The organism is Massilia sp. ZL223, assembly GCF_018119395.1.
Classification (GTDB): domain Bacteria; phylum Pseudomonadota; class Gammaproteobacteria; order Burkholderiales; family Burkholderiaceae_D; genus Telluria.
In genome coordinates this window covers 57,273-98,998 of record NZ_JAGPWD010000017.1, presented here as the reverse complement: position 1 = coordinate 98,998, position 41,726 = coordinate 57,273, and the positions used below count along the sequence as shown (strand labels likewise).

Sequence of the window (41,726 nt, the reverse complement as noted above, 5' to 3'; positions counted from 1 at the left end):
CGTTGTTCTGTACTGCTTGCTCGTTCGACGAAGCGTTGTGTTCGTCAGCAGCAGAGGAGTGAGATTATGGGGGAGAGGCTGATCTACGTCAACCCTCTTTTTACGTCGGCACACACTTTTTTGTTGAAGCAAGCAGACTCAAGGGCGGGGTAAGGCACGTACTTCGGCTTTGCGCAGTCCAGCCTGGCTGATCGCCAACTCGATCGCTGCGATGCGTGCGCCCATGGAAGGGTGGGAAGCCAGGTAATGCGCGATGGCGGGGGTATCGTCCTCCTTGCCCAGCGAGGCGAACAATTCGGTCGCGCCGCCGGCATGCCCGTAGCGGCATTGCAGGACCTTGAGCGCCAGCGCATCCGCCGCCGCTTCTCGGCCGCGCGAATAGCCCGATTCGCCCAGCTGCTGCGCCGGCGCCAGCAATCCCGCAGTCCACGAGCCATCCCCGGTAATCAAGGTTGCGACGGTAATGATGACGATACTGCGCCCCATTCCGCGCAGGTGATCGCGATTGGCCAGGTGCGCCAGCTCATGGGCCAGCACAAAGGCCAAACCGTTCTCGGACTCGACATGATCCAGCAAGCCGGAGAACACCAGCACGGTCCCACCCGGCATCACGACCGCGTTGGCATCCTTCGACGCCGTCAACCGGACCGTCACGGGCGTGTCGACGCCGGCGCAACTGCGCAAGCTGTCGACCAGCGACTGTATATAGGCTTCCTTCGATTGCAGCGCCTTCACCGGCGCCGGCGCAGGAATCGCAAGCAGGCCGGTCAGCCGCTTCTCGGTCTCCGGGCTCATCCGGTCGACCACGGCATCGATCATCAGGCCGAGCAGCCAGATCCCCGCCACCACCAGCGCCGACAGCGCGCCCAGGATCAGCAGGAAATCCTTGAGGGGATGCTCGTGCGAGATGTTGTCGTTATGCTCGGGAAGCGAGGCCTGGTATTTCATGCGTAATAGATCGCCGTCCCGTAGGCCAGGACCTCGACGCCGGTCACTTCGCCGCGCACGTTCTTCGACAGCGGCATGGTTTCCAGGCGCAGGTTGACGATCTCGCCCGCTCCCGGGCAGCTTTCCTTCAGCCGCAGGACGGCTTCGCGCTTGGCGCGGTCGAGCAGGGTCTCATAGGACTTGACCGGTCCGCCGACCAGGGAACGCAGCGCCGACGCCGCCTTCTTGAAATAGTCCACCGACACCACGACGCTCCCGGTCACCAGTTCGCTGCGCGCCACGGCGCCGCTCCCCAGCGGCTTTTTCAGCGAGGTGGCCGGCAGGTGCACGATCGCCTTTTCGCGTTCGTGGATGGCGCGGTAGTGCCGGGCCTCGGCGGAACGGCCGAAGATATAGCCGAGTGCGATAGGCACCGACCAGAACGCCAGCAGGATCAGGTATTCCATTACTCGACGGTCACCGCGGTGCCATAGACATAGATTTCCGCCGCGCCCGCCGCCACCGACGAGGTCGAAAAGCGCACATTCACGATCGCATTGGCGCCCAGCTGGGACGCCTGCGCCTTCATGCGTTCGGTCGCCTGCTCGCGCGACTCCTCGAGCAGCTCGGTATAACCGCGCAGCTCGCCGCCCACGATGTTCTTCAGGCCGGCCATGATGTCGCGTCCCACATGCTTGGAGCGCACCGAGCTGCCGGAGACGACGCCATGGCAGACCGCGATCGACTTGCCGGGAATGGTTTCAATATTTGTAAGAAGCATGAGCGGCCACCAATAAAAAGAGTGGTTGATTGTAGACACGTAAATTTACTACTGGCAATTCATTATGCATATCTCCGTACCCCCGTGCGCGAGCACAGTAAAATGACGCCTTTGCCGAACCGCCCCGCCGCCATGACCATCCTGCTCAGCACCCTCAACGCTCGCTATACGCACGCCTCGCTCGGCCTGCGTTACCTGCTTGCCAACATGGGCGAGCTGCATGCGCAGACCCGCATCCAGGAATTCGTCATCGGCGCCAAGACCACCGACCTGGTCGAACGCATCCTGGCCCACCAGCCGCGCATCGTCGGCTTCGGCGTCTATATCTGGAACGTCGAGGAAACCACCAGGCTGGTGGCCATGCTCAAGCGGGTCGCGCCGCACATCGCGATCGTGCTGGGAGGCCCGGAAGTCTCCTACGAGACCGGGGAACAGGAAATCGCCAGGCTGGCCGACTACGTGGTCACCGGCTGGGGTGACGTGACTTTCCCCAAGCTGTGCGGCGAGATCCTGAACGGTCCCAAGCCCCTGATGAAGGTGCATGCCGGCGTCCAGCCGCCGATGGGCGACATCGTCCTGCCCTACTCTCTATATAGTGAGGACGACATCGCCCACCGCACGCTCTACGTGGAAGCCTCGCGCGGCTGCCCGTTCAAGTGCGAATTCTGCCTGTCCTCGCTGGACAAGACCGCCTGGCCCTTCCCGCTCGAGTCCTTCCTGGCGGAGCTGGAATCGCTGTACGCACGCGGCGCGCGCCTGTTCAAGTTCGTCGACCGCACCTTCAACCTGAACGTCAAGACCAGCCTGCAGATCATGCAGTTCTTCCTCGATAAGATCGAGGCGAACCCCATTGACCCGGTCTACGCCCACTTCGAGCTGGTGCCCGACCACCTGCCGGAAGCGCTGAAGGAGACCATCGCCAGGTTCCCGCCGGGCGCGCTGCAGTTCGAGATCGGCATCCAGAGCTTCAACCCCGAGGTGCAGGCCCTGGTGAGCCGGCGTCAGAACAACGAGAAGGCAGCCGACAATATCCGCTGGCTGTGCGAACACTCCACCGCCCACCTGCACGTGGACCTGATCGCCGGCCTGCCGGGCGAGGACGTGGCCAGCTTCGCGCGCGGCTTCGACCAGCTGGTGAGCCTGGGCGCGCAGGAGATCCAGTTCGGCATCCTCAAGCGCCTGCGCGGCACGCCGATCATCCGCCACACCGAGCCTTTCGGCATGGTCTACGATCCCTATCCACCCTACACCGTGCTGGCCACGAACAAGGTGGATTTCGCCACCATGCAGCGCCTGGTGCGCTTCGCCCGCTACTGGGACCTGGTGGCCAACTCGGGCCGCTTCGCCAACACCACCCGCGCGATGCTGGCCGACGCCCCGTTCGAGAACTTCATGACCTTCTCGGATTGGATCTATACGAAAACGGACGCCACCCACCGCATCGCCCTCGACCGCCTTGCCAAGCTGGTGCAGGAATGGCTGCAGGCGCGCGGCATGGGACGCGAGGAAGCCGCCGCCCTGCTGGCCAGCGACTACGCCGGCAAGGTGGACAAGCCGGCCGTCCAGGCAGTGGCTCCGGCCGCCGCCCCGCAGCGCCAGGTGCGCCACCTGGCCGCCTGATACGCTAGAGGATCGTCGCTGGCGGCGCAAACGATTCTCTTTTACACTGCGACAATGCAGATTGAAAATGCGCCAACATTAACTATCCAGCATTCCGCCTCTGGGGCGGGTCAATCTGTCGTGGCGAACGGGGTCTGGCAGGTGCACGCGCTGTCGCGGCGCGGCACCCTCAAGGGCATCACGCGCCAGCTGGCCACCCTGAAGGACAAGGGCGCCTGCGACTGGGACCTGTCCGGCATCGAAAGCCTCGATCACATCGGCGCCCAGATGTTCTGGAATGCCTGGCACAAGAAGCGCCCGCCGCGCCTGAAGCTCGATCCGCGCCAGGAAGACCTGTTCGCGCGCATCGAAAAGGCCGGCAGCATCAAGCTGCCGCGCCAGCGCCGCAGTCCCCTGCACTGGATCATCACCCTCGGCGCCGGGATCCTGAATTTCTTCGAGCACCTGCGCGCCTTCGTCGGCCTGATCGGGGTCGTGGTGCAGGACCTGGGACGCTTCCTGCGCCGTCCGCAGACCGGCCCGTGGCGCGAGATCTCGGCCAACATCTATCACTCCGGCTTCCAGGCGCTCGGCATCACCGCCATGGTCGGCTTCCTGATCGGGATCGTGCTCTCCTACCTGTCGTCGCAGCAGCTGCGCATGTTCGGCGGCGACATCTACCTGGTCAACATCCTCGGCATGGCCGTGATCCGCGAACTGGGGCCGATGCTGGCCGCGATCCTGGTGGCCGGCCGCTCCGGCTCCTCGATCACGGCGCAGCTGGGCGTGATGCGGGTGACGGAAGAACTCGACGCCATGCTGGTGATGGGCATCTCGCACGGCTACCGCCTGATCATGCCCAAGGTGATCGCGCTGGCGATCTCGATGCCGCTGCTGGTGGTGTGGACCGACGCCATGGCCCTGATCGGCGGCATGGTCTCGGCCAAGATCGAACTGAACCTGTCCTTCCGCTACTTCATCCAGAAGCTGCCGGACGCGGTGCCCTACGTGAACTACACCATCGGCCTGCTCAAGGGCGTGACCTTCGGCGTGCTGATCGCGCTGATCGCCTGCCACTTCGGCCTGCGCATCAAGGCCAACACCGAAAGCCTGGGCCGCGGCACCACCACCTCGGTGGTCACGGCGATCACGGTGGTGATCCTGGCCGATGCGGTGTACGCGATCATCTTCAGCGGAGTGGGGTTCTGATGGCGGACCATAAACGCGGCCCCCAGCGCCTCAACATGCGCCCCGAGGAGGAAGTCGGCGCGCCGGTGGTCCAGATCCGTAACCTGTGGACGCGCTTCGGCCGCACCGTGGTGCACCAGGACCTGAACCTGGACATCTACGGCGGCGAGATCCTGACCATCGTCGGCGGTTCCGGCACCGGCAAGACCGTGCTGCTGCGCCAGATGCTGGGCCTGGAGCGCCCTTCGCAAGGCTCGGTGCACGTGTTCGGCGAGGACATCAGTGCGGCCGAGCCGGAAGACCTGCAGCGCATGCGCAACCACTGGGGCATGCTGTTCCAGCAAGGCGCGCTGTATTCGGCCTTGACCGTGTTCGACAACATCGCCCTGCCCATGCGCGAGCTGCGCGCCCTGCCCGAGGACGTGATCCGCGACGCGGTGCTGCTCAAGATGGACATGGTGGGGCTCGGCCCCGAGCACGCCAACAAGATGCCGTCCGACCTGTCGGGCGGGATGGTCAAGCGCGCGGCGCTGGCGCGCGCCCTTGCGCTCGAACCTCAGTTATTGTTCCTGGATGAGCCGACGGCGGGCCTCGACCCCGACCTGTCGGACGCCTTCGTGGCGCTGATCCAGACCCTGCACCGCGAGCTCAAGCTCACGGTGGTGATGGTCACCCACGACCTCGACACGCTGTTCGCCCTGTCCTCGCGCATCGCGGTGCTGGCCGAAAAACACGTGCTGGCGGTCGGTCCGTCGTGCGACGTGCTGCGCGTCGACCATCCGTTCATCAAACACTTTTTCCTGGGCCCGCGCGGCCAGCGGGCGCTGGAAGTGCTCGAAGAGCGCCAGGCCCAGAACGATTCGGAGACTTGATATGGAAAACAGGTCATATGCCCTGATGACCGGCGTGTTCACGATTGCGCTCCTGATAGCGGCGGTGCTGGTCGGCCTTTGGCTCAACCGCGACAACACCGACTACGACCCCTACGAAATCGTCACCACCCAGTCGATCCCCGGCCTGAACCCGCAGGCGACGGTACGCTACCGCGGCCTGGAAGTGGGCCGCGTCGACGAGATCGTGTTCGACCCGCGCGTCACCGGCCAGATCCTCATCAAGCTGTCGGTGGACGAGAACTCGCCGGTCACCACCACCACCTTCGCCACCCTCGGCTACCAGGGCGTGACTGGGATCGCCTTCATCCAGCTCGACGACGACCGCACCGGTTCGCCGCGCCTGCAGACCAGCCAGGACCGTACCGCGCGCATCCCGCTGCGCCCTGGCCTGCTCGACATGCTGGAAAAGCGCGGCCTGGCGATCCTGGAAAAGACCGAGCAGATCACCGACAGCCTGGCCAAGATCGTCGGCCCGGAAAACCAGCAGACCATCATCGGGGCGTTCGACAGCATCGGCAAGGCCGCCGACGCCTATGCCGCCATTCCGCAGAAGCTGGAGCCGACCATCGAGCGTCTGCCGCAATTGTCGGCCAAGCTGGAACGCAGCCTGGACTCCTTCGACACCGTGGCCGGCAGCGCCAACAGCATGATCAAGAACTACGACCAGCTGGCCATCCGCCTGCAGTCGCCGGACGGCCCGGTCGAGCGCCTGAACGGCGCCATCGGTTCGCTGCAGGCCGCCACCAGCGAGCTGGAACTCGAAACCCTGCCGCACGTGGTGCAGATGACCGACGAGGCGCGCCTGTCGCTGCGCGCCGTGCGCCGCACCGCCAATTCGTTGTCCGAGCGCCCGCAGAGCATCCTGTTCGGCGCGCCGGGCGAGCAGCCCGGCCCGGGCGAGCCGGGCTTCGTGCCCCCGACCAAATGAGGATCACCGTGACCATGATCGCACCACGCCTTCTCAGCACTCTTGCCTTTGCCCTGATCCTCGGCGGCTGCGCCAGCAGCAAGAGCAGCACGCCCTCGACCGTATTCGACTTCGGCCCGGCCCTGCCGGCCGCGCAGGGCGCTGCCGCAGCACCGGCCAGCATGCCCGCCATCGTCGTGATGGACGCCACCGGCGCCGCCATCCTCGACAACGAGCGCATGTACTACCGCCTCAACTACGCCGACGCCCTCCAGGCGCGCACCTATGCCAACAGCCGATGGAGCGGCAACCCGCTGGCCCTGGTGACCCAGCGCGTCAAGACCCGCCTGGCCCAGTCGGGCATGAAGGTGCTGTCGGCCACCGACGCCTCCACCGGCGTACCGATCCTGCGCATCGAAGTCGATGAGCTGATGCACAGCTTCTCCGGCGCGGCGCAGAGCGAAGGCCAGCTGGCGCTGCGCGCCTCCGTCTTCAACGAACACCGCCTGGTCGACCAGCGCAGCTTCTCGCGCACGACGCCGGCCGCCAGCGCCGACGCGGCGGGCGGCGCGCGCGCGCTGGCCCAGAGCCTGGACGCCACCAGCGCCGATATCCTGGCCTGGCTGGCGACCTTGCCCGTGACCTCGCCCCCGACCGTGAGCAAATGACCGAGCCGGAAGTGACCGGCCGCCCGCGCGGCTCGCCGATCTCGCGCGCCACGCTGCTGGCCTACCTGCTGCTGATCATCTACGCCAGCTGGTACCCGTTCTCCGGCTGGCGCGACAGCGGGGTACCGCCGCTCGCCTTCCTCAACCTGGCCAAGCAGCGCTACTGGACCGGCTTCGACGTCACCGTCAATATCGTCGGCTACATTCCCTTCGGGGTGCTGCTGGTGCTGTCGCTCTACCCGCGCATCCGCGGCGTCTGGGCGGTGCTGGCGGCGGCCGTCGGCGGCATCCTGGTTTCCGGGACCATGGAAGCGGTGCAGAACTACCTGCCCAGCCGGGTGCCGTCCAATCTCGACTTCATCACCAATTCCGGCGGCTGCCTGGTGGGCGCCATCCTGGGCGCGCTGTGGGCGCCGCTGCTGCTGGACCGCAGCCGCCTGTTTCATTTGCGGCGGCGCTGGTTCGCTTCGCACGCCAGCCAGGGCCTGGTGCTGGTGGCCTTGTGGCCGCTGGCCCAGATCTACCCGCAGAGCTACCTGTTCGGCCATGGCCAGGTATTGCCCATCATCTCGGGCTGGCTGTCGAAATGGCTGGACGAGGACATCGACCTGGTGGCCATGCTGCGTCCGGGCGCCATGATGAGCGTGGAGCAGTACTGGCTGTCCGAAACCATCATCACCGCCTGCGGCATGACCGGCGCGGCCCTAACCCTGATGTGCCTGGTGCGCCGCGGCGCGCCGCGCTTCCTGCTGATGCTGGCCCTGCTGGCGTCGGCGCTGGTGGTCAAGGCCCTCGCCAGTTCGCTGCTGTTCCGGCCCGATAACGCCTTCGTCTGGGTGACGCCGGGAGCCGAAGGGGGCTTCCTGATCGGCCTGATCATGCTGTCCGGCCTGGTGTTCGCGCCCCAGGTTGCCCAGCGGCGCCTGGCCGTGGTCACCCTGGTGCTCAGCCTCATCGTCGTCAATACGATCCCGGTGAACCCGTATTTCTCCTCGACCCTGCAGGGCTGGGTGCAGGGTAAATTCCTGAATTTCAATGGCGCGGCCCAGTTCCTGTCCCTGATGTGGCCGTTTTTCGCGCTCTGGTTCCTGCTGCTTCCCTCTCACAAGCTCAATCGGCAGTAAAGAACGCGTATCATTGCGCTTTGGCGCCGCCACCTTTCGACGAGAACGACATGAACGACACCAAGGACGCACCGTTTTATCAATACCACGTGTTTTTCTGCATGAACGAGCGGGAAGGCAAGGACGCGCGCCAGAGCTGCGGCAAGTGCGGCGCCGAGAAGGCGCAGAAGCACGCGAAGAAGCGCATCAAGGAACTGAACCTGAGCGGCCAGGGCAAGGTGCGCATCAACCAGTCCGGCTGCCTCGACCGCTGCGAGGAAGGCCCGGTAGTCGTGGTCTACCCGGAAGGCACCTGGTACACCTATGTGGACACGGCCGATATCGACGACATCATCGACCAGCACCTCATCGGCGGCAAGCCCGTCGATCGTTTGAAGATTTAATTAGCAAGAAGGACCATGAATATCCATTCGCACAAGTTCACCCTGGATGGCCACGCCGGCAAGATGCAATGCCTGCTGGACCTGCCCGATAGCGAACCGCGCGGCATCGCGCTGGTCGCCCACCCTCACCCGCTGTACGGCGGCACCATGGAAAACAAGGTGGCCCAGACCCTGGCGCGCACCTTCGTCAACATGGGCTACGCCGCGGCGCGCTTCAACTTCCGCGGCGTGGGCGAATCCGAAGGCGTGCATGACGACGGCCGCGGCGAAGTGGACGACATGGCGATCATGTACGAACACATGCGCGCGCGCTATCCGGACCTGCCGGTGACCCTGACCGGCTTCTCCTTCGGCACCTTCGTGCAGGCCCAGTTCCAGCAGCGCCTCATCGCCGAAGGCCGCCCGGCCGAGCGCCTGGTGCTGGTCGGCACCGCCGCCGGCAAATGGCCGATGCCGCCGGTCCCGCAAGACAGCATCCTGATCCACGGCGAACTTGACGATACGATCACCTTGCAGGAAGTCTACGACTGGGCGCGTCCTCTTGACATTCCGGTCATTGTGATCCCGGGCGCCGACCACTTCTTCCACCGCAAGCTCGGACACATCAAAAATCTCGTTGCACAAATGTGGCATCGGTGAACATTTCGGCGTAACACTGTCCTATAATGTTGGACTTCTCTTGAGGCAATGCTTTAGGGCATTGTCTTGCGCTCCACCACTACTGATTGACTGACACACTCCCATGAAAAAACTGTTCGCGGCCTTTGCCGCCAGCCTGGTGATGGTCTCGGCCAGCGCGCAAACCGTGCCGGCCCCGGCGATCGCCGCCAAATCGTGGCTGCTGCTCGACGCAACGAGCGGCCAGGTCATCGCCTCGCAGGATCCGCATGCGCGCATCGAGCCGGCTTCGCTCACCAAGGTCATGACGGCCTACGTGACCTTCGCCGCGATCCGCGACAAGCGCCTGGCGCTGAACCAGATGGTGACCGTCTCGACCCGCGCCTGGAAAGTCGACGGCTCGAGCTCGAAGATGTTCATCGATCCGGCCACCCCGGTGTCGGTGAACGACCTGCTGCACGGCCTGATGGTCCAGTCGGGCAATGACGCGGCGGTGGCGCTGGCGGAAGCCGTGGCCGGCGACGAAGGCACCTTCGTGACCCTGATGAACCGCGAAGCGCAGCGCATGGGCATGAAGGGCACCCGTTTCGCCAACCCGCACGGCCTGCCGGACGCGAACAACTACTCGACCGCGCACGACCTGGCGACCCTGGCGACCACCGTGATCCGCGACTTCCCCGAGTTCTACAAGATCGACTCGGTCAAGCAGTTCACCTATAACAAGATCACCCAGCAGAACCGCAACCGCCTGCTGTGGCTGGACCCGACCGTGGACGGCATGAAGACCGGCCACACCGATTCCTCGGGCTACAGCATGATCGCCTCGGCGCGCCGCCCGAACGGCACCACCGGCCAGCGCCGCCTGATCTCGGTCGTGCTGGGCACCAGCTCGGACTCCGTACGTACCGCGGAAAGCCAGAAGCTGCTGAACTGGGGCTTCCAGAACTTCGACACCGTCAAGCTGTATTCGAAGGGCCAGGCCATCGCGACGCCGGAAGTGTGGAAGGGTTCGCAATCGAACGTGAAGATCGGCTTCACCCGCGACGTGCTGGTGACCGTGCCGAAGGGCGTGGCGGGCAAGCTCAAGCCGGTGCTCGAGCGTAAGGATCCGCTGGTCGCGCCGCTGGCCCTGAATGGCCAGGTGGGCACGCTCAAGATGATGGCGGACGGGAAGCCGCTGCTGGTGCTGCCGGTGGTGGCGCTGGAAGAAGTGGGCGAAGCGAGCATCTTTGGCCGTGCTTGGGATTCGATGCGGCTCTGGATGCAGTAATCTGCTGTCATTCTTGACGCAAAGCCCGTCCGTGCGAAAGCCCGGGCGGGCTTTTGTTTTGGTGGCTGCGGTGCGGACTTGGGTCCCGGCCTTCGCCGGGACGACGTTGTTTAAGTTTACCTCTAGCCCAAAGACCGTCGTACCTGCCACTGGCAGCTACGACTTCCGGCGAAGGCCGGAACAATGCCACTGGCATTGTTCCGCCCAAGTTCGTCGCGTACCAACACCCCTTGCTCCCACCGCTATAATGATGCCACCACGCCAACAAGAAAGCCCCCCATGACCCACCCGCTCCCCGCCGACCTGCACTGCCCCCGCATCGCCACCCGCGAAGGCGGCCCGGAACTGTCGCGCATCGTGGCCGGCATGTGGCGCATGACCGAATGGGGCATGTCGGTGGAACAGAGAGTCAGCTTCATCGAGCAGTGCGTCGCCATGGGCGTCACCACCTTCGACCACGCCGACATCTACGGCAACTACGGCGTCGAAGGCCTGTTCGGCGAAGCCCTGCGCGCCCAGCCCTCGCTGCGCGACCGCATCGAGCTGGTGAGCAAATGCGGCATCAAGCTGATCTCGCCCGCGCGTCCCGAACACACGATCCAGCACTACGACACCACGGCGCCGCACATCATCGCGTCCGCCGAGGAATCCCTGCGCCAGCTGCACACCGACCGCCTCGACCTGCTGCTGATCCACCGCCCGGACCCGCTGATGGACTTCGACGAGATCGCCGAAGCCTTCACCCGCCTCAGGCAAAGCGGCAAGGTGCTGCATTTCGGCGTGTCGAACTTTACGCGCCACCAGTTCGAGTGCCTGAACCGCCGCTTCGCGCTGGCCACCAACCAGGTCGAATTCTCGCCGCTATACACGGCACCGATGTTCGACGAGACCTTCGACGGCCTGCAGGACCTGGGCATCGCGCCGATGGCCTGGTCGCCGCTGGGCGGCGGGCGCCTGTTCAATGCGGGGGACGCCGGCGCCGAGAACCTGCGCCTGGTGATCAAGGAAATCGCCGACCGCCTGCAGCGCCCCTTCGCCAGCGTGGTGTTCGCGTGGATCATGCAGCTCCCGAGCCGCCCGCTCCCGCTGACCGGCACCGGGCGCCTGGAAGCGATCAAGGTGGCGGTGGCCGGCGCCGGCTTCACCCTGGCGCGCGAAGACTGGTTCCGCATCCTGCGCGCGGCGCGCGGACACGAGGTGGCCTGAAATGGCCGACGGCCAGCTGAAGATCGTGGAAGGCCGGGCCCTGAGCGCCCAGCAGAAGAAGGATTTGCTGAACCGCCTGGCCCGCATCGAGGGCCAGCTGCGCGGCGTGCAGAAGCTGATCGCGCTGGCCGATGCCCCCGAGGACTGCGACGCGGTCGCCCAGCAGATGGCGGCGGCGCGCAAGGCCCTGGACCGCTCCTTCGTGCAGCTGCTGACCGCCTCGATCCTCACCCAGACCGGCGAAGCCGCCGACCTCGAGGAAGCGCGCCAGCGGGCCGCTCACCTCGCGGCCATGCTGGACAAGTTTGCGTGAGGCTGGCCTGAGCTTAGTCTTCGTATACGCGCGGTGGCGCGACGCCGGTCCAGCCGGTCTTCCAGGCGATGTTCAGCAGCAGCGTCGCGCACACGTAGAGCAGGAAGAACAGCACGAAGAAGCGCGTCTGCAGCAGCGCGAGCAGCAGCGCGCACACGGCCAGCAGGCCGATCATGACCTTGCCGCGCGGGTGCTTGGAGCTGGGGAAGCGGATAGTCGACACCATCAGCGCGCCCACCGCCACCATCAGGCCCGCGATCATGAAGGCCTGGGACATCGAGGTGGCCGGCGCCGGCCAGGCCACCACCACCGAGGCCACGCAGGCCGCGCCCGCGGTGATCGGCATGCCGACGAAATAACGCGGGTCGGTGCGGCCATGGCTGATATTGAAACGCGCCAGGCGCAGCGCGCCGCAGGCCACGAACACGAAGCAGGCCAGGCCGCCCATGCGCACCAGGGTCGGATGGTCCACGCTCATCTGGGCAAAGCCGTAGCAATACAGCAGCAGTCCCGGAGCGCAGCCGAAGTTCATCACGTCGGCGATCGAGTCGAGCTGCACGCCGAAGCTGGACTGGGTATTGGTGGCGCGCGCCACGAAGCCGTCGAGGGCGTCGAACACGCCGGCCAGCACCAGCAGGATCGCGGCCAGGCGGTAATCGTCCGGGTTGCCCACATGGGCGTTGTCGACCGAGATCACGATGCTGCCGAAGCCGCAGGCGATCGACAACAGGGTGACGAAGCTGGGCAGGGCGAACTTGGCGCGCGCGAGGCGCTGCTGGCGGGTCGGGTTCAAATTAGTAACTCGGCAAGAGAATCGATGCCTTATTCTACAGGGCGCAAAATAAGAGTGTGGCCGCTTCACCCCAAGCCCATCACGAAAACTGATTTTGCCCTAGAATGTCGCCTTCGTTCTTACGTATTGACAGGAGTTGTAACATGAGCTATATGCCTCGTTGGCAGTCGTTTGTTGTGGCACTCGGAACCGCGATGGCCCTGGCCGCGTGCGGCGGTGGAGGCAGCGACAGCGTTGCATCCGCCCCTTCCGCGCCGGTTGGCTCCACGCCGCCAGCGGATAACCCGACCACGCCAACGGGCGTCAATGCGCCTACCCAGACCGGCAATATCGCCGTGGACGGCCGCGCATGGATCAACTACCGCCGCGCCCAGGCCGGCGTGCCCGTCGTGACCGAGAACGCCCTGATCAACAATGCGGCGCTCGGCCACTCGGAATACCAGCGCATCAACAACATCATGAGCCATGAGCAGGTGCCGGGCCGCCAGGGCTTCACCGGCGCCAACCTGGGCGACCGCCTGAACGCGGCCGGCTATACCCTGTCCAACGGCTATGCCTACGGCGAGATCATCTCGGGCACCACCAACAACTCGGGCTTCTACATGGCCGAAGAACTGGTCACCGCGATCTACCACCGCTTCGTGATGTTCGAGCCGATGTTCAAGGAAATCGGCACGGGCGCGGCCACTTCCGCGAGCGGCTACCACTACTTCACCGCGAACCTCGCCGCGCGCAACGGCTGGGGCACTGGCATCGCGCGCAACACCCTGGCGACCTGGCCCTTCAACGGCCAGACCCAGGTGACGCCTAACTTCTTCAGCAACACCGAAGAACCGGATCCGGTCCCGAACCAGAACGAAGTGGGCTACCCGATCAGCGTGCACGCCAACCTCGATGCGACGGTGGCGGTGACCAGCTTCACCGTGCGTCCGCGCGGCGGCGCCAACCTGAGCACCCAGCGCGTCGACCCGAGCGGCAACAAGACCGCGGCGGCCATCATCCCCCTGCAGCCGCTGCGCGCCGCCACGACCTATGACGTGAGCTTCTCCGGCACGGTCAACGGCACGCCGGTGACGCGCGACTGGTCCTTCACCACGCGCTGATGCCGCCAAGCGCCCCTCCTCCGGCCTGCCACCAGGCGATCGACCTGGCGGCTGGCCTCGACCGGATGATGGGCGACCGTGCCATGCACCTGCGGGTGCTCGGACGCTTCCGTGCCGACTACCGCGACACGGTGGCCCGCCTGCGCCAGGCGATCGGGGATGGCGAACCGGTGCTGGCGCAGCGCGTCGTCCACACGCTCAAGGGCGCCGCGGCCATGATCGAGGCGCGTGCATTGCGCCAGCTGGCACTCGATACCGAACTCGCCCTCCGCGCACAAGGCAATGCGGATCCCCGTCTGATCGACACGCTGGAAACGGAACTGGCGCGTGTGCTGGTCCAGCTGGACCTGCTGCTGTCGGCGCCCGAGGACACGGGCAGCGGTGCGGCGGCCAGCAGGGGCGAACTGGCCTGCCTGCGCGCCATGCTCGACGTCGGGGACGGCACCGCCCCCGCCCTGCTGGAAGCGCGCCACGCCGCCTTCCTCGCCGCGCTCGGCCCCGAGCGCATGCGCCAGCTCGACGCCGCCGTCGGCAGCTTCGATTTCGAGCGCGCGCTCGCGGTACTGGAAAAAAACAGGGGGAGCTGAGGCGGTCCGCTCAGCGTGTGTATTCCGCTTCCTCGTCGAAGGAATCGGCGCAGGTCTTGCCGCAGAAACGGCGTACGCTGTCGAGCGGCTTCTCGCAATACCAGCACGATCCCTTGGCCGGAAGGCTCTGGCGGGAAGGCAAAGGGCTCACCACGGCCGCAATGGGCGGCTCGGCGGGCAGCCCGTTGTCCGGAAAACTCTCGTGTGTCGTTTCCAAGATCCACCCCCTAACACGGCTGCCTGAAGTTTAAAAAAGATTACTTCAGTGGAATACCGTGTGCATGAGAAAGCTCAATCAGCCCGACACAGTGTGCGCCCAATGCCCTGCCCGCGCAATCCTGTACTTATCGACAGGCTTGATTTGAAGCATCACCGCAACAATTCCCCTAACGCACCGGCTCCAGGGTGACGAGCAGGCCGCGCCGCGTGGTGCGGATGCGGGTCGGGGTGAACTGTATGCCGGCGTAGCGCAGGTCGTCCGTGTTGAAGGAATAGACCGGGATATCGCGCGCCAGGATGCCCATCATGCCGTTGGCGACCTTGGCCATCTGGCGCTCGGCCAGGCCGCTGCCTGCGCCGAAATCGAGGCGGTCGACGCGCGGCTCGGCCATCATCACGGCCAGGCGGCCGGGATCGACGTACAGGCGGCCCGAGAAGGCAAGGCTGCCGTTCCAGGACTGGCTCATGAAAGGTGGGCTGACCGAGGCGTCGAGGGCCAGCCCCACGCGGTCGGTTTCCGGCTCGACCGACAACAATGGCCGCGAGAAGCGCACGTTGAGCATGTCGAGCATGCGGCTGTCGAGCGGAAAACGGCGCTCCAGGCCGGCCTGCAGCTTGTGCAGGGGCAGCTCGACCTCGCGCGGGCCGGCCAGGTTGGCGCAGGAAGCCAGCATGCCGGACAGGGCCAGCACGCCGGCGAGGCGGAAAATGGTTCGGCGGGGTTGGGTGATAAGCGGCTGCATCGTGACGACTCTCCTTGGATGGCTAGCCTAGCACGAGCCTCCGCTCATTGCCGCTTATTTACCACGCTTATTTACCAATACAGAAGCGGCTGAAGATCACGCCCAGCAGATCGTCCGGCGTGAATTGCCCGGTAATGCTGGACAGCTGGTCCTGGGCCAGGCGCAGCTCCTCGGCGAACAGGTCGAGCGACTGGTCGTCCTGCATCGCATGCTGGCGCGCGAATTCCAGGTGCTCGCGGGCGGCGCGCAGGGCGATCAGGTGGCGTTCGCGCGCCAGGTAGAGCGATTCGCCGGTCTGCTGCCAGCCGGCGATGCGCAGCAGCTCGGCGCGCAGCAGCTCGATGCCGATCTTTTCGTGCGCCGACAGGTACAGGTGGGTGGCGTCCGAGCCGTCCTCTTTCGACGGTTTGTGGCCCGACAGGTCGATCTTGTTCCAGATGCGCACCACCGGCACGCCCTGCGGGAAGGCGGCCACGATGTCCTCGTCGGCCTTGCTCGGTCCCAGGCTGGCGTCGAGCAGGTGCAGGATCACGTCGGCCTTGCCGACTTCGCCCCAGGTGCGTTCGATGCCGATGGCTTCCACCACGTCCACGCCTTCATCCACTGCGCGGATGCCGGCGGTGTCGATGATGTTGAGCGGGATGCCTTCGATCTGGATGGTCTCGCTCACCTTGTCGCGCGTGGTGCCGGCGATCGGGGTGACGATGGCCACGTCGGCGCCGGCCAGGGCGTTCAGCAGCGAGGACTTGCCGACGTTCGGCTGGCCCACCAGCACCACGTTCAGGCCTTCGCGCAGCAGCGCGCCCTGCGCCGCCTGGCGGAACACGTTTTCCAGCGATTCGATGATGCCGGCCAGCTGGCCGCGCGCGTTCGATTTCTCGAGGAAGTCGATTTCCTCTTCCGGGAAGTCGAGGGTGGCTTCGACCAGCATGCGCAGGTTGATGGTCTGGTCGACCAGCTTGTGCACCACCTGCGAGAAGGCGCCCGACAGCGACTGCGAGGCCGACTTGGCGGCGGCTTCGGTGGAGGCGTCGATCAGGTCGGCCACGGCTTCGGCCTGGGCCAAGTCGAGCTTGTCGTTCAGGAAGGCGCGGCGGGTGAATTCGCCCGGTTCCGCCAGGCGCAGGCCATGTTCGGCGCCGGCTTCCAGCACGCGCTGCAGGAGCATCTGCAGGACGATGGGGCCGCCGTGGCCCTGCAGCTCGAGCACGTCTTCGCCGGTGTAGGAATGCGGGCCCTTGAAATAGAGGGCGATGCCCTGGTCGATCACGCTGCCGTCCGTGGCCTTGAAGGGGATGTAGGTGGCGTGGCGCGGGGCCAGTTTGGTGCCGGGGAACAGGGCGTCGATCAGCGGGGCCAGCGACTTGCCGGAGGCGCGCACGACGCCGATGCCGCCGCGGCCGGGGGCGGTGGCGATGGCGGCGATGGGGGAGGTGTCGAGTTTCATGGGGGGATTGTAAGGGATTCGGGGGGGTGGGGGTGTGCTGGCAAACTTGGGTTCCCGCCTGCGCGGGAACGACGGTGATGGGCAGCGGACTACCGGCATCTGCATCATTCCGCTAGCCTTAAAACCGTCATCCCCGCGAAGGCGGGGATCCAAGTTTGCTCGCAGACCGGCAACGCAATAAAAAAACCCGCGCCAGGCGCGGGTTTTTCACGAAGCCGCCGAAGAATTATTTCGCCGTCTCGAACTTCTTGGTAATCACCCACTGCTGCGCGATCGACAGGATGTTGTTGACCACCCAGTACAGCACCAGCCCCGACGGGAAGAAGAAGAAGATGACCGAGAATGCCAGCGGCATGAACAGCATCATCTTCGCCTGCACCGGATCGGTCGGCTGCGGGTTGAGCTTGGTGGTGATGTACATCGACACCGCGTACAGGATCGGCAGGATGAAGTACGGGTCCGGCTGGGTCAGGTCGGTGATCCAGCCCACCCACGGCGCGCCGCGCATCTCGACCGAAGCCTGCAGCACCCAGTACAGGGCGAAGAACACCGGCATCTGCACCAGGATCGGCAGGCAGCCGCCCAGCGGGTTGATCTTCTCGGCCTTGTACAGCTCCATGGTGGCCTGCTGCATCTTCATCGGGTCGTTCTTGTAGCGCTCGCGGATCGCCTGCATCTTCGGCGTCACCACGCGCATCTTCGCCATGCTGCGGTAGCCGGCGGCCGACAGCGGGAAGAACAGCAGCTTGATCAGGATGGTCAGGGCGACGATGGTCCAGCCCCAGTTGCCCAGCAGCGAGTGCAGCTGGTCCATCACCCAGAAGATCGGCTTGGCGATCACGGTCAGCATGCCGTAGTCCTTCACCAGCTCCAGGCCCGGTGCGATCTTTTCCAGGGTCTTTTCATCCTGCGGACCCGAGTACAGGCGGGTGTCGGTCGACACGGTCGCGCCCGGGGCCACGGTGCCCAGCGGCTGCACGGTGCCGATCGCATACAGGTTGGCCGCGATCTTCTTGGTGTAGATGTCGCGCTGCACCTTGTCGGCCGGGATGAAGGCCGAGACGAAGAAGTGCTGCGAGATCGCCACCCAGCCGTTGTCGGCCTTGGTCGAATGCTCGGCCTTGTTCTTCTCGATCTCTTCGAAGGTCAGCTTCTGGTACTTGTCGGCTTCGGTGTACAGGGTCGGGCCGGTATAGCTCGACATGAACCACGAATCGTTGGCCGGCTTGTTGCCGTCATGCTGGAGCTGCAGGTAGAGCGAAGGCTGGACCGGCGCTGCGCCGACGTTGGTCACGTCGTGGCGGATGCCGATCACGTAGTCGCCCTTGCGGAAGGTGAAGGTCTTGGTCAGGCGCACGCCACCCTGCTCCGCATCCATCACGAGCTGGATCTGGTTGCCGCCATTCAAGGTGCGCACGCCCGGACGGACGGTGTACACGGTGTTGTGGTTCGGCAGGACACCGGCGGCGCTGGTGCCGATCAGGCCGGTCTGGCCCAGGTAGACGTTGTTGCCGCCCACGTCGAACAGGACCTGGTTCTTGGTCTTGTCGAAGTGGTCAGGGTACTGCAGCAGTTCGAGGCGCTTGATGACGCCGCCGGCGCTGTCGATGTTGACCTTCACCACGTCGGTGGTGATGGTGACGATCTGGCTGACCGGGGCGGCAGGAGCGGCCGGTACGGCGGCCGGCGCACCCGGGGTCGCCGGGACGGCGGTGCTGCCCGGCTGGGCGGCGGTCGGCACGTCGGACGGCTTGGCCGGCTGTTGCTGGGCGACCTTGGCCGGCGGCGCCGGCGAGAACAGCGACTGTTTACCGTTGGCCACCATCCAGTTGTTCCAGAGAACAATCAGGGAGATGGCGAACACGATCCACAGGACGGTACGTTTATTGATATCCATTGGGTCTAGTCAGGAATGATGACAGCCTGGAGAGGCTGGTGAGGAATCCTTGGTGCGCGCGGGCGGCACCAGGTCGACGCCACCCGCATTCCACGGATGGCAGCGGCACACGCGGCGCGCGGCCAGCAGCGAACCGCGCGCGGCGCCATGGATGCGCAGCGCTTCGATCGCGTAAGTCGAGCAGGACGGGAAGAAACGGCATTTCTGCCCGAGCATCGGGGACAGCAGCAGCTGGTAGCCGCGGAGCAACCAGACAAGCAGCGTCTTCATGATGATGGGGCCGAAGGATTGCCGGAAGCGCGGCGCGGACGCTGCGAGGCGAACAGGCGCGCCAGCTCGGCGCGCAGCTCGGCCTTGAGGGCGCGCGTGGTGGCCGGGCCGTCCTTGCTGTTGACCGGGCGCGACAGGCGCACGATGCAATCGACGGCCTGGAGCTCGCTGGTGCGGAACAGTTCGCGGGTGACGCGCTTGATCGTGTTGCGCGTGACCGCGCGCGGGGCGAAACGCTTGGCCGCGACGACGCCCAGCCGCGCATGCGGCAGCGTGCTGGGACGGGTATAGAGCACGAAATGCGCGGATTTTTGTGCCGGCCGCAAACGAAAAACGGATGAAAATTCATCCGTTTTAACGATGCGCCGAGCGCGCGCGAAGTCGTGCGAACCTTCGCCTGTCATGGCCAACCGCGTCGCTCTGCGGCTTGCCGGCTTAGACGACTGCCAGGCGCTTGCGGCCCTTGGCGCGGCGGGCGTTCAGAACCTGACGGCCACCACGGGTAGCCATACGTGCGCGGAAGCCGTGCGTGCGCTTGCGACGAACGACGGAAGGTTGGTAAGTACGTTTCATGGTGGTCTCGCTTAAAGCAAAAGAAATTGCAAAATCGGGTCTGACGTCTCGTCGTCAGGATTCGGCGCCAATGACAGTTCGCAGATGTTAAGCCAGCGTCACGCCACAGCAGATACTCTTCGCCCGGACTGCATCCGCTGTTAGTGACAGCTTGATAAGGTGACCGGACGGGGAACCCTGAATTAGACCCTAGTTCCGGCCCAGCTGTCAAGGCGGCTGTTGTTTCGCGGACCAGTCCCCAACTCTGCCAAAGGTGCTCCACCAAGTGCTCATCCAGTTGAAAATAGTAGCGACAACCTGTGGATAACTACCGAAGAGACAGGTAAAATAGCGTGTTACGTATCAATTAGCGAAGTATGGAAAACTTTTGGCAGACCTGTTCCGCGCAGCTGGAGCTCGAATTGACGCCCCAGCAATACAGTGCGTGGATCAAACCGCTGGTCGCCCTCGACTACGAAGACGGCAAGCTGCGCATCGCCGCGCCCAACCGCTTCAAGCTCGACTGGGTGAAGACGCAGTTCGCCACGCGCATCACCGAGCTCGCCGCCCAGTACTGGGAAGCGCCGGTGGAGGTGCAGTTCGTGCTCGACCCGAAGAACAACCCGGCCAAGAAGCCGGTGGTTTCCACTTCGTCCGGCGCCGGCGCCCAGGGCCTGGATGCCCCGCGCCCTGCCCCGGTTCCGGATAACCAGACCCAGAACCTGAACATCGCCAACTCGCCCAAGCGCGAGCAAAGCCGGATCAACACCGAGCTGACGTTTGACAGCTTCGTGACCGGTAAGGCGAACCAGCTGGCGCGCGCCGCCGCGATCCAGGTCGCCAATAACCCGGGCATCTCGTACAACCCGCTGTTCTTCTATGGCGGCGTGGGCCTGGGTAAGACCCACCTGATCCATGCGATCGGCAACCAGGTCATGGCCGACCAGCCGGGGGCGCGCATCCGCTACATCCACGCCGAGCAGTACGTGCGCGACGTCGTCACCGCCTACCAGCGCAAGGGCTTCGACGACTTCAAGCACTATTACCACTCGCTCGACATGCTGCTGATCGACGATATTCAATTCTTCGGCGGCAAGAGCCGTACGCAGGAAGAGTTCTTCTATGCGTTCGAAGCGCTGATCGCGGCCAAGAAGCAGATCATCATCACTTCGGATACCTATCCGAAGGAAATCACGGGCATGGACGACCGCCTGATCTCGCGCTTCGACTCGGGCCTGACGGTGGCGATCGAGCCGCCGGAGCTCGAGATGCGCGTGGCGATCCTGCTCAAGAAGGCGCAATCGGAAGGCGTTACGCTGAACGACGACGTGGCCTTCTTCGTGGCCAAGCACCTGCGCTCCAACGTGCGCGAGCTGGAAGGCGCGCTGCGCAAGATCCTGGCTTACTCGCGCTTCCACGGCAAGGACATCACGATCGACGTGGTGAAGGAAGCCCTGAAGGACCTGCTCTCGGTGCAGAACCGCCAGATCTCGGTGGAAAACATCCAGAAGACGGTCGCGGACTTCTTCAACATCAAGGTCGCGGACATGTATTCGAAGCGCCGCCCGGCGAACATCGCCCGCCCGCGCCAGATCGCCATGTACCTGGCCAAGGAACTGACGCAGAAGAGCCTGCCGGAGATCGGCGAGCTGTTCGGCGGCCGCGACCACACCACCGTGCTGCATGCGGTGCGCAAGATCGCCCAGGACCGCCAGAAGAACGCCGAGTGCAACCACGAGCTGCACGTGCTGGAACAGACCCTCAAAGGGTAAACCGCCTCCCTTGGCCCGGGTTTGTGTTTAGTCCGGGCAATTGGCAAAATAGTGCAATAGCAATAAATCACGAAAACAACTCAGATCGAGGATAACTATGCAATTGGTCAAATCCACCCGAGACACGCTTCTCCGGCCACTGCAGATCGTGAGTGGTATTGTCGAGCGTCGGCACACTATGCCGATTCTGGCCAATATCCTCATTCGCAAGAACGGTGAAAGCGTGTCCTTCCTGTCGACCGACACCGAAGTCCAGATCACCACGCTGGCCAACATCGGTTCGGGCGACGAGGTGACGGGCACGACTGTAGCCGCGCGCAAGCTGCTGGACATCCTGCGCGCGCTGCCGGAGTCGGGCGACGTGACCATGACCCTGCAGAACAAGCGCCTGGCCGTCCAGAGCGGCAAGTCACGCTTCGCCCTGCAGACCCTGGCGGCCGAGGAATTCCCGACCGTTTCGGTGGCCGACAGCTACAACGCCTCGGTGACCCTGCCGCAGAAGACCCTGAAGCATCTGTTCAACATGGTGCACTTCTCGATGGCCCAGCAGGACATCCGTTACTACCTGAACGGCCTGCTGCTGGTACTGGACGGCAACAACATCATCGCCGTGGCGACCGACGGCCACCGCCTGGCCTTCTGCCAGGTGGCGTCGGAGCAGTCCTTCGAGCGCCAGGAAGTGATCATCCCGCGCAAGACCATCATCGAACTGCAGCGCCTGCTGGAAGAAAGCGATGAGGAAGTCCGCCTGGATATCGCGGCTTCGCAGGTCAAGCTGACCTTCGCCGACATCGAGCTGGTCTCGAAGCTGGTCGAGGGCAAGTTCCCTGACTACACCCGCGTGATCCCGAAGGGCTACAAGAACGACTTCACGATCAGCCGCGACGAGCTGCTGCGTTCGCTGCAGCGCGCCGCGATCATGACCAGCGACAAGTTCAAGGGTGTGCGCTGCATCATCACCCCGGGCAGCATGAAGATCAGCTCGACCAATGCCGACCAGGAAGAGGCGGTGGAAGAACTCGAGATCGATTATGGCGGCGACGCGATCGACATCGGCTTCAACGTCACCTACCTGCTCGACGTGCTGAACAACCTGAAGTGCGACCAGGTGAACATCGCCCTGGGCGACTCGAACTCGTCGGCGCTGATTTCGATTCCCGACAATGGCGACTTCAAGTATGTCGTCATGCCGATGCGCATTTAAGTAATACCGTCGGCCGAGACACATTGTTACCTCGTCGTTCCGGCGCAGGCCGGAACCCAAGTTTGCTGATGCGCACGCAACTTGGATCCCGGCCTGCGCCGGGATGACGGTTCAAGCTGTAGCTCTCAAAAAGACTGCAGCTTGAATCACCCGTTTTATAGAAAGCAGTCCATGTCCGAGAATACCCAAGCTCAAATGTCCGCCCCGAAGGGCGATGAATACGGCGCCTCCTCGATTCAGATCCTGGAAGGCCTGGAAGCGGTCCGCAAGCGTCCGGGCATGTACATTGGCGACACCTCGGACGGTACCGGCCTGCACCACCTGGTGTTCGAAGTGCTGGACAACTCGATCGACGAGGCGCTGGCCGGCTTCTGCTCCGAGATCCACGTCACCATCCACTCCGACAACTCGATCTCCATCACCGACAACGGCCGCGGCATCCCGACCGGCATCAAGATGGACGACAAGCACGAGCCGAAGCGCTCGGCGACCGAGATCGCGCTGACCGAGCTGCACGCCGGCGGCAAGTTCAACCAGAACGCCTATAAAGTGTCGGGCGGCCTGCACGGCGTGGGTGTGTCCTGCGTGAACGCACTGTCGAAACTGCTGCGCGTGACCGTGCGCCAGAACGGCAAGGTGCACCAGCTGGAATTCGAGCGCGGCGTCCCGCTGAACCGCCTGATCGAAGTCGTCGACGGCGTCGAAGTCTCCCCGATGAAGGTCATCGGCGAGACCGACAAGCGCGGCACCGAAGTGCATTTCTGGGCCGACGAGGAAATCTTCACGACCGTCGAGTTCCACTACGAGATCCTGTCGAAGCGCATCCGCGAACTGTCCTTCCTGAACAACGGCGTCAACATCAAGCTGAGCGACCAGCGCACCGGCAAGGAAGAAGTGTTCGCCTTCGAAGGCGGCACCCGCGGCTTCGTGGAATACATCAACAAGGCCAAGACCGTCCTGCACCCGACCGTGTTCCAGGCGACCGGCGACCGCCTGTCCGACCAAGGCACCAACATCTCGGTGGACGTGTCGATGCAATGGAACGACGCCTACAACGAACAGGTGCTGTGCTTCACCAACAACATCCCGCAGCGCGACGGCGGAACCCACCTGACCGGTCTGCGCGCGGCGATGACGCGCGTGATCAACAAGTACATCGACGAGAACGACTTCGCCAAGAAGGCCAAGGTCGAGATCTCGGGCGACGACATGCGCGAAGGCCTGACCTGCGTGCTGTCGGTGAAGGTGCCTGAGCCGAAGTTCTCGTCGCAGACCAAGGACAAGCTGGTGTCGTCGGAAGTGCGCGGCCCGGTCGAAGAGATCGTGGCGAAGACGCTGACCGACTTCCTGATGGAGAAGCCGAACGACGCCAAGATCATCTGCGGCAAGATTGTGGAAGCAGCCCGTGCGCGCGAAGCGGCGCGCAAGGCGCGCGACCTGACCCGCCGCAAGGGCGTGATGGATGGCCTGGGCCTGTCCTCGAAGCTGGCCGACTGCCAGGAACGCGACCCGGCGCTGGCCGAACTGTACATCGTCGAGGGTGACTCCGCAGGCGGCTCGGCCAAGCAGGGCCGCGACCGTAAGTTCCAGGCCATCCTGCCGCTGCGCGGCAAGGTGCTGAACGTGGAGAAGGCGCGCTTCGAGAAGATGCTGTCGTCGGAACAGATCACCACCCTGATCGCGACCCTCGGCACCTCGATCGGCCCGGACGAATTCAACGTCGACAAGCTGCGCTACCACCGCATCATCATCATGACCGACGCGGACGTCGACGGCGCCCACATCCGTACCCTGCTGCTGACCCTGTTCTACCGCCAGATGCCGCAGCTGGTCGAGCGTGGCCACGTGTATATCGCGCAGCCGCCGCTGTACAAGGTCAAGGCCGGCCGCGACGAGCGCTACCTGAAGGACGACGTCGAAGAGGCGAGCTACATGATGACGGTGGCGCTGAACAGCGCGTCGCTGATCCCGCGTGAAGGCGCAGAGCCGATCAACGGCGAAGCTCTGGGCGAGCTGGTGCGCCAGTACAACCTGGCCAACGCCATCATGATGCGCCTGACCCGCGTGATCGACCGCGCGGCGCTGACCGCGATCATGAGCGGCGTGACCCTGGACATGACTTCGCTGGAGAACGCCGAGGCTTCCGCGCGTGCGATGGAAGCGGCGATCAAGGACCCGGCCGTCAAGGTCGTGGTGCGTTCGGACGAGCTGTCGGAGAAGTATTCGCTGCGTATCGAGCGTATGCGCCACGGTAACGTGCAGGTGACCGCCATCGATGCGGACTTCGTGCAGAGCAATGACTACGCCGTGCTGGCCAATGCGGCAGCCACCTTCCAGGGCCTGATGGGCGAAGGCGCGATCATGCGCCGCGGTGAAGGCGAGAAGATGAAGGAGTTCGCGGTGCGCGAGTTCCACGAGGCGATGATCTGGCTGCGTGAAGAAGCGGAACGTGGCGTGACCAAGCAGCGTTATAAGGGTCTGGGCGAGATGAATCCGGAGCAGCTGTGGGAAACCACGATGGATCCGACCGTTCGTCGCCTGCTGAAGGTGCAGATCGAGGACGCGATTGCGGCGGACCAGATCTTCACTACCCTGATGGGTGATGAAGTGGAACCGCGTCGTAACTTCATCGAGACCAATGCACTTCAGGCAGGTAACATCGACGTTTAAGCGTCGTCCCTACCAAGCAAAAGGCCCAGCACTGCTGGGCCTTTTTATTTGGCGCTGTCACCGTTGAGTGTTGAATCTTCCTTAACTGCTGAGGTCTAACGAGGATCCATATCTCGGCGGAGGAAGCGATGAAGGACTCGACATTCAAGAAGCTGTTGGAACAGGTCGCAGTCCTAAGCAAGCGTCAACGCGAGCAGCTGCTTCAGGTGCTGCGTTCGACGGTTGGGCTGGACCGTTATTTTGCGCGTGAATCCGGCATCTCTCACCAGGCCGTCAACCTGCGCGCCGGCGAGCGTGTGCGCGGGGCAGTCCATGTCCAGAACGTCAACGCCTACCATCGCCGCTGCCGGAAATGGCTCGCCCGCTTCCATGGCGTAGCCACTCGCTACCTTCCCAACTATCTCGGATGGCGCTGGGCGCTGGATGGAAATCGCTTGGATTCGCCTGACACTCTCCTGCGAGCCGCGATTGGCATCTTCAACACTCAACGGTGACAGCGCCTTTTATTTTCAGTTCTGCTCGGGAATGGGCCGGACTACCAGGAATTGATACGACATCGCACCAAGGAAGGCGATGCCTGCACCAGTCAGCAACGCGGGGACAAACGACCAGCTCTGCGCGATATAACCGGTCAGGATCGGCGCCAGCGCGCCGCCAAGGAAACCGCCGAAGTTCTGAATGGCGCCGAGCGAGGCGATGCGGCTGCGAGGCGCCACCGCCGTGGCCAGCGACCACGAACACGCCGACGAAGCATTCGCGAGGAAGATGACGATCGAGATGCAGGCCACGGCCACCGTGTTGCTCTCGACTAGGGCGGCCGGAATCGTGAACGCCACCATGCCCAGCATCGACGCCACCACCGCCTTGCGGCGCCCGGTCACCGGCGATTCCGCATGCCGGGTGACACGATCAGAAGCCCAGCCGGCCACCAAGGCGCCGGCGAAGCCGCACAGGAAGGGGATGGAGGCGGCGAAGCCAGCCTGGGCCAGATCCATATGGCGCTCGGTCCGCAAGTAGCCCGGCAGCCAGGTCAGGTACACCCAGTTGAGGTACACGGAGCCAAAGAAGCCGAGCAGCATGCCCCAGGTGGCGCGGTGCCGGAACAAGGCGCGCCAGGACGCAAAGCTGGTCTTCGGCGCAGCCTCGGTGGATTGGCCCTCGTCGAGGTAGGCACGCTCGGCATCTGACAACCGCTCGCGGACCGGATCGCGATAAAAGGCCACCCAGACCACAGCAGCCACCAGGCCAAGCGCGCCGGTGACGAAGAAGGCCCAATGCCAGCTGGTCGCCATGATCAAGGGCGTCAGGCAGATCGGCGCGAGCGCGACGCCCAGTGGCGATGCCGAGTTGTAGACACCCGTCGGCGTACCGCGCGCGCGCAGCGGGAACCAGTTGCTGACCACCCGCGCCGCGGCCGGGAACTGTGGCGCTTCGCCGATACCAAGCACGATACGCGCGAGCACGAACCAGCCGAAGGTCGACACTAGGCCGCCGGCAGCCTGCGCCAGCGACCACAGCACCAGCCCCATGCCGAGCAGCCAGCGCGGACCGATCTTGTCGACCAGCGCTCCGACCGGGAGCTGGCAAAGCGCATAGCTCCACGAGAACGCCGACAGGAGCAGGCCCATCTGGCCGAGCGAGAGGTCGAGATCCGCGCGAATGTATTCGTTGGCGACGGCCAGCGTGGCACGGTCCAGGTAATTGATGACACCCGTGACCACCAGCAGCACAAGGGCCAGGGTTTGACGACGACGGATGCGGGGCGGGGTTACTTGATTAGCGGAAATATCGTTCATTGCAGGATGCTACCAAACGAGGCGCTCCAGGGGCGAAAGATATTGAGCTCTCGAAAGACCACGTGCCTTTCATACGACAGATCCACGCTCCCACCCTGCCCAGGGGCGCTTCGATTGCCGGAATGCATCCCGGAATCCGTGGACGATATTGCTATAGTGGCTCACCACAACCAGCCGGAGCCCATCCCCATGCGACTTCGAAAAGCCGCCGTCACGCTCGGCGGAAGCCTGCTTCCCACACTCGCGGTCGCCGCTCCCGATATGCAGGCAGCGGCGTTCATGGATATCTACGCTTCGCACTGCATCAAGTACCTGCACGATTTTGATGGCCTGCGCAAGCAACTGGGCGCCGCGCCCCAGCTGTCGGCCGACAAGGCGGCGATGTTCCTGAAGGGCTCGAGCGGCAAGGCCTGGATGGTGCCCAGTCCACATGGGCAGTTCATCCTCGTCATCAATACGGAAAAGAAGCTGTGCGCGCTGTACGCGAAGACCGTGCCCGCGGCCGCGGCACAGGAATTGTTCGAGAAGGTCGTCGGCAATGCGCCCGCCCCTTTCCGCAGCGAGAAGAAACGGGCCAGTTCAGCCACCGCCAACGGCAGCGTCAACAGCACCGTGGCCTATGAATGGATCAAGGACGATTCGCAGGCCAAGCCCCTGTTCTCGCTCACCGTCACCACCAGCACTACAAGCGTCGCTCAGGGCGTGGCGATTGCCGCCATCGGACACTAGCAATGCCGGCTCAGGCATAGGCGCGCAGCTCGCGCGCAAAGGAACGCAGCTGCGGGCACATCGCCCTGGTCGCGCGGGCGCACCATCCGGACAGGGCTTCGCGCAATTGATCCTCGGTGGCGAGCGAGCGCTGCCACAATGCCGCCAGCTGCACACGCAAGGCCTGGACGTGGCGCAGTCTTTCGCTGGCGCCCAGCAGCATGCTGAGCTTGGATTGTTCGTCCGCGTCCAGGTAGCCCGGGTCGCGCGCAAGCAGGCGCAGCGCCATGCGGCGGCTGATCCCGGCAGGGAGTGGCATGTTGCGCAATTCGCGGTTCCAGACCGGCGCCAGGCGCTGCGACAGCGCAGCCATCACACGTGCGCGATTGGCGAGCACCGCGCGCAAGGTGTGGTCGTCCACTTCCGTATGCTTGTAACGAATGCGCGGCGCCACCGGCACCGGCCTGGCCTTCGCCAGGCCGAGACACTGCAGGAGCCGGATGTACATCCAGCCCGCGTCGAACTCGTACCATTTCACCGACATCTTGGCCGAGCTGGCAAAGGTGTGGTGGTTGTTGTGCAGTTCCTCGCCGCCGATCAGGAGGCCGATCGGCACGATGTTGGTCGCGGCTTCCGCGCAATCGAAATTGCGGTAGCCGATCGCGTGCCCGGCCCCGTTGATGACGCCAGCCGCGAGCATCGGAATCCACAGCATCTGGATTCCCCAGACCGACAGGCCGATCACGCCGAACAGCGCCACATCGAGGATCAGCAGCACGCCCACGCCCTGCCAGGTCCAGCGGCTATACAGATTGCGCTCGATCCAGTCGTCGGGACAGCCGGCCGCATAGCGGTCGATCGCAGGCTTGTCGCGACTGGCGGTGCGATAGAGTTCGGTGCCGCGCAGGAGCACGGTGCGCAGGCCCACCAGGCGCGGACTGTGCGGGTCGCCCTCGCGCTCGCAGAACGCATGGTGCTTGCGGTGGATGGCGACCCATTCGCGTGTGACCATACCCGTGGTGAGCCACAGCCAGAAGCGGAAGAAGTGGCTCGCGATGGGATGAAGGGTGAGGGCGCGGTGCGCCTGGTGGCGGTGAAGGTAGACGGTGACGGCGATGATGGTGATGTGGGTCGCCACCAGCGTGTAGGCGACAATGCCGATCCACGATGCGTGCGTGATGCCGGTGTCCAGGAAACGCAAGAACTCTGTCATCGCCTTCTCCTCGTGCGGATCGGCGTCGCGCGTGCACCGTAGGCACTGCGTGCCGTCCCGTGGTACTGCGCCATCCGGACTTGCGCCGGACGGCGATCGCATGAAAGGCCAGCGTGATGGCTACCGCGGATGCGGCCGCGCTGGCGGCGGCCATGCACAGTATGCGCGTTTTTCAGCGCGGGCGCGCACGCCAGATCAAGCGATTCGGGAGGCCGCGAGGGCCCCGCGGCGAGATTTAACGACGGCGCGGGGGACCGCTGCGCGGGCCGGACGGGCCACGGTTCTCGATATGGCGGAACACGATCCTGCCCTTGTTCAGGTCGTAAGGCGACAACTCCAGTGTCACGCGGTCGCCGGCCAGGATGCGGATGTGGTTCTTCTTCATGCGGCCTGCGGTATAGGCGATCATCTTGTGTCCATTGTCGAGGTCGACGCGGAAGCGCATCTCGGGCAGGACTTCGGATACCAGGCCATTCATTTCAATCAGTTCTTCTTTTGCCATGCGGCTCTCCAATAGCGTTGAGGGAGCGTGCGCGGGCACGTTCCAGGGACATTGCGGAATGCGTCGCGAGCCAATGCAGGTCGCGAAGTGAAAGGGCCTGGCCGGGAGCACAGGAGGAGGAGAAAACAGTCCGCATGCCGCGGACGTCGTTTCAAGTGATGCGTGCAGGTCGTTGCTCGAACGCGCACGTCAGGTGCGTGCTGGAGCTATGAGTAGTACCGCCAGTATAGCAGCAATGACTCCTCGCCGCACAAAACCCAACAATTGCTTACATCAATTGGCTGGGCTCTTCATGGGTGGCGGTCGCCTGTTCCGCTTCGATGGACTGGTTCAGCTCGGCGCTGTCTTCGGGCACCGTTTCGGGCGGGTCGAGCATGTCGGCAAGCATGGCCTGCAGCTCTGCCGTATCCCATGGCTGGTTCGCCTTTTGCTGGCGGTGGATGTAAGACGTGATCTGCCGGTCTTGCTCGGCTGAAAGCGGCAAACCATGGAAGGTGGACTGCGGCGACGAATCGTTCATGATGCCTCCCTGTCTGGCCAGGGTGGTCAGATTCCTTCACTATACGCCCCGCGCGGCGCGGCGGCGCACGACTGCCGTCCAGTCACACCACACACAATATGAAGGCGTCCACAAGCCCGCTTTCCGTGCTAGGATTCCGCCTGGGCTGAGCAGGACGCCCACTCTCGCGAAAGCCAGCGCACCTGCCAACGTTGTCCACTACGTTCGTTTTAGGTTCATACCTTCCAATCATGGATGCCGCAGCGAGAACGGTATGCAATGTGAAAAGGAATCTGGTATGCACTCGCCATCCCATCCATCGGCCTCTCCCGAGACCAACACCGACTTCCTGCGTCGCTACGCGCGCCTCATGCTGCGCGCAGCGCGATCGGAGCAGCCCAGCAAAGCCCTGCCCGTCGTGCGCCGCGTGCATGCGGCGCGCGCAGTTCCGGTCGAGCGCGTGACCGAGCTCTATCATGTGCGCGAGACCCTGCAGCTCAAGCACATGTTCCGCACCCTCGCGATCGAGCTGGGTTACGACAGCTGGGACGCGTGCAAGCGCGATATCGAGCGCCAGCCGGCGGAGATGCTGGACCGCTTCCGACTGGACCTGGGCGCCTTCGGCGATTACGAGCACATCTGGTTTTCAGACTTGCCGTCTGCGCAGACCTGGCAGCGCGAACATGGCGGCCGCGTTGTCACGTATGGCAGCCAAGCTGTCGTAATGGCGACTTAATAATTCAGCATCCCCATCAGACGCCGGGGCCGCATGATCGCCCCATGCGGCCCCGGCTGGAATGCAATGCCCTTTACTCCTGAATGAGCGTCTTTCCCTCAGACGACCGGCGTTCTGATTCGATCTGCGGTTCATATTGTGCCAATCGTCGTTGAACGGCGGCGCTGCTCCTGTACTTCTTCTTCAGTGAAGCCAGCTTCCGGTCACTGCCTCTGCAGAATTTCTTGAGCTGCAGATTTACCTCTCTCATTCGTTCGTGCTCTTCCGGATCAGGAAGCTCTCCACGAAACCGATCGCACGTGTCCCTCTGTTCGATAAAATCCTGCACGTCCTCGGGCATTTGCTCGGTTGCCGGCAGGGGTGGCGCGATAATCAGGGAGATGAATAGCGCCGATATCTTTTTCTTCATGCGCCATGTTCCAGTATCGGACCGATATCTCTCCATTAAGGGCCATTCACGAATCGATGTATTGAGCTGCTTATCATGACATGCAGATATTCACTATTGATGAGCCTTTCTCTACAATCGCCCGCACCGATCCGATTCGAGGAGACACATGAAGTCCGCCATGCTCGCAGCCCTGTTCAGCATTCCCCTTCTCGCCCTGCCCTCCGCACATGCCGCCAGCCCGGCGCAAGCCAGCCAGGCGCGCACCCTGGGCGGCCTGGAATTCGTCTTCGACTACGAATTGGCCCGGCTGGTCAGCCAGTCGGTCGCGGCAGGCCAGTTCAGCGATGCGGCGATCGCCGCGATCCGCGCCCATCCGGCCAGCGCGGCGATGGTCAAGAAGATGAAGCTCAAGAGCATGGACGAGCTGATCGTCCACCTGCGCGAACTGTCCGCGAACCCGAAGACGAAAGCAGCGGCCGAGCGGATCCGCGATCGCCTGGCCGATGAGGGCTATGCACCGCTGGCGAACGAAGTCACGCGCATGCTCAAGCAATATGTGCCCGCCCAGTTCGCCGGCCGCTTGCGGGTCTATTTCATCTTCGGCGGCAATGCGGGCGGCTTCACCCTGGACGAGACCCCGAACGATGTCTACGTGAACCTGGCGCGCATGGCCGAAGCGAGCACCCAGGATCTGGCGGAACTGGTTTCGCACGAGCTGTTCCACGGCGTGCAGGCGTATGTGATGCCCCCGGCGCCGCGCCCCTCGGCGGACACGGCGGCGTCAAGCCTCGGCCCGGTCTGGGCCCGCCGGCTGCTCAACGACCTGCTGCAGGAAGGGACCGCGGAACTGTTCACCCATCCGCTGGCCGACCGTCCCGCGAACGGCTACTCGACGCGCAGCAAGACGCGCATCGAGCGCAACACCAAACGCATGGACGGCATCGTGACCATGGTCGAGACGATCGGCCTGCGGCTGCTGGCCAATCCGCCGCGCGACGAGCATGGCTACGAAGCGATTTACGGGCTGCTGTTCTACGGCACCTTCGACGAGCCGGCCTACGACCTGGGCTGGATCATGGCCAGCACCATCGAGCGTCACGACGGCAAGGCGGCGGTGTTCGCGCTCCTGAAGGGAGAGCCCAAGCAGTTCCTGCTGCGCTACCAGGAGCTGGCGCAGCAGGACGCCAAACTGCCGAAGTTCAGCGACGAGTTCGTGCGCGCGGTGCGCGCGCTGTGAACGCTCAGGGCAGGACGATCTTGACGATGGCGTTGCCGGACGTGACGTAGAGATTGCCCTTGCCGTCGGTGACGATGCCGCGGACCTCGGCCAGGCTGCCCGGCAGTCCGCCGGGGGTCAGGACATTGGCCCGCGTCGTGCCCGCCAGGGTCGTGACGACGCCGGCCGGCGTGATCTTGCGCACCAGGTTGTTGGTAGTGTCGGCAGCGTACACGTTCCCTTTCGGGTCCACGGTCAGCCCCACCACCTGCTCGAAGCGGGCGGCCGTGCCGGTGCCGTTCGCCGCACCCTTGGTGCCCGGCGCGCCCGCCAGCCCCGTGAGGGTCATCGTATTGAAAGAAGTCAGCGCCCACTTGCTGATCCTCCCGTCCAGGTCGTACAGGTAGGTGTTGCCGTTGGCGTCGGTCGCCACGCCGCGCGGCAGCAGCTGCCGCGTGCCGGACAGGCCGTTCACCACCGACTGGCCCTCCATCATCACGAATTCCTTGTTGGGAGCCAGCCTGCGGCTGCCATAGGCATTGGTGATGAACAGGTTGCCGTCGGCGTCGAGCGCGAGCGCGCCGGCTGCCACGTCCGGGATGCTGCCGGGGGCGACGCCCGTTCCGATCGGCAGCGTCGAGTAGGTGCTCACTTGTCCGCCCGTCGTGATGCTGCGGATATTCCGGTTGTCGGCGACGAACACCGTACCGTCCTTGTTCACCGCCACGGCCACGGGATTCTCGAAGCGCGCATTGGCGGCGCTGCCGTTGGCGGTCCCGGTCATCCCCGCCGCACCCGCCATCGTGGTGACCACGCCGGCCGGCGTGATCTTGCGGACCGTGGCGTTGCCCGTGTCGGCGACGTAGAGGTTGCCGTCGGCGTCGATGGCGAGCCCGCGCGGATTGTTGAAGCGCGCGGCCGTTCCGGTGCCGTCCATGGTGCCGTTCACCGATGCGTCTCCCGCAAAGACGGTCATGGCGGTCGACTGCGGCGGAGGATCGTCGTCGTCGTCGCCCCTGTCCTTCGGGATGCCGTCGCCACACGCGCTACACAGCAGCATCAGCGCGGCCGCGCCAATCAGGTTCAGACGCAGGCGGGCGGCCAGGGTGGCGGGTTTGCAACGCATGGAGATCTCCAGAGGAAGTTGCCGAAGATGCTAGCACGCGGCGCCCCTGCCCGCCTATGCCCCGGCCATGAGACACGCATAATCTGCGCCCCGCCAGCGTGGCCGCCTTCCCAGGGAACTTCTTTAAATCCCATACTTTCTTCGCCACACTCGACTATTATCCGCTTGACATACGGTCCAGCATCCCATAAAGTCGAAATTATGTCCTTCCCACTGCATCTGTCGACTTCCCTACCTGCTGCCGGCGCACTATCGCTGGCCGCCCTGCTACTACGCGCGTAATCACCGCCGCCCCGTCCGGCCACCGCCGGCCTCCCCAGCAGCCAGGAAAGTTGTACCGATGTCACCCAATCTCCGTATCGCACCGTCGCTTCGTCATCCAGGGCTCCTCCTGGCGGTCGGCATGCGCGCGCAGTTCCGCCTGCTGCTAAAGCTACCGATCGGTTGCCGGGCCTAGCGTTCGTGGCCCGTCCGGCAGCCTCCGCCACACATTCCCCCTTGTGACCACCATTCAGGAGCACCGATCATGTTGAAGAACCCCGCCGCCAAATACCGTCCTTTCCCCGCCGTCGACCTGGCCGACCGCCAGTGGCCCAGCCGCCGCATCACCCAGCCGCCGATCTGGATGAGCACCGACCTGCGCGACGGTAACCAGGCCCTGATTGAGCCGATGAGCCCGGAAAAGAAGCTGCGTTTCTTCGAGATGCTGGTCAAGGTGGGCGTGAAGGAAATCGAAGTCGGTTTCCCGTCCGCGTCGCAGACCGACTTCGATTTCGTGCGCATGCTGGTCGAGGAAAACCGGATTCCGGACGACGTCACCATCATCGTCCTGACCCAGGCGCGCGAAGAGCTGATCCGCCGCACCGTGGAATCGGCGGTCGGCGCCAAGCGCGCCATCGTCCACGTGTATAACTCGGTGGCGCCGGTGTTCCGCCGCGTGGTCTTCAACATGGAGCGCGACGAGATCGTGCAGATCGCGGTCAAGGGCACGCAGCTGATCAAGGAGCTGGTGGCCCGGCATCCGCAAACCCAGTGGGGCCTCGAGTATTCGCCGGAGTCCTTCTCGACCACCGAGCTCGATTTCTCCAAGCAGATCGTCGACGCCGTCAGCGCCGTGTGGCAGCCGACACCAGGCAACAAGATGATCGTCAACCTGCCCTCCACCGTGGAAGCGGCCACGCCCAACGTGTACGCCGACCAGATCGAGTGGATGTGCCGCCACCTGGAGCGCCGTGAGTCGCTGGTCATCAGCGTCCACCCGCACAACGACCGCGGCACCGCCGTGGCGGCGGCCGAGCTGGCGGTGATGGCCGGCGCCGACCGCGTCGAGGGCTGCCTGTTCGGTAACGGCGAGCGCACCGGCAACGTCGACCTGGTCACGCTGGCGATGAACCTCTACACCCAGGGCGTCGATCCGGGCCTGGATTTCTCGGACATCGACGCGGTGCGCCAGCTGGTCGAGGAATGCAACCAGCTGCCGGTGCACCCGCGTCATCCGTATGCGGGCGACCTGGTGTTCACCGCGTTCTCGGGCTCGCACCAGGATGCGATCAAGAAGGGCTTCGCGCAGCAAAAGGCGGATGCGATCTGGGAAGTGCCCTACCTGCCGATCGACCCGGCCGACCTGGGGCGCAGCTACGATGCGGTCATCCGCGTCAACAGCCAGTCGGGCAAGGGCGGCATGGCCTACCTGCTCGAGCAGGAATACGGCCTGCAGCTGCCGCGCCGCCTGCAGATCGAGTTCTCGCGCGCCGTGCAGCGCGTGGCCGACGAGAGCGGCCGCGAGATCGCGGCGAGCGACCTGCACGCGCTGTTCGCGCGCGAATACCTGGAGCAGGACGAGCCGTATCACTACATCGGGCACCGCATGACGGAAGCCAGTGGCGAGGATGTGCAGCTGGAGGTCAACGTGGCGCGCCATCATGCGCCGCAGGCGTTCAAGGGAACCGGCAACGGGCCCATCGATGCGTTCGTGAACGCGCTGGGGCTGGAGATCCGCCTGATGGACTACCACGAGCACGCGATCGGCTCGGGGGCGGATGCCAAGGCGGCCTGCTATGTGGAGCTGCGCGTGGGGAATGGGCCGACCTTGTTTGGGGTCGGCATCGACAGCAATATCGTGACGGCGTCGTTCAAGTCGGTGCTGTCGGCGGTGAACCGGCATGTGGCGGCTTCGGGGGTGGAAGCGGGGAAGATCGCGGCTTGAATCGCGTTCGGGTACTGCTAAGGAACTTGGGTTCCGGCCTTCGCCGCAACGACGGTCTTGAGGTTAGAGGCTAACGCAAACAACGTCGTCCCGGCGAAGGCCGGGACCCAAGTTCGCTCCGCAGCCAATAACTTCAATGAACGCTGACCCGATCCAGTATCTGCACCGACGCCCTCTCGCTCATCACCAGCACCAGCTTCAGCCTCGCCCGCGTCATCCCTACGAACAGCTTGCGCAAGGACAGCTCGTCGAGCTCCTCGAAATCGATCTCGGTAAAGATCAGCGCCGGCGCCGACTGCCCCTTGAAGCGGTACACCGACTCCGCCAGCAGCCCCCCTTCGCGGAACAGCGGATTCCCGAACAAGTCATACCCGCCCGTGAACGAGCGCAGCGTGTGCGCGTCGCTCAGCTTGTCCAGCTTGAGGATGGTCGACTTCTCCCTCCCCCGGAACGAACAGATCGCGATGTCCTGCCGCCCGAACCCGGCCGCCAGGCACAGGGTCACCGCGCGCCGCGTCTGCGACAGCATGGCTTCCGTATCGCCTTCCGGATAAGTCAGTTCCTCGATATCCGCCCCCTTGAACGGACTGCCCGCCTCCACCGGCTGGCGCGCCGCGCCGATCGAGGTGAGCATGTCCACGATCTGGCGCGGGCTGCGGTAGTTGGTGTTGGAGTGCAGGGTCACCCAGCCCGGCAGCGGCACCATCTCGCGGCCATATAGATTTTGGTCCGGATCCTCCAGCCAGATCGCGCGCCCGCCTTCCTTCAGCATGCGCAGCACGATGTCGCGCCACACGGTCGAGAAATCCTGGCCCTCGTCCACGATCACTACGTCGTACTGCCAGGTTTCCGGCAGGTCGGCCGCCGCCAGCGACTTCTCGATCTCGGTCCAGACCTCCGGCGACGAATAGTCGGGCGTCAGGTCCTGGGCGCGCAGCCAGGCGTCGCACAAGGTGTGGAAGGTGGCGACCCGTCCGCCCGCCGGCACCAGGCGTTCGATGTGGTCGGCCAGCGGCCGGTTGAAGCAGACGTAGAGCGGGCGCAGGCCGGCGTCGATCGCGGCCGTGAATTCGGCCAGCGCCAGCTGGGTCTTGCCGCTGCCGGCCGTGCCCACCACGCGCAGGCGGAAGGGCTCGAACTCGAGGCGCCGCGCCCAGGTGGCCAGGCCTCCCGACAGGCGCGTCACCATGCTCACCGCGTGGCCGATCATCGAGCTCGGGTCGGGCCGCAGGTTCAGGGTGTCGCCCAGGAAGCGCGTCACCTTGTCGAATTCGTCGGTCTTGGGCGTCAGCGGCAGGGCCTCGCGGATCACCCGCGCCAGTTTCGGCTTGTTGGTGGCGTCGATGATGTGGTGCGGGTCGATCCCGGCCAGCTGCTGGTCGCGCACGATGTAGTCGGGGCAGTAGAGCAGGTAGTCGATCGACAGCTCGCCCTGGTAGCGCTTGGTCAGGCCCTCGATGGTCGACAGGATCTGGTTGCGGATCTTGCGCGGCTTGCCCAGGTAGTTCTTGACCAGGCCGTCCTTGGTCTCGGTCAGGAAGCCCGCCACCTGCTCGATCACCAGGATGCGGCCGTTCGGCGCCACCACGATGAAGTCGATGTCGCCGTAGACCGAATAGCCCTGCTCGACATTGGTCCAGTGCACCCCGTGATACACGTGATAGGGCGCGTCGGACAGGCGCTGGTCGAGGTAGGCGAGGGTTTCGATCTCGCGCGCTGCGGCGCCGGTCACGGACATCTCGCGCCAGCCGGCAGGATGGATGTAGGCCATAAGTGGTCAACGCCTCCTCAAGAGAATTGACACTATTGTAAGGCTGGGCGTCCCGAAGAAACACACAGTTGAACAAGGACTTATTGTTAAGGAATATGGAATGAAGATGCGCATACAGAGGCAATGATCTTTTTCGGCTAACAGTCCATCATGTATCCATCCATTCAACGAAACCAGGAGGAAACATGAACGTCAGGACACAACAAGTCGCCATCGTCACCGGGGCCTCGCGCGGCATCGGCGCCGCCATCGCCTGGCGGCTGGCCGAGGACGGCTACAAGGTGGCCGTCAACTACGCCGGCAATGTAGAGGAGGCCGAACGGACGGTAGAGGGCCTGCAGGCCGCCGGCCATGTGGCGCTGGCGGTGCGCGCCGACGTGTCCAGGCCGGACGAGGTACGCGCCCTGTTCGAGACCACGGAACGCGAGCTGGGCAAGATCGATGTGCTGGTCAACAATGCGGGCATCCTCAAGACCATGCCGCTGGCCGAGACCACCGACGAGCTGTTCGCCCAGACCTTCGCCGTCAACGTACAAGGGACCTTCAATACCTTGCGCGAAGCGGCCCGGCGCATGAACGACGGCGGGCGCATCGTGAACTTCTCGACCACCGTGGTGGCCACCAGGCTGCCGGGTTATGCGGCCTACACCGCCAGCAAGGCGGCGGTCGAAGCCCTCACCGGGATCTTCGCCAAGGAGCTGCGCGGCCGCCAGCTGCGTGTGAATGCCGTGGCGCCGGGGCCGGTCGCCACCGAATTATTCTTCAACGGAAAAACCCCGGAACAGATCGAGTACTACGCCAGGATGCCGCCGCTAGAGCGCCTGGGCGAGCCGGAAGACATCGCCAGGGTCGTATCCTTCCTGGCCGGGCCGGATTCGGGCTGGGTCAACGGGCAAGTGCTGCGCGCCAATGGCGGCCTGGCCTGAGCGCCGGCGCTGGAGGACTTTATAATTCGGCTATTTCCGACTCCCGCGCACACGCATGTCCATTCGCCTGGCGATCTTCGACTTCGACGGCACCCTGGCCGACTCGTTCCCCTTCTTTATGAGCGTGTTCAACGAGATCGCCGACCAGCACGGCTTCCGGCGCGTCGATGCGCAGCAGGCCGAGCGGCTGCGCCATTACGGGCCGCGCGACATCATGCGCCACGTGGGCATGCCGGCCTGGAAGCTGCCGCTGGCCTCGCGTTCCTTCATCGAGCGCATGCGCGAGAATACGGCGCGCATTCCGCTGTTCGACGGCGTCGGCGAGATGCTGCGCGAGCTGGTGCGCAGCGGCCTGGAACTGGCCGTGGTGTCCTCGAATTCGGAACAGAACGTGCGCCAGGTGCTGGGCCCGGACCTGGCGGCGCTGGTGCGCCAGTACGAATGCGGGATGTCGGTGTTCGGCAAGGCCGCGCGCATCCGCAAGGTGCTGCGGGTGGCGGGCGTGGCGCCGGCCCAGGCGCTCTATGTCGGCGACCAGACCACGGATGCCGACGCCGCGCGCAAGGCCGGCGTGGCGTTCGGGGCGGTGAGCTGGGGCTATGCGCCGATCGAGGCCCTGCGCCGCAGCGAACCCCAGCACGAGTTCACCGCACCGGGCGACCTGCTGTCGCTGCGGTGCGCCTGAGCGCCCCGGCTCAGGCGCCGAAGCCCGCGTTGCGCTCGACGGCGCTGCGCACCGCGGTCACGAGGCCAGCATAGGTCGTGTCGCGGCACAGCGCCGCGTCTTCCCCCGCGCAGGGATCGTGGCCGTGGCCGGCCTCGCCGGCAGGCGCCGGCAGGAGGGAACGCGGCCCGCGGCGCATGCGCTCGGGGGCGGACGTGCGCCGCCCGCTGGTCAGCTTCTGGTCGTCTTGCATGGCATTGCTCGCTTAAAAATCGCGGCGCCTTGTCGCGTCCGCGCGGTCGGAAAACCTTATCCCTTCACGCACACCACCTGCTTCAGGGTATGGACCACTTCCACCAGGTCGCGCTGGGCGTCCATGACGGCGTCGATGTCCTTGTAGGCCATCGGGATCTCGTCGATCACGCCCTCGTCCTTGCGGCATTCCACGCCGGCGGTGGCGCGCTCCTGGTCGGCCAGGGTGAAGCGCCGCTTGGCTTCGGTGCGGCTCATCAGGCGGCCGGCGCCGTGGCTGCAGCTGTTGAAGCTCTCGGGATTGCCCTTGCCGCGCACGATGAAGCTGCGCGCGCCCATCGAGCCGGGGATGATGCCCAGCTCGCCCTCGCGTGCCGACACCGCGCCCTTGCGCGTGACCAGTACATCCTTGCCGAAGTGGCGCTCTCGCTGCACGTAGTTGTGGTGGCAGTTGACCGCCTCCACGTGGGTCTCGAAAGGCTTCCTGATCACGCTGCGCACCGCGTGGACCAGGTTGTGCATCATGACTTCGCGGTTGATGCGGGCGAATTTCTGCGCCCATCCCACCGCCTCGACGTAGTCGTCGTAGTGCTGCGTGCCCTCTTCCAGGTAAGCGAGGTCCTGGTCGGGGAGGTTGACCATGTGGCGCCGCATGTCCTGGCGCGCCAGTTCGATGAAGTGGGTCCCGATGGCGTTGCCGACGCCGCGCGAGCCCGAGTGCAGCATCAGCCACACGAAATTGTCCTCGTCCAGGCAGACCTCGACGAAGTGGTTGCCGCTGCCGAGGGTACCCAGGTGCTTGTAGTTGTTGCTGCCACGCAGCTTGGGATACTTGCGGCAGATCTCGTCGAACTCGTCCTTGAGCTTCATCCAGCCGGCCTCGGCAGCAGGCGGCGGATTGTTCCAGGAACCCACGTCGCGGCCCTTGGCGTTGCGCGTCTTGGGCGACATGCCGTGCGGGATCGCTTGTTCGATGGCACTGCGCAATTTGCTCAGGTTATCGGGCAGGTCGTCCGCGCGCAGGGTGGTCTTGGCCGCCATCATGCCGCAGCCGATGTCCACGCCCACCGCCGCCGGGATCACCGCGCCCAGGGTCGGGATCACGCTGCCGATGGTCGATCCCTTGCCAACATGGACGTCCGGCATGACGGCGACGTGATGGAACACGAAGGGCAGCTGCGCCAGCCTGGACAGCTGTTCCTTCGCTTCCGCCTCGACCGGCACGCCGCGGGTCCACATCTTGACCGGACGTCCCTTGGCGCCGCCGAGCAGTTCGTACGCATTCTGGTCCATGCGGCCTATCATCGCGTAATTCGAAAATTGGTGGAGTCCTGCTGAAACGCGTCCCGATCGGCAGCCTGGGCTGTTGCAGATCAAACACATCCTGCGCGCAAGTTCGACACTGAAAGAGATTTCGAACAAAGGGGGCGTCCATGCCGAGCTTGCTATCCCGCCTTGCGGCCCTGCCGCTGCCGCTGTCCACCGCGCTGTTATGCGCAGCATGCTGGTCCGGCCCCGCCGGCGCCCAGGACTCGGGCTTCGTCACCTACGAGAACGACAAGTTCTTCAATACCGACCGCTACTACACCAGCGGCATCCAGTTCGCGTCCCGCCACGCCCAGGACACACGCTTGCCCGGCGAACGCAGCTTCACGGACGGCCTGTGCCGCTGGCTCGGCTGCGCCGATGCGCGCCTGCTGTTCACGCAAAACAGTGCCGGGCAGCTGATGTACACACCCGGCAATATCGAGACCCCCAACTACCAGCGCCACGACCGTCCCTATGCCGGCTTTCTCTACCTGGAGCGCGACCACCTGTTCCTGTCGCCCGACGGCAAGGCGCTGACCACGCTGACGGGCCAGGCCGGCTTCACCGGGCGCGCATCGCTGGCCGAGCAGACGCAGAAGTTCGTGCACCGCGTGCTCGACCGTCCGGAGCCGCGCGGCTGGGACCACCAGGTAGGCAACTCGCTGGCCTTCGTGCTGTCGGTGGAGCGGCGCCACGCGCTCTCCTTCCTGTCCGGCGACATCGGCCCCGGCGTGCAGCTGCGGACCAATGCCTACTGGCGCCTGGCCGCCGGCACGCTGATGAGCTATGCCGCCGCCGGCCTCACGGTGGCGATCGGCAAGGACTTGCCGGCCGTATCGCCGATGCCGCCCGGGATCACGCACAGCCTCAGCAGCGGCAAGCAGGACAGCTCCTGCCTGTGGGACTGGCTCCAGTGCACCGCCTTCGCCGGCGTGGAAGGGCGCTACATGGCCTACAACCTGTTCCTCCAGGGCCGGCCCTGGCGCGACGATCCGGACGTGCCGCCGCGCCGCAAGGTGGGCGACCTGATGGCCGGCCTGCGCCTCGATTTTCCGCACACGCGCGGGACCGGCCACGGTCCCTGGTTCATCCAGTTCCGCGCGACCCGGCGCTCGCCCGAGTTCTGCTCGCCGTGCCGGGTGCCGCGCCATACCTTCGGTTCGCTGACGGTGGGTACGGACTTCTGAGGCCGCTCGCGCCTTGCGTGCGGCCGGTGGCGCTTCTATACTCGGCGGGAAATGCACTGTTGCATTACCGAACGGACTCCCATGCGCCTAC

At 64.7% G+C, this 41,726-nt stretch carries 44 protein-coding genes and 1 pseudogene (1 of these 45 only partly in view); 25 read left to right on the top strand and 20 right to left on the bottom strand.

Annotated elements, in window-relative coordinates; translation table 11 throughout:
* Nucleotides 1-138: 138 nt before the first annotated feature.
* Genes KBW95_RS12680 through KBW95_RS12670 form a run of 3 tightly spaced genes read right to left on the bottom strand, consistent with a single transcriptional unit; the run spans nucleotide 139 to nucleotide 1,708 of the window.
* Nucleotides 139-948: a M48 family metallopeptidase gene (locus tag KBW95_RS12680; protein WP_211528390.1), complete on the bottom strand. Its 810-nt coding sequence runs from the start codon at nucleotides 946-948 to the stop codon at nucleotides 139-141.
* The gene (locus KBW95_RS12675; protein ID WP_211525227.1) at nucleotides 945-1,394 is read right to left on the bottom strand and encodes a YbjQ family protein; all 450 of its coding nucleotides are present in this window, start codon (nucleotides 1,392-1,394) and stop codon (nucleotides 945-947) included. The genes KBW95_RS12680 and KBW95_RS12675 overlap by 4 nt, the downstream gene beginning before the upstream one ends.
* Nucleotides 1,394-1,708: a YbjQ family protein gene (locus KBW95_RS12670; RefSeq protein WP_211525226.1), complete on the bottom strand. Its 315-nt coding sequence runs from the start codon at nucleotides 1,706-1,708 to the stop codon at nucleotides 1,394-1,396. Before KBW95_RS12670 ends, KBW95_RS12675 begins: the two co-directional genes overlap by 1 nt.
* 132 nt (nucleotides 1,709-1,840) lie before the next feature.
* Between KBW95_RS12670 and KBW95_RS12665 the strand changes: the two genes are divergently transcribed.
* The 11 genes from KBW95_RS12665 (at nucleotide 1,841) to KBW95_RS12615 (ending at nucleotide 11,877) form a co-directional block, all read left to right on the top strand.
* On the top strand, nucleotides 1,841-3,328 hold the full coding sequence (locus KBW95_RS12665) for a B12-binding domain-containing radical SAM protein (RefSeq protein ID WP_211528393.1): 1,488 nt from the start codon (nucleotides 1,841-1,843) through the stop codon (nucleotides 3,326-3,328).
* Nucleotides 3,329-3,382: 54 nt separating this feature from the next.
* Nucleotides 3,383-4,516: an ABC transporter permease gene (locus KBW95_RS12660; RefSeq protein ID WP_211525225.1), complete on the top strand. Its 1,134-nt coding sequence runs from the start codon at nucleotides 3,383-3,385 to the stop codon at nucleotides 4,514-4,516.
* Entirely contained in the window at nucleotides 4,516-5,367 is an 852-nt protein-coding gene (locus tag KBW95_RS12655) for an ATP-binding cassette domain-containing protein (protein ID WP_211528389.1), read from the top strand. The genes KBW95_RS12660 and KBW95_RS12655 overlap by 1 nt, the downstream gene beginning before the upstream one ends.
* A 1-nt stretch (nucleotide 5,368) precedes the next feature.
* Nucleotides 5,369-6,316: an MlaD family protein gene (locus KBW95_RS12650; protein ID WP_211525223.1), complete on the top strand. Its 948-nt coding sequence runs from the start codon at nucleotides 5,369-5,371 to the stop codon at nucleotides 6,314-6,316.
* A gap of 14 nt (nucleotides 6,317-6,330) precedes the next feature.
* Complete coding sequence (locus tag KBW95_RS12645) at nucleotides 6,331-6,963, top strand: ABC-type transport auxiliary lipoprotein family protein (protein WP_229429719.1); 633 nt, start codon at nucleotides 6,331-6,333, stop codon at nucleotides 6,961-6,963.
* Complete coding sequence (locus tag KBW95_RS12640; RefSeq protein ID WP_211525221.1) at nucleotides 6,960-8,087, top strand: VanZ family protein; 1,128 nt, start codon at nucleotides 6,960-6,962, stop codon at nucleotides 8,085-8,087. Before KBW95_RS12645 ends, KBW95_RS12640 begins: the two co-directional genes overlap by 4 nt.
* 50 nt (nucleotides 8,088-8,137) lie before the next feature.
* Nucleotides 8,138-8,470, top strand: a complete 333-nt coding sequence (locus KBW95_RS12635; RefSeq protein ID WP_211525220.1) for a ferredoxin — start codon at nucleotides 8,138-8,140, stop codon at nucleotides 8,468-8,470.
* 15 nt (nucleotides 8,471-8,485) lie between these two features.
* Nucleotides 8,486-9,109: an alpha/beta hydrolase gene (locus KBW95_RS12630; protein WP_211525219.1), complete on the top strand. Its 624-nt coding sequence runs from the start codon at nucleotides 8,486-8,488 to the stop codon at nucleotides 9,107-9,109.
* A gap of 103 nt (nucleotides 9,110-9,212) precedes the next feature.
* The gene (locus KBW95_RS12625; protein ID WP_211525218.1) at nucleotides 9,213-10,358 is read left to right on the top strand and encodes a D-alanyl-D-alanine carboxypeptidase family protein; all 1,146 of its coding nucleotides are present in this window, start codon (nucleotides 9,213-9,215) and stop codon (nucleotides 10,356-10,358) included.
* 279 nt (nucleotides 10,359-10,637) lie between these two features.
* Nucleotides 10,638-11,564 (top strand): aldo/keto reductase family oxidoreductase, encoded by a 927-nt coding sequence (locus tag KBW95_RS12620; RefSeq protein ID WP_211528388.1) that lies wholly within the window; start codon nucleotides 10,638-10,640, stop codon nucleotides 11,562-11,564.
* Nucleotide 11,565: 1 nt separating this feature from the next.
* The gene (locus tag KBW95_RS12615) at nucleotides 11,566-11,877 is read left to right on the top strand and encodes a metal-sensitive transcriptional regulator (RefSeq protein ID WP_211525216.1); all 312 of its coding nucleotides are present in this window, start codon (nucleotides 11,566-11,568) and stop codon (nucleotides 11,875-11,877) included.
* A gap of 13 nt (nucleotides 11,878-11,890) precedes the next feature.
* Here the strand turns inward: KBW95_RS12615 and pssA are convergent, their stop codons facing one another.
* Nucleotides 11,891-12,670 (bottom strand): CDP-diacylglycerol--serine O-phosphatidyltransferase, encoded by a 780-nt coding sequence (gene pssA / locus KBW95_RS12610; RefSeq protein WP_211525215.1) that lies wholly within the window; start codon nucleotides 12,668-12,670, stop codon nucleotides 11,891-11,893.
* A 194-nt stretch (nucleotides 12,671-12,864) separates the two neighbouring features.
* Here pssA and KBW95_RS12605 point away from each other — a divergent pair, with 194 nt between their 5' ends.
* Both KBW95_RS12605 and KBW95_RS12600 read left to right on the top strand, forming a co-directional pair.
* Complete coding sequence (locus KBW95_RS12605) at nucleotides 12,865-13,773, top strand: CAP domain-containing protein (RefSeq protein WP_229429718.1); 909 nt, start codon at nucleotides 12,865-12,867, stop codon at nucleotides 13,771-13,773.
* The gene (locus KBW95_RS12600; protein ID WP_229429717.1) at nucleotides 13,773-14,360 is read left to right on the top strand and encodes an Hpt domain-containing protein; all 588 of its coding nucleotides are present in this window, start codon (nucleotides 13,773-13,775) and stop codon (nucleotides 14,358-14,360) included. Before KBW95_RS12605 ends, KBW95_RS12600 begins: the two co-directional genes overlap by 1 nt.
* 10 nt (nucleotides 14,361-14,370) lie before the next feature.
* Here KBW95_RS12600 and KBW95_RS12595 read toward each other — a convergent pair whose 3' ends face one another.
* The 7 genes from KBW95_RS12595 to rpmH form a co-directional block, all read right to left on the bottom strand.
* Nucleotides 14,371-14,577 (bottom strand): hypothetical protein, encoded by a 207-nt coding sequence (locus KBW95_RS12595; protein WP_211525213.1) that lies wholly within the window; start codon nucleotides 14,575-14,577, stop codon nucleotides 14,371-14,373.
* A gap of 169 nt (nucleotides 14,578-14,746) precedes the next feature.
* A complete protein-coding gene (locus KBW95_RS12590; protein WP_211525212.1) occupies nucleotides 14,747-15,322 on the bottom strand; it encodes a DUF1439 domain-containing protein in 576 nt (191 codons plus the stop codon).
* Between the two features lie 67 nt (nucleotides 15,323-15,389).
* Entirely contained in the window at nucleotides 15,390-16,769 is a 1,380-nt protein-coding gene (mnmE, locus tag KBW95_RS12585; protein WP_211525211.1) for a tRNA uridine-5-carboxymethylaminomethyl(34) synthesis GTPase MnmE, read from the bottom strand.
* Between the two features lie 226 nt (nucleotides 16,770-16,995).
* Nucleotides 16,996-18,666, bottom strand: coding sequence for a membrane protein insertase YidC (yidC, locus tag KBW95_RS12580; RefSeq protein ID WP_211528386.1), 1,671 nt, complete (start codon nucleotides 18,664-18,666; stop codon nucleotides 16,996-16,998).
* Between the two features lie 9 nt (nucleotides 18,667-18,675).
* The gene (gene yidD / locus KBW95_RS12575) at nucleotides 18,676-18,936 is read right to left on the bottom strand and encodes a membrane protein insertion efficiency factor YidD (protein WP_211525209.1); all 261 of its coding nucleotides are present in this window, start codon (nucleotides 18,934-18,936) and stop codon (nucleotides 18,676-18,678) included.
* Nucleotides 18,933-19,340, bottom strand: coding sequence for a ribonuclease P protein component (gene rnpA, locus KBW95_RS12570; RefSeq protein ID WP_211525208.1), 408 nt, complete (start codon nucleotides 19,338-19,340; stop codon nucleotides 18,933-18,935). Before rnpA ends, yidD begins: the two co-directional genes overlap by 4 nt.
* Nucleotides 19,341-19,371: 31 nt before the next feature.
* Nucleotides 19,372-19,509 (bottom strand): 50S ribosomal protein L34, encoded by a 138-nt coding sequence (gene rpmH / locus KBW95_RS12565; protein WP_078035393.1) that lies wholly within the window; start codon nucleotides 19,507-19,509, stop codon nucleotides 19,372-19,374.
* Between the two features lie 356 nt (nucleotides 19,510-19,865).
* On the opposite strand from rpmH, the gene dnaA reads away from it, so the two are divergent.
* From dnaA to KBW95_RS12545, 4 genes and pseudogenes are all read left to right on the top strand, one after another.
* Entirely contained in the window at nucleotides 19,866-21,260 is a 1,395-nt protein-coding gene (gene dnaA, locus KBW95_RS12560; protein WP_211525207.1) for a chromosomal replication initiator protein DnaA, read from the top strand.
* 97 nt (nucleotides 21,261-21,357) lie between these two features.
* The gene (dnaN, locus tag KBW95_RS12555; protein WP_211525206.1) at nucleotides 21,358-22,464 is read left to right on the top strand and encodes a DNA polymerase III subunit beta; all 1,107 of its coding nucleotides are present in this window, start codon (nucleotides 21,358-21,360) and stop codon (nucleotides 22,462-22,464) included.
* A gap of 195 nt (nucleotides 22,465-22,659) precedes the next feature.
* Nucleotides 22,660-25,134, top strand: coding sequence for a DNA topoisomerase (ATP-hydrolyzing) subunit B (gene gyrB, locus KBW95_RS12550; RefSeq protein ID WP_211525205.1), 2,475 nt, complete (start codon nucleotides 22,660-22,662; stop codon nucleotides 25,132-25,134).
* A gap of 239 nt (nucleotides 25,135-25,373) precedes the next feature.
* Nucleotides 25,374-25,630 (top strand): annotated as a pseudogene (locus tag KBW95_RS12545) (IS1595 family transposase); the annotation flags it as partial.
* A gap of 13 nt (nucleotides 25,631-25,643) precedes the next feature.
* On the opposite strand, the gene KBW95_RS12540 reads toward KBW95_RS12545, so the two are convergent.
* Entirely contained in the window at nucleotides 25,644-26,930 is a 1,287-nt protein-coding gene (locus KBW95_RS12540; protein WP_211528385.1) for an MFS transporter, read from the bottom strand.
* Nucleotides 26,931-27,119: 189 nt separating this feature from the next.
* Here KBW95_RS12540 and KBW95_RS12535 point away from each other — a divergent pair, with 189 nt between their 5' ends.
* Nucleotides 27,120-27,659 (top strand): hypothetical protein, encoded by a 540-nt coding sequence (locus tag KBW95_RS12535; protein ID WP_211525203.1) that lies wholly within the window; start codon nucleotides 27,120-27,122, stop codon nucleotides 27,657-27,659.
* A gap of 10 nt (nucleotides 27,660-27,669) precedes the next feature.
* Here the strand turns inward: KBW95_RS12535 and KBW95_RS12530 are convergent, their stop codons facing one another.
* The 3 genes from KBW95_RS12530 to KBW95_RS12520 all read right to left on the bottom strand — a co-directional run bounded on the left by KBW95_RS12530 (nucleotide 27,670) and on the right by KBW95_RS12520 (nucleotide 29,873).
* Entirely contained in the window at nucleotides 27,670-28,851 is a 1,182-nt protein-coding gene (locus KBW95_RS12530) for a fatty acid desaturase (RefSeq protein WP_211525202.1), read from the bottom strand.
* Between the two features lie 235 nt (nucleotides 28,852-29,086).
* The gene (gene infA, locus KBW95_RS12525; protein ID WP_211525201.1) at nucleotides 29,087-29,353 is read right to left on the bottom strand and encodes a translation initiation factor IF-1; all 267 of its coding nucleotides are present in this window, start codon (nucleotides 29,351-29,353) and stop codon (nucleotides 29,087-29,089) included.
* 268 nt (nucleotides 29,354-29,621) lie between these two features.
* Nucleotides 29,622-29,873, bottom strand: coding sequence for a hypothetical protein (locus KBW95_RS12520; RefSeq protein ID WP_211525200.1), 252 nt, complete (start codon nucleotides 29,871-29,873; stop codon nucleotides 29,622-29,624).
* Nucleotides 29,874-30,150: 277 nt separating this feature from the next.
* Here KBW95_RS12520 and KBW95_RS12515 point away from each other — a divergent pair, with 277 nt between their 5' ends.
* The gene (locus KBW95_RS12515; RefSeq protein WP_211525199.1) at nucleotides 30,151-30,588 is read left to right on the top strand and encodes a hypothetical protein; all 438 of its coding nucleotides are present in this window, start codon (nucleotides 30,151-30,153) and stop codon (nucleotides 30,586-30,588) included.
* A gap of 73 nt (nucleotides 30,589-30,661) precedes the next feature.
* On the opposite strand, the gene KBW95_RS12510 is transcribed toward KBW95_RS12515, so the two are convergent.
* A complete protein-coding gene (locus KBW95_RS12510) occupies nucleotides 30,662-30,997 on the bottom strand; it encodes a hypothetical protein (protein ID WP_211525198.1) in 336 nt (111 codons plus the stop codon).
* A 148-nt stretch (nucleotides 30,998-31,145) separates the two neighbouring features.
* On the opposite strand from KBW95_RS12510, the gene KBW95_RS12505 reads away from it, so the two are divergent.
* Entirely contained in the window at nucleotides 31,146-32,216 is a 1,071-nt protein-coding gene (locus KBW95_RS12505) for a DUF5700 domain-containing putative Zn-dependent protease (protein WP_211528384.1), read from the top strand.
* A 4-nt stretch (nucleotides 32,217-32,220) separates the two neighbouring features.
* Here KBW95_RS12505 and KBW95_RS12500 read toward each other — a convergent pair whose 3' ends face one another.
* Nucleotides 32,221-33,321: a hypothetical protein gene (locus KBW95_RS12500; protein ID WP_211528383.1), complete on the bottom strand. Its 1,101-nt coding sequence runs from the start codon at nucleotides 33,319-33,321 to the stop codon at nucleotides 32,221-32,223.
* A 523-nt stretch (nucleotides 33,322-33,844) separates the two neighbouring features.
* Here KBW95_RS12500 and leuA point away from each other — a divergent pair.
* Complete coding sequence (leuA, locus tag KBW95_RS12495; RefSeq protein ID WP_211525232.1) at nucleotides 33,845-35,527, top strand: 2-isopropylmalate synthase; 1,683 nt, start codon at nucleotides 33,845-33,847, stop codon at nucleotides 35,525-35,527.
* 133 nt (nucleotides 35,528-35,660) lie between these two features.
* Here the strand turns inward: leuA and KBW95_RS12490 are convergent, their stop codons facing one another.
* A complete protein-coding gene (locus KBW95_RS12490) occupies nucleotides 35,661-37,298 on the bottom strand; it encodes an ATP-binding domain-containing protein (RefSeq protein ID WP_211525195.1) in 1,638 nt (545 codons plus the stop codon).
* 185 nt (nucleotides 37,299-37,483) lie between these two features.
* Between KBW95_RS12490 and KBW95_RS12485 the strand changes: the two genes are divergently transcribed.
* A complete protein-coding gene (locus KBW95_RS12485; RefSeq protein ID WP_211528382.1) occupies nucleotides 37,484-38,224 on the top strand; it encodes an SDR family oxidoreductase in 741 nt (246 codons plus the stop codon).
* A 55-nt stretch (nucleotides 38,225-38,279) separates the two neighbouring features.
* Nucleotides 38,280-38,909, top strand: coding sequence for an HAD hydrolase-like protein (locus KBW95_RS12480; protein ID WP_211525193.1), 630 nt, complete (start codon nucleotides 38,280-38,282; stop codon nucleotides 38,907-38,909).
* Between the two features lie 10 nt (nucleotides 38,910-38,919).
* Here the strand turns inward: KBW95_RS12480 and KBW95_RS12475 are convergent, their stop codons facing one another.
* Both KBW95_RS12475 and KBW95_RS12470 read right to left on the bottom strand, forming a co-directional pair.
* Complete coding sequence (locus KBW95_RS12475; RefSeq protein ID WP_211525192.1) at nucleotides 38,920-39,141, bottom strand: hypothetical protein; 222 nt, start codon at nucleotides 39,139-39,141, stop codon at nucleotides 38,920-38,922.
* A 56-nt stretch (nucleotides 39,142-39,197) separates the two neighbouring features.
* A complete protein-coding gene (locus KBW95_RS12470) occupies nucleotides 39,198-40,433 on the bottom strand; it encodes an RtcB family protein (protein WP_211525191.1) in 1,236 nt (411 codons plus the stop codon).
* Nucleotides 40,434-40,573: 140 nt separating this feature from the next.
* Between KBW95_RS12470 and KBW95_RS12465 the strand changes: the two genes are divergently transcribed.
* Entirely contained in the window at nucleotides 40,574-41,635 is a 1,062-nt protein-coding gene (locus KBW95_RS12465) for a lipid A deacylase LpxR family protein (protein ID WP_211525190.1), read from the top strand.
* Between the two features lie 81 nt (nucleotides 41,636-41,716).
* Nucleotides 41,717-41,726, top strand: partial view of a hypothetical protein gene (locus tag KBW95_RS12460; RefSeq protein WP_229429715.1) — the 5' portion only. 395 nt of this gene lie beyond the right edge of the window; only the first 10 of its 405 coding nucleotides appear in the window; its start codon is at nucleotides 41,717-41,719; the stop codon falls past the right edge of the window.

Coding starts and splice junctions, on each gene's coding strand:
- KBW95_RS12680 (WP_211528390.1), bottom strand. CDS start 948: ATGAAATACCAGGCCTCGCTTCCCGAGCATAACGACAACATCTCGCAC.
- KBW95_RS12675 (WP_211525227.1), bottom strand. CDS start 1,394: ATGGAATACCTGATCCTGCTGGCGTTCTGGTCGGTGCCTATCGCACTC.
- KBW95_RS12670 (WP_211525226.1), bottom strand. CDS start 1,708: ATGCTTCTTACAAATATTGAAACCATTCCCGGCAAGTCGATCGCGGTC.
- KBW95_RS12665 (WP_211528393.1), top strand. CDS start 1,841: ATGACCATCCTGCTCAGCACCCTCAACGCTCGCTATACGCACGCCTCG.
- KBW95_RS12660 (WP_211525225.1), top strand. CDS start 3,383: ATGCAGATTGAAAATGCGCCAACATTAACTATCCAGCATTCCGCCTCT.
- KBW95_RS12655 (WP_211528389.1), top strand. CDS start 4,516: ATGGCGGACCATAAACGCGGCCCCCAGCGCCTCAACATGCGCCCCGAG.
- KBW95_RS12650 (WP_211525223.1), top strand. CDS start 5,369: ATGGAAAACAGGTCATATGCCCTGATGACCGGCGTGTTCACGATTGCG.
- KBW95_RS12645 (WP_229429719.1), top strand. CDS start 6,331: ATGATCGCACCACGCCTTCTCAGCACTCTTGCCTTTGCCCTGATCCTC.
- KBW95_RS12640 (WP_211525221.1), top strand. CDS start 6,960: ATGACCGAGCCGGAAGTGACCGGCCGCCCGCGCGGCTCGCCGATCTCG.
- KBW95_RS12635 (WP_211525220.1), top strand. CDS start 8,138: ATGAACGACACCAAGGACGCACCGTTTTATCAATACCACGTGTTTTTC.
- KBW95_RS12630 (WP_211525219.1), top strand. CDS start 8,486: ATGAATATCCATTCGCACAAGTTCACCCTGGATGGCCACGCCGGCAAG.
- KBW95_RS12625 (WP_211525218.1), top strand. CDS start 9,213: ATGAAAAAACTGTTCGCGGCCTTTGCCGCCAGCCTGGTGATGGTCTCG.
- KBW95_RS12620 (WP_211528388.1), top strand. CDS start 10,638: ATGACCCACCCGCTCCCCGCCGACCTGCACTGCCCCCGCATCGCCACC.
- KBW95_RS12615 (WP_211525216.1), top strand. CDS start 11,566: ATGGCCGACGGCCAGCTGAAGATCGTGGAAGGCCGGGCCCTGAGCGCC.
- KBW95_RS12605 (WP_229429718.1), top strand. CDS start 12,865: ATGGCCCTGGCCGCGTGCGGCGGTGGAGGCAGCGACAGCGTTGCATCC.
- KBW95_RS12600 (WP_229429717.1), top strand. CDS start 13,773: ATGCCGCCAAGCGCCCCTCCTCCGGCCTGCCACCAGGCGATCGACCTG.
- KBW95_RS12590 (WP_211525212.1), bottom strand. CDS start 15,322: ATGCAGCCGCTTATCACCCAACCCCGCCGAACCATTTTCCGCCTCGCC.
- mnmE (WP_211525211.1), bottom strand. CDS start 16,769: ATGAAACTCGACACCTCCCCCATCGCCGCCATCGCCACCGCCCCCGGC.
- yidC (WP_211528386.1), bottom strand. CDS start 18,666: ATGGATATCAATAAACGTACCGTCCTGTGGATCGTGTTCGCCATCTCC.
- yidD (WP_211525209.1), bottom strand. CDS start 18,936: ATGAAGACGCTGCTTGTCTGGTTGCTCCGCGGCTACCAGCTGCTGCTG.
- rnpA (WP_211525208.1), bottom strand. CDS start 19,340: ATGACAGGCGAAGGTTCGCACGACTTCGCGCGCGCTCGGCGCATCGTT.
- rpmH (WP_078035393.1), bottom strand. CDS start 19,509: ATGAAACGTACTTACCAACCTTCCGTCGTTCGTCGCAAGCGCACGCAC.
- dnaA (WP_211525207.1), top strand. CDS start 19,866: ATGGAAAACTTTTGGCAGACCTGTTCCGCGCAGCTGGAGCTCGAATTG.
- dnaN (WP_211525206.1), top strand. CDS start 21,358: ATGCAATTGGTCAAATCCACCCGAGACACGCTTCTCCGGCCACTGCAG.
- gyrB (WP_211525205.1), top strand. CDS start 22,660: ATGTCCGCCCCGAAGGGCGATGAATACGGCGCCTCCTCGATTCAGATC.
- KBW95_RS12540 (WP_211528385.1), bottom strand. CDS start 26,930: ATGAACGATATTTCCGCTAATCAAGTAACCCCGCCCCGCATCCGTCGT.
- KBW95_RS12535 (WP_211525203.1), top strand. CDS start 27,120: ATGCGACTTCGAAAAGCCGCCGTCACGCTCGGCGGAAGCCTGCTTCCC.
- KBW95_RS12530 (WP_211525202.1), bottom strand. CDS start 28,851: ATGACAGAGTTCTTGCGTTTCCTGGACACCGGCATCACGCACGCATCG.
- infA (WP_211525201.1), bottom strand. CDS start 29,353: ATGGCAAAAGAAGAACTGATTGAAATGAATGGCCTGGTATCCGAAGTC.
- KBW95_RS12520 (WP_211525200.1), bottom strand. CDS start 29,873: ATGAACGATTCGTCGCCGCAGTCCACCTTCCATGGTTTGCCGCTTTCA.
- KBW95_RS12515 (WP_211525199.1), top strand. CDS start 30,151: ATGCACTCGCCATCCCATCCATCGGCCTCTCCCGAGACCAACACCGAC.
- KBW95_RS12510 (WP_211525198.1), bottom strand. CDS start 30,997: ATGAAGAAAAAGATATCGGCGCTATTCATCTCCCTGATTATCGCGCCA.
- KBW95_RS12505 (WP_211528384.1), top strand. CDS start 31,146: ATGAAGTCCGCCATGCTCGCAGCCCTGTTCAGCATTCCCCTTCTCGCC.
- KBW95_RS12500 (WP_211528383.1), bottom strand. CDS start 33,321: ATGCGTTGCAAACCCGCCACCCTGGCCGCCCGCCTGCGTCTGAACCTG.
- KBW95_RS12490 (WP_211525195.1), bottom strand. CDS start 37,298: ATGGCCTACATCCATCCTGCCGGCTGGCGCGAGATGTCCGTGACCGGC.
- KBW95_RS12485 (WP_211528382.1), top strand. CDS start 37,484: ATGAACGTCAGGACACAACAAGTCGCCATCGTCACCGGGGCCTCGCGC.
- KBW95_RS12480 (WP_211525193.1), top strand. CDS start 38,280: ATGTCCATTCGCCTGGCGATCTTCGACTTCGACGGCACCCTGGCCGAC.
- KBW95_RS12475 (WP_211525192.1), bottom strand. CDS start 39,141: ATGCAAGACGACCAGAAGCTGACCAGCGGGCGGCGCACGTCCGCCCCC.
- KBW95_RS12470 (WP_211525191.1), bottom strand. CDS start 40,433: ATGGACCAGAATGCGTACGAACTGCTCGGCGGCGCCAAGGGACGTCCG.
- KBW95_RS12465 (WP_211525190.1), top strand. CDS start 40,574: ATGCCGAGCTTGCTATCCCGCCTTGCGGCCCTGCCGCTGCCGCTGTCC.